The sequence below is a fragment of the Clostridium sp. D46t1_190503_E9 genome (assembly GCF_015555225.1).
Taxonomy (GTDB): domain Bacteria; phylum Bacillota; class Clostridia; order Clostridiales; family Clostridiaceae; genus Clostridium.
In genome coordinates this window covers 176,308-233,978 of the sequence record NZ_JADNKB010000004.1, presented here as the reverse complement: position 1 = coordinate 233,978, position 57,671 = coordinate 176,308, and the positions used below count along the sequence as shown (strand labels likewise).

Annotated in this window: 46 protein-coding genes and 1 pseudogene (2 of these 47 only partly in view); 8 read left to right on the top strand and 39 right to left on the bottom strand. The window is 27.1% G+C overall.

The annotated features are described in order from the left end of the window. Positions 1 to 567, top strand: partial view of a hypothetical protein gene (locus I2E83_RS06445; protein WP_195429132.1) — the 3' portion only. 276 nt of this gene lie to the left of the window's left edge; 567 of the gene's 843 nt are visible here — the last part of the coding sequence; the start codon falls outside the window, past its left edge; the stop codon is at positions 565 to 567. After that, complete coding sequence (locus I2E83_RS06440) at positions 515 to 1,498, top strand: hypothetical protein (RefSeq protein WP_195429131.1); 984 nt, start codon at positions 515 to 517, stop codon at positions 1,496 to 1,498. Before I2E83_RS06445 ends, I2E83_RS06440 begins: the two co-directional genes overlap by 53 nt. Positions 1,499 to 1,671: 173 nt before the next feature. Here the strand turns inward: I2E83_RS06440 and I2E83_RS06435 are convergent, their stop codons facing one another. Next, complete coding sequence (locus I2E83_RS06435) at positions 1,672 to 3,549, bottom strand: cell wall-binding repeat-containing protein (RefSeq protein WP_195429130.1); 1,878 nt, start codon at positions 3,547 to 3,549, stop codon at positions 1,672 to 1,674. Between the two features lie 186 nt (positions 3,550 to 3,735). Between I2E83_RS06435 and I2E83_RS06430 the strand changes: the two genes are divergently transcribed. Together I2E83_RS06430 and I2E83_RS06425 are read left to right on the top strand one after the other, a co-directional pair. Further along, entirely contained in the window at positions 3,736 to 5,289 is a 1,554-nt protein-coding gene (locus tag I2E83_RS06430; protein ID WP_195429129.1) for a cell wall-binding repeat-containing protein, read from the top strand. A gap of 87 nt (positions 5,290 to 5,376) precedes the next feature. Beyond that, on the top strand, positions 5,377 to 6,381 hold the full coding sequence (locus I2E83_RS06425; RefSeq protein ID WP_195429127.1) for an LCP family protein: 1,005 nt from the start codon (positions 5,377 to 5,379) through the stop codon (positions 6,379 to 6,381). Positions 6,382 to 6,429: 48 nt separating this feature from the next. Here the strand turns inward: I2E83_RS06425 and secA are convergent, their stop codons facing one another. The 20 genes from secA to I2E83_RS06325 form a co-directional block, all read right to left on the bottom strand. Further along, on the bottom strand, positions 6,430 to 8,757 hold the full coding sequence (gene secA / locus I2E83_RS06420; RefSeq protein WP_195429125.1) for a preprotein translocase subunit SecA: 2,328 nt from the start codon (positions 8,755 to 8,757) through the stop codon (positions 6,430 to 6,432). A gap of 49 nt (positions 8,758 to 8,806) precedes the next feature. Further along, a complete protein-coding gene (locus tag I2E83_RS06415; RefSeq protein ID WP_195429123.1) occupies positions 8,807 to 9,889 on the bottom strand; it encodes a DHHW family protein in 1,083 nt (360 codons plus the stop codon). A 14-nt stretch (positions 9,890 to 9,903) separates the two neighbouring features. Beyond that, entirely contained in the window at positions 9,904 to 11,331 is a 1,428-nt protein-coding gene (locus tag I2E83_RS06410; RefSeq protein ID WP_195429121.1) for an MBOAT family protein, read from the bottom strand. A 253-nt stretch (positions 11,332 to 11,584) separates the two neighbouring features. Continuing rightward, positions 11,585 to 12,382 carry an SLAP domain-containing protein gene (locus tag I2E83_RS06405; protein WP_195429119.1) on the bottom strand — a complete coding sequence of 266 codons (798 nt, stop codon included), beginning with the start codon at positions 12,380 to 12,382 and terminating at the stop codon, positions 11,585 to 11,587. A gap of 15 nt (positions 12,383 to 12,397) precedes the next feature. Beyond that, positions 12,398 to 13,246: a hypothetical protein gene (locus I2E83_RS06400; protein ID WP_195429117.1), complete on the bottom strand. Its 849-nt coding sequence runs from the start codon at positions 13,244 to 13,246 to the stop codon at positions 12,398 to 12,400. Positions 13,247 to 13,317: 71 nt separating this feature from the next. Beyond that, complete coding sequence (locus I2E83_RS06395) at positions 13,318 to 15,630, bottom strand: hypothetical protein (RefSeq protein WP_195429115.1); 2,313 nt, start codon at positions 15,628 to 15,630, stop codon at positions 13,318 to 13,320. Positions 15,631 to 16,122: 492 nt separating this feature from the next. Continuing rightward, entirely contained in the window at positions 16,123 to 17,004 is an 882-nt protein-coding gene (locus tag I2E83_RS06390; protein ID WP_195429113.1) for a glycosyltransferase family 2 protein, read from the bottom strand. A 2-nt stretch (positions 17,005 to 17,006) separates the two neighbouring features. After that, a complete protein-coding gene (locus tag I2E83_RS06385; RefSeq protein WP_195429110.1) occupies positions 17,007 to 18,329 on the bottom strand; it encodes a hypothetical protein in 1,323 nt (440 codons plus the stop codon). A gap of 4 nt (positions 18,330 to 18,333) precedes the next feature. Beyond that, a complete protein-coding gene (locus I2E83_RS06380; protein WP_195429108.1) occupies positions 18,334 to 19,422 on the bottom strand; it encodes a glycosyltransferase family 1 protein in 1,089 nt (362 codons plus the stop codon). Continuing rightward, complete coding sequence (locus I2E83_RS06375; protein WP_195429106.1) at positions 19,412 to 20,446, bottom strand: mannose-1-phosphate guanylyltransferase; 1,035 nt, start codon at positions 20,444 to 20,446, stop codon at positions 19,412 to 19,414. Before I2E83_RS06375 ends, I2E83_RS06380 begins: the two co-directional genes overlap by 11 nt. 114 nt (positions 20,447 to 20,560) lie before the next feature. Next, positions 20,561 to 21,619, bottom strand: coding sequence for a dTDP-glucose 4,6-dehydratase (gene rfbB, locus I2E83_RS06370; protein WP_195429105.1), 1,059 nt, complete (start codon positions 21,617 to 21,619; stop codon positions 20,561 to 20,563). A gap of 46 nt (positions 21,620 to 21,665) precedes the next feature. Then, entirely contained in the window at positions 21,666 to 22,553 is an 888-nt protein-coding gene (gene rfbD, locus I2E83_RS06365; protein ID WP_195429103.1) for a dTDP-4-dehydrorhamnose reductase, read from the bottom strand. Between the two features lie 20 nt (positions 22,554 to 22,573). Further along, the gene (locus I2E83_RS06360) at positions 22,574 to 23,779 is read right to left on the bottom strand and encodes a Coenzyme F420 hydrogenase/dehydrogenase, beta subunit C-terminal domain (RefSeq protein ID WP_195429100.1); all 1,206 of its coding nucleotides are present in this window, start codon (positions 23,777 to 23,779) and stop codon (positions 22,574 to 22,576) included. A 16-nt stretch (positions 23,780 to 23,795) separates the two neighbouring features. Continuing rightward, positions 23,796 to 25,238, bottom strand: a complete 1,443-nt coding sequence (locus tag I2E83_RS06355) for an oligosaccharide flippase family protein (RefSeq protein WP_195429098.1) — start codon at positions 25,236 to 25,238, stop codon at positions 23,796 to 23,798. Between the two features lie 16 nt (positions 25,239 to 25,254). Beyond that, positions 25,255 to 26,469, bottom strand: a complete 1,215-nt coding sequence (locus I2E83_RS06350; protein ID WP_195429096.1) for a polysaccharide pyruvyl transferase family protein — start codon at positions 26,467 to 26,469, stop codon at positions 25,255 to 25,257. A 48-nt stretch (positions 26,470 to 26,517) separates the two neighbouring features. After that, positions 26,518 to 27,084 carry a dTDP-4-dehydrorhamnose 3,5-epimerase gene (rfbC, locus tag I2E83_RS06345; RefSeq protein WP_195429094.1) on the bottom strand — a complete coding sequence of 189 codons (567 nt, stop codon included), beginning with the start codon at positions 27,082 to 27,084 and terminating at the stop codon, positions 26,518 to 26,520. A gap of 16 nt (positions 27,085 to 27,100) precedes the next feature. Continuing rightward, positions 27,101 to 27,985, bottom strand: coding sequence for a glucose-1-phosphate thymidylyltransferase RfbA (gene rfbA, locus I2E83_RS06340; RefSeq protein WP_195429092.1), 885 nt, complete (start codon positions 27,983 to 27,985; stop codon positions 27,101 to 27,103). A gap of 32 nt (positions 27,986 to 28,017) precedes the next feature. Next, entirely contained in the window at positions 28,018 to 28,944 is a 927-nt protein-coding gene (locus tag I2E83_RS06335; protein WP_195429089.1) for a glycosyltransferase, read from the bottom strand. Between the two features lie 18 nt (positions 28,945 to 28,962). Beyond that, a complete protein-coding gene (locus I2E83_RS06330) occupies positions 28,963 to 29,628 on the bottom strand; it encodes a sugar transferase (RefSeq protein ID WP_195429086.1) in 666 nt (221 codons plus the stop codon). Positions 29,629 to 30,328: 700 nt separating this feature from the next. After that, positions 30,329 to 32,653 (bottom strand): cell wall-binding repeat-containing protein, encoded by a 2,325-nt coding sequence (locus I2E83_RS06325; RefSeq protein WP_195429084.1) that lies wholly within the window; start codon positions 32,651 to 32,653, stop codon positions 30,329 to 30,331. Positions 32,654 to 32,817: 164 nt separating this feature from the next. Between I2E83_RS06325 and I2E83_RS06320 the strand changes: the two genes are divergently transcribed. After that, positions 32,818 to 33,774 carry an LCP family protein gene (locus tag I2E83_RS06320; protein WP_195429082.1) on the top strand — a complete coding sequence of 319 codons (957 nt, stop codon included), beginning with the start codon at positions 32,818 to 32,820 and terminating at the stop codon, positions 33,772 to 33,774. A 135-nt stretch (positions 33,775 to 33,909) separates the two neighbouring features. Here the strand turns inward: I2E83_RS06320 and I2E83_RS06315 are convergent, their stop codons facing one another. Beyond that, positions 33,910 to 35,613, bottom strand: a complete 1,704-nt coding sequence (locus I2E83_RS06315; RefSeq protein WP_243249577.1) for an alginate O-acetyltransferase — start codon at positions 35,611 to 35,613, stop codon at positions 33,910 to 33,912. A 128-nt stretch (positions 35,614 to 35,741) separates the two neighbouring features. Continuing rightward, on the bottom strand, positions 35,742 to 37,145 hold the full coding sequence (locus I2E83_RS06310) for an MBOAT family protein (RefSeq protein WP_195429078.1): 1,404 nt from the start codon (positions 37,143 to 37,145) through the stop codon (positions 35,742 to 35,744). A 426-nt stretch (positions 37,146 to 37,571) separates the two neighbouring features. On the opposite strand from I2E83_RS06310, the gene I2E83_RS06305 reads away from it, so the two are divergent. Continuing rightward, positions 37,572 to 38,519: a glycosyltransferase family 2 protein gene (locus I2E83_RS06305; RefSeq protein WP_195429076.1), complete on the top strand. Its 948-nt coding sequence runs from the start codon at positions 37,572 to 37,574 to the stop codon at positions 38,517 to 38,519. A 15-nt stretch (positions 38,520 to 38,534) separates the two neighbouring features. Continuing rightward, positions 38,535 to 38,918, top strand: coding sequence for a GtrA family protein (locus tag I2E83_RS06300; protein WP_195263750.1), 384 nt, complete (start codon positions 38,535 to 38,537; stop codon positions 38,916 to 38,918). 150 nt (positions 38,919 to 39,068) lie between these two features. Here the strand turns inward: I2E83_RS06300 and I2E83_RS06295 are convergent, their stop codons facing one another. From I2E83_RS06295 to yhfZ, 10 genes are all read right to left on the bottom strand, one after another. Then, positions 39,069 to 40,613 (bottom strand): DUF6056 family protein, encoded by a 1,545-nt coding sequence (locus tag I2E83_RS06295; RefSeq protein ID WP_195429074.1) that lies wholly within the window; start codon positions 40,611 to 40,613, stop codon positions 39,069 to 39,071. A 165-nt stretch (positions 40,614 to 40,778) separates the two neighbouring features. After that, positions 40,779 to 42,071, bottom strand: coding sequence for an amidase family protein (locus tag I2E83_RS06290; protein WP_195429072.1), 1,293 nt, complete (start codon positions 42,069 to 42,071; stop codon positions 40,779 to 40,781). 550 nt (positions 42,072 to 42,621) lie between these two features. Beyond that, positions 42,622 to 43,830: a phosphopentomutase gene (locus I2E83_RS06285; protein WP_195429070.1), complete on the bottom strand. Its 1,209-nt coding sequence runs from the start codon at positions 43,828 to 43,830 to the stop codon at positions 42,622 to 42,624. A gap of 599 nt (positions 43,831 to 44,429) precedes the next feature. After that, positions 44,430 to 45,593 carry a YhfX family PLP-dependent enzyme gene (locus I2E83_RS06280; RefSeq protein ID WP_195429068.1) on the bottom strand — a complete coding sequence of 388 codons (1,164 nt, stop codon included), beginning with the start codon at positions 45,591 to 45,593 and terminating at the stop codon, positions 44,430 to 44,432. Between the two features lie 12 nt (positions 45,594 to 45,605). After that, the gene (locus I2E83_RS06275; protein WP_195429067.1) at positions 45,606 to 46,715 is read right to left on the bottom strand and encodes an aminotransferase class V-fold PLP-dependent enzyme; all 1,110 of its coding nucleotides are present in this window, start codon (positions 46,713 to 46,715) and stop codon (positions 45,606 to 45,608) included. Between the two features lie 11 nt (positions 46,716 to 46,726). Further along, entirely contained in the window at positions 46,727 to 47,602 is an 876-nt protein-coding gene (locus I2E83_RS06270; protein WP_195263744.1) for a TatD family hydrolase, read from the bottom strand. A gap of 409 nt (positions 47,603 to 48,011) precedes the next feature. Further along, positions 48,012 to 49,298, bottom strand: a complete 1,287-nt coding sequence (locus tag I2E83_RS06265) for a YhfT family protein (RefSeq protein WP_195263743.1) — start codon at positions 49,296 to 49,298, stop codon at positions 48,012 to 48,014. Between the two features lie 306 nt (positions 49,299 to 49,604). Continuing rightward, on the bottom strand, positions 49,605 to 49,961 hold the full coding sequence (locus tag I2E83_RS06260) for a DUF2620 domain-containing protein (protein WP_195429065.1): 357 nt from the start codon (positions 49,959 to 49,961) through the stop codon (positions 49,605 to 49,607). Positions 49,962 to 50,337: 376 nt separating this feature from the next. After that, a complete protein-coding gene (locus I2E83_RS06255; protein ID WP_195263741.1) occupies positions 50,338 to 50,682 on the bottom strand; it encodes a PRD domain-containing protein in 345 nt (114 codons plus the stop codon). Positions 50,683 to 50,732: 50 nt separating this feature from the next. After that, a complete protein-coding gene (gene yhfZ, locus I2E83_RS06250; RefSeq protein ID WP_195429063.1) occupies positions 50,733 to 51,659 on the bottom strand; it encodes a GntR family transcriptional regulator YhfZ in 927 nt (308 codons plus the stop codon). Positions 51,660 to 51,959: 300 nt separating this feature from the next. Here yhfZ and I2E83_RS06245 point away from each other — a divergent pair, with 300 nt between their 5' ends. Next, entirely contained in the window at positions 51,960 to 52,649 is a 690-nt protein-coding gene (locus I2E83_RS06245; RefSeq protein WP_195429060.1) for a TM2 domain-containing protein, read from the top strand. A gap of 58 nt (positions 52,650 to 52,707) precedes the next feature. Here I2E83_RS06245 and I2E83_RS06240 read toward each other — a convergent pair. From I2E83_RS06240 to I2E83_RS06215, 6 genes and pseudogenes are all read right to left on the bottom strand, one after another. Next, positions 52,708 to 53,079: pseudogene (locus I2E83_RS06240) on the bottom strand (HI0074 family nucleotidyltransferase substrate-binding subunit). A gap of 10 nt (positions 53,080 to 53,089) precedes the next feature. After that, entirely contained in the window at positions 53,090 to 53,407 is a 318-nt protein-coding gene (locus I2E83_RS06235; protein WP_195429058.1) for a nucleotidyltransferase domain-containing protein, read from the bottom strand. A 343-nt stretch (positions 53,408 to 53,750) separates the two neighbouring features. Further along, positions 53,751 to 54,743: a galactofuranose ABC transporter, permease protein YjfF gene (yjfF, locus tag I2E83_RS06230; protein WP_257445673.1), complete on the bottom strand. Its 993-nt coding sequence runs from the start codon at positions 54,741 to 54,743 to the stop codon at positions 53,751 to 53,753. Further along, a complete protein-coding gene (locus I2E83_RS06225) occupies positions 54,697 to 55,782 on the bottom strand; it encodes an ABC transporter permease (protein ID WP_195263736.1) in 1,086 nt (361 codons plus the stop codon). The genes yjfF and I2E83_RS06225 overlap by 47 nt, the downstream gene beginning before the upstream one ends. 1 nt (position 55,783) lies before the next feature. Beyond that, the gene (locus tag I2E83_RS06220) at positions 55,784 to 57,298 is read right to left on the bottom strand and encodes a sugar ABC transporter ATP-binding protein (RefSeq protein ID WP_195429056.1); all 1,515 of its coding nucleotides are present in this window, start codon (positions 57,296 to 57,298) and stop codon (positions 55,784 to 55,786) included. A gap of 96 nt (positions 57,299 to 57,394) precedes the next feature. After that, positions 57,395 to 57,671: the 3' portion of an ABC transporter substrate-binding protein gene (locus I2E83_RS06215; protein ID WP_195263734.1), read on the bottom strand. It continues 713 nt past the right edge of the window; only the last 277 of its 990 coding nucleotides appear in the window; the start codon falls outside the window, past its right edge — the gene reads right to left on this strand; it ends in the stop codon at positions 57,395 to 57,397.

Genomic DNA, 57,671 nt, shown 5'->3' with positions numbered 1-57,671 from the left:
AAAGAACATATCAAATATATACTAAATAATAACTTAAATGTTGGAATACATGGAATAGCCTATAATGACATCAAAGAAATGAAAAAAGAACATGATACTTTTAATTTACTTCATGATACTAAAGATATTGGAATTAGAATGCATTACTTAAGAAGAGATAAAGATACTTTTTCTTATATGAAGGATATAGGGTATACTTTTGATACAACAGAATATTCTAAGGAGTTAAAACAACCTTACATAACAGAAGAAGGGTTAATTGAAATTCCTTTTCATATAATGGATAGCTATTTATTTCAAGAAAATGGTCTTCAAAAATATAATTTAAAATATGCAATAGATTTTACAAAAAAGATAATAGATTCAAACTACGATAAAGATATTATTTTTAATATAAACTTACACCAAGAATATTTCTCAAATGGATGGAAAGATTGGAAAGATTGGTATATATGGCTTGTTACTTATTGCAATAGTAAAAAAATAGACTTTATTAGTTATCAGGAGGTAGTAAATGAACTTACAGATAAATCAGATAGATACAAAGAACATAGAGTTACTAGATAAATGGAATAAATTTGTTGATGAATCTCCAGAAGGAACATTTTATCATAAAAGCTATTGGCTACTTAACAATATAGGATCAAGCTTTAAAAGTGCTCAGCAATATAAACTATATTATTTATCCGATGCAAATAAAAATTGGGTAGCAGCATTTTATATTCCTACATCTAAGAAGCTTGGAATGAACTTTGTTGTTATGCCTCATATGACACCTTTTGGCGGCGTTATGATATCTCCTACAATTCACAAATTAACTATTTCTAAAAGAATCTCAAATATAAAAGAGATAAATGAGATATTTATAAACGAATTAAAAAAAGAAAAACTACTTTACTATAGTTTTTCACCAGAACATACAGACATACAACCATTTATATGGAATAAATATGTTACTTCAGTAAGATATACCTATAGAGTAAATTTAGTAGATGAAAAAACTCTTTGGAGCAATCTTCAAGAAAAAACCTCAGTAAATAAGGGTAATAAAAGCATCGTAACAGTTAGATGGGGTTTTAACGAGTATTTAGATACTTACTTTGAACTAAACGATAAAAGCTTTAGTAGTCAAAATATAAATAACTTTGATAATGATCTCACTAAAAAATTATTAATTGAATTAAATAAAAATAATAATTGTATTATAGGTATTATATTCGATGAAAATAACAAAGCAATTGGTGGATGCGTTTTAGCTTATGATAATAAAAGAGCTTATTATATAATGGGTGGAATCTCTAGAGAAAATAACTTCGGAATGTCTTATTTACTTTGGCAAGCTATTTTATATACTAAAAATACATTAAAGCTTCCTGTATTTGATTTTGAAGGATCTATGATACCATCAATTGAAAAATACTTTAGAAAATTTGGTGGAGAATTAACTCCTTATTACTCATTAAATAGCTTGTTACTTACTATTAAAAATCATATATAATAAATAACCTGCCTAAAATAATAAATTTTTAAAATACAAATTTGTTATTTTAGAAATTATATACTTTTTAATTAAATAAATAACACCCAATAAGAATAAAAATTCTTATTGGGTGTTATTTATTTTGGAATTCTCAAAAATAATCAGCTAATTAAATTTTTGAGAATTCCACTTTATTTTATAATATTTATACCTAAATTATATAGTACACTATCACTTATAATAGCTCTACTTCCTAAAACATATATGTTTTGTAAATTAGGTCTTACTGATGTCATAAGCTCCTTTACATCTGGCTCTGCTGAATTAAGATTTGATAATACAACAAATCCAGAATTCTTTCCAGCAAGCGCAGATACAGATAACGCATCAGGGAAGTCTAATCCAGATGCTATATACATATTACTAAGATCTAAACTAGATTTGAACTTATTAAAGATATTCTTATTTGTTTCGTATCTATTCTTACCACCAAGCCTTTCAACATTTGAAAGCTTACTAGCAACATTATCAGATACGGCACCACTTGAACCTATAACATAAGATTTACTTATATTTAAACCATTTAAATGATTTAACACCTCACTAGGAAGTTGATTCTTTTCTGTTAGTAATATAGGCATATTTCTTATTGCTGCAATTGATGATATTGATAATCCATCAGCAAAGTCTAATCCACTTACTACCGCAACCTCACCAGAACTATTTCCTACTTCTTTTGATATTTGAACTGAAGTTTCATATCTATTCTTTCCACCAAGTCTTTTGCTACTTATACCTTGTGATGAAAGTTCACTTTCAAATGATGAAGGTATAACGCCAGTTCCACCTACTAAAAATACATTCTTTACACCTTTAGATTTTAATAAATTTAAAAGATTAGGTTGATTCATTAAAGAAGTATTTTCAGCTAATACTATAGGTGCATTATACTTAGTAGCTAAAGGGGTTGCACACAAAGCATCTGGATAATCTAAACCTGGAGCTATAACAGCATATTCTGAACTACTCCATCCATTCCTAAATAATTCATAAGATGTTTCGTACCTGTTATTTCCATATATTCTATTGGCTACCAATGGATTGCTATTATATAAATAATCTAATGCTCCATCTAACATAGCATTTATAAGTTTTTCTTGATAGTCCCAATTTTTTAAATTACCAGCCTCGTTTACATTTGTTAAAAAACCACATTCTACTAAACTTGCTGGCATATTAGTTTCTCTAACTACATGGAAATCCTCCCATTTGGCTCCCCTGTTTACAGCACCAGTATAACTAATTAATTTACTTTGAATTTTTTCTGCTAAAGGCTTGTCTATATCTTTCTTATAAAATGTTTCTATTCCTGATGCACTTGTAGCTCCTGCAGAATTTATATGTATTGAAATAAAAATATCTGGATTTACATTATTAGCTCCCCTACTTCTATCTTCTAAAGATACATATACATCTGAGGTTCTACTCATTATTACCTTTATTCCATTTGCCTCAAGTTTTTCTTTAAGCCTAAGTCCATAATTTAAAACTATATCCTTTTCTACTATTCCATTACCTTGAGCACCAGGATCATATCCCCCATGACCAGGATCAATATAAACAACATATTGTGAATTTGCTCTTGATTCTAAATTATTTATAGATTTTACATTTGCACTTTCCATCGAAACATATACTTCTTTTATATAATACGTTTCACCCTTCTTTCCAATGATAAAGGTTGTACCTTCTTCTACCCCAGTTAACTTATTATTTTCTACGTTGACAATTTCTTCATTTTCAGAGTTCCATATTACTTCTTGATACTTCTCAGAATCAGTAAGATCGATTTCTTCACCAACGTAAACATACAAACCATCTTCAAATTTTACATTTGCTTCCCCATATTTAGAAACTATTTCCTTCAATTCTTGTTCCACCATTTTAGAACTATTTTCGTATGCATGTGCTTTTATGTCAAATAAAGGTAAAGCAAGATTGAAAATTAATGAAAATACTACTGTATACACTATAATTTGTAAACTTTTATGCTTTCCCAAGATCCCCATCCTTTCTTTTTTTAACTTTTTTACTTAAATTAAACTTTACATAATATAATTATATAATATCGAAATAAATACTTCAAGAAATCTGGGTTATAAAACCAGGTAAATGCTATGCAATTTTTGTAAATTTTGTAATATTATCTAATAATATGGTATAATTTATATTATTCACTAGATTGGAGTTTTGAAATGAAGAAAAATTTTTTAAAGACATTAATATTCTCACTATCATTTATATCTATTTCAAGTTTTGCTGTACAAGCATTTCCTATAAATTATGTAGCTGGGAAAAATAGATATGAAACCGCAGCATTGATTTCTGATAAATTAAATTACTCTAAAGCCATATTAGTCAATGGAATGTCTTTAGTTGATGGTTTATCAGCAAGTGGATTAAGTGGGACATTAGACGCACCAATATTACTTACCGAAGTAAATAACATTCCAGATTCTACATTAAAAAGAATTGAAAAAGTAAAAACTATATATTTAGTAGGTGGGGATGGTGTAATATCAAAAAAAATAGAAGATAAGTTAAAAAAACTTGAAAAAACAGTTATTAGATTAGGCGGTAAAGATAGATTTTTAACTTCTTATTCTGTTGCCAATGAAATTGAAAAAATTAAACCTATTGAGGAAATTTATTATGTAAATGGACTAATTGGAGAAGCTGATGCCATGAGCATTGCTCCTGTTGCAGCCAAAACAGGTAATCCAGTTATTTTAACTGATGGAAGAACTACTGATTATAAAAAAAATATTAAATCCTATTCAATTGGTGGCATAGGCGTACTAAATGAATCCTTTGATAAGTTTTCTGAAAGATTAAGTGGAAAAAATAGATTTGAAACTAATAAAAATGTTATAAATAAGTTTTTCCCTAATAAAACACATGTAAATTTAAGCAAATCCAATGAGCTTATAGATGCCTTAACAGCTTCTGCGTTAAAAGAACCAGTAGTACTTATAGATAATAATTCTGATAAATCAGTTATAGCTGGCTCTAAAAGCTTAACTGTTTTTGGAGATATTAATCAAATTGCTATAAATAGAGCCAAAGGGTATGTTTATTCTGATAAAGTTGTATTCTATTCTCAACATCAAGACGATGAAACATTATTTGCTGGAAGTGCTATAGTAGATGCCATTCAAGCAGTTGGAGCTGAAAATGTGTATGTTGTTCTTGTCAGCGATGGTGATGAAAGTGGAGTATTTACTGATCCTAGATACAGCAATCTTATCCTAGCAAAAAAAACCGCTTTAAGAAACAACGAATTTAGAGCTGCTACAACACAATTAGGAGTATTGAAAAAAAACTTAGTATTCTTAAATCAATCTGAAAAAAACTTAGATGCAAATCTAATTAAAAATGCTGTTTTAGATTTTGAAAGTAAATTTAGTAATGTTACCCATGTTACTCACAGCTATAAATACGATTTACATGAACAGCACTTAAAAACAGGTAACATAATATACGATTTATATAAATCAGGTCAAATAAAGGATTGTAGATTCTTTGGTAGAAAGGAATTAATCCCTACTAATAATAGTAAACTATTAATTGAGAGCATTTCAGATAATGAAACTGAAAAAAATAAAATTTTAAAAGCTTGCTTTGAATATAAACTTGATAATAGAGATATGATTAGAGAAGGTATTGGATATAAATCTGTTTCCTCTTTATTTGATGCCCTTACTTCTGATCCATTAAATACATCATATTTACATGAACCAGGCCTTTAAATCATAATTATTTATTACATTTTAATGCTTAAATTGAAAGGCATCATTGCTTTATGATAAAATATCTACTTGAAAGGAAGTGTAACCATGTCACAACTTGAAAATAATAAATCTAAAAAAAGAAAGAAAAAGAAGAAGAAAAAATCCTTAGGTTTTAAGATTTTTATAGGATTTTTATGTATACTACTTGCAATTGCAGTAGTTGGTGGTGGCTATGTAGTAGGTCTACTAAATAAAATGGATAATATTAAATTAAACAAAGATAATTTAGGAATTGTAGAAGATGAATTTAAAGAATATGATAATGTAAGTAAAATTAAAAACATAGCACTATTTGGTGTTGATGCTGTTGAAGGAGAAGCTGGTCGTTCCGATGCTATTATGGTCGCTACACTAGACCCTGCCCATAGCAAAGTAAAAATCACATCAATTATGAGAGATTCTTATGTTAATATAGATGGCTACGGGCAAGATAAAATAAATCATGCTTATGCATATGGTGGTCCAGAACTCGCAATTAAAACTCTTAATGAAAACTTTGGTTTAAACATAGAAAACTTTGTGACTGTTAACTTCTCATCTCTACCTACAATTATAAATATATTAGGTGGTATAGATGTAGAAATAACAAATGAAGAAATCCAATATATAAATAATTATATAAATGATTTAAACAGCAAAGATAAAACTAATTCTCCTCATATAACTTACGCAGGAGTGCAACATTTAGATGGTACTCAAGCCCTTGCATATTCTAGAATAAGATATACAAGTGGTGGAGATTATGAAAGAACTCAAAGACAAAGAACTGTCCTTGATGCTTTATTTAATAAGCTAACAAGCACATCAGTATCATCATATAACTCATTATTAAATGAAGTATTACCATATGTACAAACAAATTTATCTACTGGTGATATCCTTTCTCTTGGAACAAAGGTCCTTGGAATAGGAAATAATCTAGAGCAAGATAGATTCCCTAGAGATGGGTATGGTGAAGGAACTATGATTAATGGTGTTTACTACTTAACATTTGATCAAGAAACTGTTAAAAAGCAAATGAGAGATTATATATTTAATGATATAAAATAAAAAAATGGCTGATGCAAGGTATAATCAAATCTTGCATCAGCCATTTTTTTATTCAAATGATAATATTTCCTTAGCTGTTTCTTCTTTAATTTCATCAACTATATTATTAAATAACTTACTAGATTCCATCATAAATATTTGAACTGGGTCTACTTGTTTATAAGAACGTAAATTAACACCTTGTCTTACAACTTCTATTTCCTTTAAGTATTCTATCCAAAGTCTATCAACATGTTTTAATAATATATTTCTTTCCCTTATTCTAGCTTCTTCTTCAGATACATTTTTTTCATATTCTGAAATTCTTAACTTTATCTTTTCTAAAATTAAATAATTTATATCCTCCTTCGGATATGTAGAAAGCTCAGCTATATCCTCTTCCATTACCAAGTTCAATTCAATTAACTTATGTTTAAACTCTTCAATTTTATACTTTGAAGCTAATTCTATATTATTATTTTTATTAATAACATCTAGGATAATTTCTTCAATTTCCTCTTTAATATTATCTTTATCTAAAACTAAATTTCTTTGACTATAAATAACTTCTCTTTGAGTATTTAAAACATCATCATAAGAAACTATATCTTTTCTTGCTTTAAAATTATCTCCTTCAACTGCCATTTGAGCATTTTCAACAGCCTTATTTGCAGATTTAGAATCTATATAATCATTATCTTCAGTAAGCTTAGCTAATATATTTTTATACTTTTGAGAAATATAATTTTTTATCATATCATCTTCTAAAGATACATGAAAAATAGATTCTCCTGGATCACCTTGTCTTCCTGAACGGCCTCTTAATTGATTATCTACTCTTCTAGAATCGTGTCTTTCAGTTCCTATTATCTTAAGACCACCTAAAGCTTTCACTTCCTCTGTAAGCTTAATATCCGTTCCTCTACCTGCCATATTAGTAGCAATAGTTATAGCCCCCTTCTCCCCTGCTCTTTCAACTATTTTAGCTTCTTTTTCATGGTTTTTAGCATTTAAAACATTATGAGGTATTCCTTTTCTCTTAAGTATTGCAGAAATATCCTCTGATTTTTGAATACTTGCTGTACCAACTAAGATAGGTTGGCCCTTCATGTGAGTTTCTATAATATCGCTTATTACAGCATTATACTTAGACTTAATATTAGTATAAACTTTGTCTTCTTTATCAATTCTAGCTATTGGTCTATTAGTTGGAATTTCTATTACATCTAGAGAATAGATTTCCATAAACTCAGATTCTTCCGTTACAACAGTACCACTCATACCAGATAACTTATTATACAGTCTAAAAAGGTTTTGAAGGGTAATAGTAGCTAAAGTTTGAGCATCTGCTTGTATATCAACATCTTCTTTTGCTTCTATCGCTTGATGAAGTCCATCAGAAAATCTTCTACCATCCATTACTCTTCCAGTGAAGGTATCTACTATTAATATTTCTCCTTCATCATTTTCAATATAATCTACATCTCTAGTCATAGTATAATTTGCCTTTAAAGCTTGAACTATATTATGCCTTAACTTAATATTATCTTCATCAGCATAATTATCTATATTAAAATGTTTTTCAAGCTTATCTACTCCCTGATTTGTTAAAGTAACCGCTTTTTGCTTTTCATCTACTTCATAATCTTCATCTTTAGTCAGAGACTTTACAAAATTATCAACAGTTATATAAATATCTGTTGCTTCATCTCCTTCTCCAGAAATAATTAAAGGTGTTCTAGCTTCATCTATTAAAATAGAATCTATTTCATCTACAATAGCAAAGTTTAATCCTCTTTGAATTCTTTCTTGCCTATCAGTTACCATATTATCTTTAAGGTAATCAAAGCCAATTTCACTATTAATACCATAAACAATATCTCTATTATATATTTCTCTTCTTTCTTCTGGTGACATTTCATGAAGTATAGTTCCAGAGGTTATCCCTAAGAATGAATAAACTTGACTCATTTCATCACAATCTCTTTGTGCTAAATATTCATTAGTTGTAACTATATGAACTCCTTTTCCAGTTAGAGCATTTAAATAAGCAGGGCAAGTTGCTACTAAAGTTTTACCTTCACCAGTTTTCATTTCTGCAACTCTTCCTTGGTGAAGAACAACTCCACCTATTAATTGGACTCTATAGTGCTTCATTCCAAGAACTCTACTGGAGGCTTCTCTTACAACAGCAAAAGCTTCTGGTAATAAATCATCTAAAGTTTCTCCATTTTTATATCTTTCCTTAAATTCATCTGTTTTTAATCTAAGCTCATCATCTGTAAGCCTCTCTATACTTTCATCTAAAGCTTCTACCTTATCCACTATAGGATAAATTCTCTTAAGCTCCCTAGAACTATAATTATAAATTTTATTAAAATCATTAAAAAAGCCCATAACTTATATACCTCAACTCTTATTTTATACTCATTAGTTTTATTTTTATTTACTCAGTTAAATACTCTAAATTTCTTTCAACAACTTCCAAAATTACAACATCAGGCTGTTCCTTTTTTATTTGCGCTTCATTAAAAGGAATTCCCCAAACAAAAGCAGATTCTTCAAATTCCCTAGCTAAAAAAGGTGCCATATTCACCCAAAAAGAATCTCTATATGACAATAACTTTTTACCATTTTCATTACTAGTACCATACCTATTCATAAGCTTTCCCTTATCTTCTATAAGTTCAAGTTTGATGTCCTTTTTGTAATTGACATTATACTCAATATCTTTTAAGTCCCCTGACATATTAATCATATTGGCTAAGTCACCTGTAGAAATTTCATTAGCTTCTATATTTAAATTTTCAATATTTTCATATTCTCTTCCCATAGCCTTCATTATCTCAGTAAAACCTATGTAAGCTCCTTGCTTATTCCAATGAGTATCTAACTTATGATAAAGATCATAATTATCTTTATAGCTCATTAAAATATCTTTAGGATAAATTATATTTACGTCAGTATTTTCATTTAAATAATCTACTACTATATCAGCTTTTGATTTTTCTTTAAGCCTTACATATTCATCAGGCATATACTCTGGATAAATTTCTTCTTTATTGGACGCTATATATACATAAAATTCAATTCCTAAATCATCTAAAAACTTTTTCTTTGCTTCTAATGATTTTTTAAATTTACCTAGCATTTCCTCGCTATAATAATTTGTCCTTTGGAAATCTGCTAAAGTATCTCCATCATTTTTATTTTTGGAGTCATAAAAAAGCCAATTATCTTTACCTTTAATAACTGCATTTGAAGGAGAAATATCAAAAATATTATATTTAACCTTGCTATTTAAATTAGTTAAGAAATTTTTAAATGGTAACGTATCATTATAATACTCTTCATAAAGTTTAGGATAAGTGTCATAATTATCTATAGTCAATTCTGGTCTTTGAGATAAGGCCCTATTTTCATTATTCTTCTTATATTCTTTTGGAATAAATTTATATAATATAGTAGGAAGTATTATTAAAGATAAAAACCCTATTAATATTGCTTGTTTATTTCTTTTGTTAATCATCTTTTTAACTCCTCCTAAAACCTAAAGTATATAAATGGATTATAAGTTCCACTTACAATAGATACTATACATAAGAATAGTAAAATAATTAATATAAATACCTCATATACTTTTATCCCATCTCTTAAATAAATTTTTTTTGTTAAGCCTTTAAATAACATTTGAATTATACCACTAAATAAAATACCAATAATTACAATAAGAATAACTTCTTTATTCAAGTATAAATCTATATTATTTATTAAACTTCCTTGTCTATATACAAACAATGCCTTTATATATCTCAATGCCTCTCTAAAGCCATCAACTCTAAAGAATACCCAAGCTATCATAACAACAAATAAAGTATATATATGATTTAAAAGTTTAAACTTATTTTTATCAAGGATTTTTCCTAGGAACATCCTTTCAATAACAATGAAAAATCCATGAATCATTCCCCATAAAATAAAATTAAAGCTTGCACCATGCCATAATCCAGTAGCTAAAAATACAATAAATAAATTAACATAAGTTCTATACTTTCCTTTTCTATTTCCCCCTAAGGGTATGTACAAATATTCCTTAAACCAAGTGGATAAAGATATATGCCATCTTCTCCAAAATTCTTTTATAGACTTAGATATATATGGATAATTGAAATTCTCCATAAAAGTAAATCCAAAAATTTCTCCTAACCCAATAGCCATATCTGAATAGCCAGAAAAATCATAATAAATCTGCAAAGTATACGTTATTAAACCTAACCATGCTAAAGGAGTTCCAACACCATCAATAGGTAATTTAAATATGCTATCAGCTGTACTTGCCATAACATTTGAAATTAATACTTTTTTACTAAGTCCAAATATAAACCTCTTTATTCCATATGTAATTCTAGTTAAACTTTCGTCCCTATTTCTTAATTGAGCTTCTATGTCATAATACTTAACTATTGGCCCTGCAATTAACTGCGGGAAAAATGATATGTAAAGTGCTAAGTCAAATATGTTTTTTTGAACCTTAGTCCCACCTTCTACTCCCTTTCCTCTATATACATCTACAACATAAGACAAGGCTTGAAATGTATAAAAGGAAATTCCAATCGGAAGAATTATCTCCTTTAAGGCAATAATCTCACTATTAAAGAGCTTGTTTAAACTTTCTGTAAAGAAATTAAAGTATTTAAAATACCCTAAAATAGCTAAATTAATAAATACAGATAAAGCTAATATTAACTTTCTTTTAAGTAGATTTTCTTCTCTATCTACTAAAATGCCAAATATATAATTTATTATTATGGAAAGAACCATTAAAAGAATATATTTTGGCTCCCCAAAGCTGTAAAAGATTAAACTTGAAATAAGTAAAACTAAATTTTTATATTTTTTATCAATAAAATAATAAATTATTAAAACTGCAGGTAAAAAGACCCACAAAAACACCATAGAACTAAATACCATAAATCTACCTCCACTATTGATAAATTAAGTTTATCTTTCGTGAACATTTTTGTCAACATATTACAAAAAGAACCTATATAATAGACCATTCATAGTCAATTATTATAGGTTCCGTTCTGTATAGTACTTCCTCTAAATCTTTGGATGGGTCCTCTTTTAAATCAAATTCAATTAAATGATTTATATAAATTCCCACAGTTATATTGTACCATATTTACCAAAATAATTAAACACATTTTTGTAAAATTATTCTTTAACATATTTTTACTTTATAAGTATCAGAATCTTCTCCCTCAACTCCTTGAAACTCATCTTTTGGTATAACTATAACTTTAAATAAGCCACTATAACTTGGAACCTTAATACCGCCATCTAATAAAGAAAAATAATTCTTATAAAAAATCAAATCATCTCCTGTATAAATTTCTAACGGAATAGATTTTATATTTATATCTTCACTTGATGAATTTCTAAATAAAACTATTATGAAGAATCCTTCTTCTATTTCGCCTGAAGCAAAAACATCTAAAGCAATACTCCCTTCTTCAATTAAAGGTAAATTTTTTATAAATCTTTTTATTTCTCTATATCCAGACTTTTCTCTTACTTTATCTAAACCATCAAAATTTATTTTTACATAGTTGTATTTATTCAAGGAATTAGTATCTCCTAATTCAATATCACAATCATTTATATCAAAATTTTCTATAAAGTCATTTTTATCAAATTTAACTTCTATATATACAGCTTCAAAGGAGCTTATATTTTTTTCAAGAGATAAAATTTCTTCTTTTAACACCTTATCTCCAAGCCTTAATACTATTGGAAGATCCCTAAGAAAAATTTCCCTATCACTATTATTTGTAATATAAATGCCAACTTCATATTCATAATCATTTTCTACTAAATATACAGTATTTATGTGTAAGTGATTATCTATAAACGAATTATTTGCTACTACTTCCTTATATTCATCAATTAATAAATCATTATAAAAATCACTTCTATTCGACTCTTTAATTAGCTTAAAATCACTTTTATCTTTAGACATAGCTTTCTCCTTATCTTAAATTGGCATAGATTTTTTATCGAAGCTTTTTATTTTATTACCTAACTTTAATATATCCTCTCTTAACTCATCAATTGTTTTGTAATTATTTTTCTCAAGAGTCCTTACTACATATCCCTTATAAACATACTCAATATTCATAAATTCATTTATACTCATGTCATATAAAATTTCAACCTTTTTATTAATGTCTTTTTCTAAGTTGAACTTATATAATAAGTATATTTTATCTAAAACTTTTTGAAGCTCGTTAAAATCTTCAATGTTTTTATATATATTATTTTCTATAATATTATAAGTAAACTCAGCACTATTATAGAAATTATCTTCATATTTATCTTTAAAAATTTCTTTAATTAAAATTTTATTCTTTTTATTTTCACTATTATTTATTTCTTTAACCCTTTTATTTAAATCATATGATATTTCTTCTATATCTACTTTATTCCTTAAATTTAAAACTTCATTATAAGCTAAATTATATTCCTCACTATCTTCTATTTCACCTAAATATGTAATACTATTTATAAATTTATTTAATTCTTCCTTTAATAGATATTTAATATAATAATCATCCGAACTTTCATACTTAAGCTTTAAATTTTTTGATTCTAATATAAATCCAAGTGAATTAATCTTTGGATTATTATTATAAAGTCTTTTAGCTATAATATAATGTTCTCTTCCTTCTTGAAAATTACATTCTTTAATACAATCAATAAGTCTTTGTATAAGCATGTTTAGACTTAAATCTACATTGTTTTTTATATGTTTAATATCCTCTACTTTTAATATTAAGCTTTTTGAATTTTTATTTTTTTCTTCAATTACAGCTATATTATTCATTTTATCCCTCTTCTAAAAAATAAGGATAGAATAAAATATCCTATCCTTATCATCTATAATATTATACTATATTATTTTAAAGCATCTTTTACTTGAGTATAAGTAGTGTAAGTAACAATACCTGTTACTTTGCCAGTAGAATCTTTTACAGATGATTTTTCTATAAATTTAGAAATTAGAGAATCTAATTCTACTTCTGACTTACCAGTAACTGCCTTTAAAGCTTTTACTAACTCTGGTCTATCATAAGTAATAGCTCCATTAGCGTCAACTTTTATTATATTAACAGCACCTAGCTTATCAGCTATAGTACTTTCTACAGATCCTATAATAGTATTTACACTGCTTATAGTATCTAATTTTGCTCCATCATTCTTAGCAGCTAATATTTCTTGAGCATAATCTTTTCTTACTGCTTCAGACTTATCAAATAAAGCCTTATCATTGATAGAAATATATGAATTTAAAGCAGTAAACATAGTATCTACAGTAGTAGCTTTCTTCATTGAAACTCTTGCATTAACTGAATTTACTATACCTTGAACAGTATCTACAGTAGCATCTCCAAATTTTGCCTTATCTGCAAAGTACTCATCTTTATTTGCATCTGAAACATTCTTTAATCCTATTTCTTCTGCTTTTAATGCCTTTAATAAAGCATCTTTGTCATTTTCATCGTTAATTATATCTTTCATTTTATCTGCAAGCACTACTTTTTGAACATCTTGTGCTTTTGTCTTAAGATCAGCTACGCTAACTGCTTTTGTGATAGAAGCAAGATAATTTTCCATTATAGTTTCATTAATATCTGTGCTATAATTAAACTTATCTTTATCATTTACAACATCGCTTAAGTTCATTAATGCTGCACCTAAATCAGTTGGATCTGTAACTGATTTAACATCTAGAAGAGCTATATCTACTCTTAAAGATTTAAGTAAATCAGCTTTAGCTGTAACTTTATCAGCATCATCCTTATAATAATCTTCTACTAAAGTGATCTTATCTTCAATAGCAGTTCTTGTATTTTTTATTTCAGTTTTATTATCAGTTGCTGGAATCACATATTTTGTTTCATCTATTGTTTTATTATTACTAGAATAAACTAAATCTTGAATAGTTTCTATTTTAGTTCCTTTATCTTTAGCAGCAATAGCGTCTCTATAACCAGCAATCCAATCATAATTTACTTTTTCTAATCCTAATTCAACCATAGCATTATATACTTGCTTATCTGTTGCGTTTACTTTACCTTCTTCTTTTTTAGCAAGAAGTATTAGGTTATCAACGCTTATATTTCCTTCTAAGTCGCTATTTACTTTATCAATTATAGCCTGTACATCTGCTGCATTGTTAAGTGTCTTTCCAGTTAAAGCTGTTTTATACTTAACAGAAACTTTTGCATCTTCAACTGTATCAAATACAAATTCTTTTTTGCTATTATAGTCACCTAAAAGTCCAGTTATATATCCTTTTTCTTGTAATTCTACTAATGCACTTTCTAATTTAGCTAAATCTCCAGTACTAGTTCTAACTTCTTTTACTAAGCCAGCCTCAGTAAAGTCAAACTCTACTCCATTCACTGTCCAAACACCTTTTAAAGCCGTAGCTCCTAATACATTTTTAAATTCAAATGTAGCTTTTTTAGCTCCCTTTAATAAGTTCTTAGCTGAAACTTCATGAACATCACCATTATTGTCTATTACTTCAATAGTAGCACTCTTTAAGTTTTCAGTTAATCCTTCAAATTCTACTGTTACATTATATCTATTTATTTCAGTTATTTTAGTAACATCTAAGTCGTAAATTTTTATAGCTTCTACTCTATTTAATAAAGTTTTAGCCCAATCTTTGATGCCTTGGCTATCTGCAGTTAATAAATCATTAACTAATACCTTAGCAGCATCTACGTTTTCTTGAGTTTTATCTGTTTCTGCCTTCTTAACAGCGTCTACAGCTTTTTGTTGTAATCCTTGTTGAACTTTGTCAACAGCTGAACTATAAGAATTTCTCCAAACTGGTGCTAATTCTGCTGGAATAGCTTTTCTAGCAGCATTAATATTAGCTTGTGTTGGTTCCTTTTCAGCCTTCTTAATTAATTTTACTATGTTTGAGAATATTGGTTGTTGAACTGTGTCAACTTGCTTTGAAAATTCTCCTATAGCCCAATCTAAATTAGCTGGTAAAGCCTTTATAGCTTTTCTAGCTTCATTTATTGAAGCTTGTGTTTTTTCTGTAAGTGCCTTTTGTGTTGCTTGATAAGCAGCTTTATATAAAGCATCTACATTTGTATTTGTTGCAGCCATTGCTGGTGTTGCAACTACGCCTGTAGCCATCATAGCAGCCATAGCGCCTGTTAAAGTTTTTTGAACTTTTTTACTCATAGTGAGTTCCCCCTCCTAAAATTTAGATGATTAATTTTTTTTCTTTTTACGAGCTTTTTTGGTTCATAAATAAAATATATATTTATGATACACAAATTATATTATAATTCTTCCAGTTTGTCCAGTTATTTTTAATTATGGAAAGTAATTCATATTTTCTATTAGCTCTATTAGTATTGTAGCAAACTTTATGCACTTTTTTAATCATTTTCATTAAACAAATTCTACTATAATCCAACAAAAAATACCATTTAATTTATATATTTTCTATAATAACCAGTATTTTCTTTGAATATTTTTAATTAAATATATATTTGGATTTTTATGTAATATTTTCCTTGTAGTTTTATTATATTTTTATAAAAAAAATTATGCTAGAATATCAAAAATACTCTAGCATAATCTTTATTGTAATATATACTTTTCTTACATTAGTAATTTACATAATTAAAATTAAATAATCCTTAACAAACTTTATATACTTATTAGAATTTAAGCAAATATTCCCTTTAATAAAGATTTTATTTTATCAAATCTCCCTTTAAAAGCATATTCGACAATTTTTACAACTCGGGTGCCGTAAAAATATAATAATGATTTTACATATTTATATTTTGTAACATTACTTTTATATTTTTTCATAAATTTAATTCTATTTCTAGTATTCCATTCTACTGCAAAAGGTGACTCAGCTTCTCCTGACGCAGCACTTATCTTATGATAAATTATACTTTTAGGATTATAGTATATTTTATAATTATTGTTTTGTAAGTTTGCGCAAAAATCTACGTCTTCATAATACATAAAATATTCTTCTGGCAATAATCCAATTTTCTTTATTACTTCACTTTTTATTAACATTAAGCATCCTGTTGCAAATGTAATATCTCTTTGTTTTAAATTTACTTCTGATAATAATTTATTTTCATTTATATGATATCCATAAAATTTATCCCAATTTAATTCTCCACCATCAAACCAAATTTTATTTTTATCATAATAATTTAATATTAAGCCTGTAGTAATTCCTATTTTTTCATCTTTTTCTATTGAATAAACTAGATGATCTAAAAAATCTTCTTCTACAGTAGTATCATTATTAATTAAAAGAACATAATCTGCTCCATTTTCAAGAGCAAATTTTATTCCTACATTATTTCCAAAAGCAAAACCATTATTTTTACCTGAAGGAATTAAATGATGCTTATTATTTAATTTTTCTTTTAGCATTTCAAAAGAATTATCTGTAGAAGCATTATCAACTATTACTATTTCATAATTTTTATACGTAATATTTTCTAAACTTTCTACTGCTTCTATTGTATCTTTATATCCATTATAATTTAATAAAATTATAAATACTTTCTTTTCCATAACTATCCTCTTTTAAACTTCTTCACTATAAATTTAAAGACTCCATATTTTCTTAAAAACTCTAACATTATAAGGAATAGTATATTTAATATTAGTACTGGTATCTTTAAGGAGTTAACAAATACACTCCAACAAAGTATGCTTAAAATATTTGCATATATCACTATAGACCCAATTGTTGAAAATTTAATTTTTTTCTTTTTTATAATAAGTATTCCAAAATAAGCTAAGGCTAAAAATATAGCTACATATATTATAACTCCAAAATAACTTAAATCTTGCATAGCTTCTGGGATAAATGATGAAACATTTAGTCCAACCTTTTTTTCTAAATAAGGTGTAAATGATTCTCTAGCCATAAGCCAAGATTTATATTCCGCACCATTACCTGTTATATTAGCAAATAACTTTATAAATGGATAAAATAAATTATTAAAGTATGTTAATTCAAAACCTTGATTTAAAATAGAAAATGCTGCATTTTCTAATGGACTTGTTAAATAAATATATGCCCATAAGAATCCAGAAGGTATATATTTATTCATTTGATAATGCTCATGTATAGTTCTATTATATACATTTTCTAATACGTATTCCATTCTCATATCGCCAATATATCCAAATACAGCAATAGCTAAAAGTCCAACTGCTATGAAACATCCATATATAATATATAAATTCTTTTTAGATATACTGTCTTTTATTTTTATTAAGTTAAATATTTCGTAAACATATATAGCAAATAATATAAACACTAATGGGCCTCTATTTAATGTCAGTAATAATGTTCCTAAGGATAATATAAATAATATTAGCTCACTAATTTTTTTATGTGATCTAAATAATATATATTTAATTTGTGCAACTAGCACTAGCATATATACTATATATGCTGAATAATGGTCCATTGGTTGCTTATTTATTTTATTTTCACCTAAAATGGCTAATCCGTATTTACTAACGTTCAGCCAAAAAACAATTGATGCCACTATAAAAATTAATGTAGTTATAATTGAATAAATATAATAATCTTGATTGTCACTCTTGATATCATCCATGCTATCAATTACGTCTTGTTCTGTTAAAAATAACTTTTTACTAGCAATAAAGAAAGTAACTGCTATTAAAAACACTACTATATTTATTGGCCAATTTGGATTATATAACTTACTTAATTGTAAATTATATAAAGCAATATTACTTATCCATAATATAAACATTAATTTAATACTATCACCTAAAATAGTTAAACCTATTTTTTTATATGATTTAAATAAATAAGTTAAAATTATAATTAACTGTATTACTCCTAAAAAATAAAACATGTTATTATCTCCTGATTAATATTTTGTATACTTCTTTAGCTGTTTTTTCCCATGAAAATCTTTTTATATTAATAACTGATTTTTTTATTAGTTCGTCTCTTACTTCATCATCCTTTAAGATAACTTCCATTTTTTCTTTTAGATCTTTTGAACTATTATTTTCAAATACTAAGGCTGCATCTCCATATACTTCAGGTAATGATGAGTTATCTGAAGATAAAACAGCAGTTCCACATGCCATAGCTTCTACTATTGGTAGTCCAAAACCTTCATATAATGTTGTGTAAACAAAAGCTTTTGAATAATTATAAAGACTTGGTAAATCTTCATCTGGTACATAGCCAATAAAATTGATTTTATCTTCTATATTTAGATTTTTAGCTAAATCTTTTAACTTTAAAATATATGGCGAATCCTTACCTACTATTATAAGCTTACAATCTTCTTTAATCCCTGCCATAGATTCTATAGCAATTTCTAAATTTTTATGAGGATAAGAAGCACCTACCATTATAAAGTAGTCATATGAAATATTATACTTTTTTAAGATATCTTTATTTATATTAGTATCATTAAACAATTTTTCGTCATATCCATTATATATAACTTCAATTTTATCTTCATTTACATTATAAAACTTTAATATATCTTTTTTTGTATTTTCTGATATAGCTACAATTTTATATGCTTTCTTTAATAAAATTGGCATTAATATTTTATAATATAAATTTTGATGCTTTGCTACATTAGGAAAATATAATGGTATAAAATCATGTATAGTTATTATTTGTTTAGCTCTAGAAAAAAGTGAAAGATATTGAAACGGATGATATAATATATCATTTTTATTAACTTTAAAAGGAAGTATAAGTTGTGTCCATAGCAATCTTAATAACCCACCCATTTTTTTATATTTAGGAGTAACAAGCTTAGTTATTTCTTCTGTCTTTACTCCTTCTATTTCTACAGGCGATAAAACTCTAATGCTATTATCATCTTTATACATTTCCTTAACTACATTTTTTACATATACTCCAAGACCTGTAGGATGTTCATGTAAAATACTTGCATTTACTACTATTTTACTGTCCATAGTTTTTCAACTCCTTAATCTTAGATATATCATCTTTATTCACTATCATTATTTCATTATCTGTTTCTATCACTATTAAATTTTCTATACCCATAACATATGTTTTTTTCATAGTTTGAATTATATTATTCTTACTTTTTAATATAGCCACACTACCATCTATAACATTATTATTTACATCTGTATCTTTATATCTAGAAAGACTATTCCAACTTCCTAAATCATCCCATCCAAAGTCTCCTGGAATAACATATATATCATCAGCCTTCTCCATTATCCCATAATCTACAGATACAGCTTCTATCTTATTATAGTTTTCACATATACTTTTATAATCATTTAAATTCATATCATTTATCAAATTAAATGTATCTGGTAAAAACTTCTTTGTTAAATCTATTACTGTTGATGCTTTCCATATAAACATTCCAGAATTCCATAAATAAGAAGAATCCTTTATGTATTTTTCTGCTAAGCTTAAACAAGGCTTTTCTTTAAAGCTCTCTACAGATATTACTGAATGCTTATCAATTTTACATTTTTCAATACCAGTATGTATATAACCATATCCAGTATCAGGTCTAGTTGGGGAAATTCCTATTGTTAAAATAGATTTATTATTTTTATCAACAAAACTTTCTCCAGCTAATATTATTTCTCTAAATTTTTCCTCATCCAAAATAAGATGATCTGATGGTAAAACTACTATTGTTGCATCTTCATAAAACTCTCTTATATAAAACGCTGAAAATGCTATACAAGGTGCAGTATTTCTAGCCTCTGGTTCAACAATTATATTTTTTTCAGGCAAATTAGGCAAATGCTCTTTTATTAAGGTCGTGTACCTTTCTGCTGTTACTATAAAAATCCTGTCTAAAGGTATAATTTCTTCTAGCCTTTTCACTGTACACTGTAGCATTGATTCCTCACCTAATAGATTAAGAAATTGCTTTGGTTTTTCTTCTGTTGACATTGGCCAAAATCGCTCACCTTTTCCTCCTGCCATTATTAGAGCACATAGCATTTATTTATCTCACTCCTTTTTTTTATCTAATTGCTTTAAACTCAAAATCAGATAAAAGTATAAATAAGTTTACTTTAATTATGTTGTTCAAACTAATTTAAATATGGTATCTATTTATTTTCTTCCTTCATACATATTATCATAGTACTTTTGATAATCACCAGAAGTAACATTATTCATCCATTCTTTATTATCTAAATACCACTTAATAGTTTTAACTATTCCAACTTCAAAAGTAGTTTCTGGATACCATCCTAGCTCTTCTTTTATCTTGCTTGGATCTATTCCGTATCTTCTGTCATGGCCTTTTCTATCTTCAACAAACTTCTTTAAGTTTTCAGTTACTTTATTATCTACATTTTCATTGATATATTTTATAACTGTATCAACTATTTGAATGTTAGTTCTTTCGTTATGTCCACCAACATTGTAAACTTCTCCAAGTCTTCCATTGTTTATTACCATGTCAATTGCCTTAGCATGATCTTCAACATATAACCAGTCTCTTATGTTTAATCCATCACCGTAGATTGGTAAGTCTTTTAATTGAAGACAGTTATTTATTAATAATGGTATTAACTTTTCTGGGAATTGGAATGGTCCATAATTGTTTGAACATCTTGTTATGTTAACTGGCATTTTATAAGTATCTCCATATGCCTTTACCATCATATCTGATCCAGCCTTACTTGCTGAATATGGACTATGAGGATCTAATGGAGTTGTTTCCATAAAGTATCCTGTTTCCCCTAGTGAGCCATATACTTCATCTGTTGAAACATGTAAGAACTTAACTCCTTCTCTCCATCCATTTTCAGTTTCCCAAGCATTTTTTGCACAGTTTAATAAGTTAACTGTTCCAAGTACATTAGTTTTAGCAAAAACCTCTGGCTCTTTTATACTTCTATCAACATGAGATTCTGCTGCAAAGTGAGCAACATAATCTATTTCATATTTTTCAAATAATGATGATACAAGTTCTGCATCACAAATATCGCCTTGAACAAATATATGTCTTGAATCTCCTTCAATGCTCTTTAAATTTTCTAGATTTCCTGCATAAGTTAATTTATCTAAGTTTATAATTCTTATATCTTTATACTTTTTAAGCATATATAAAACAAAGTTTGAGCCTATAAATCCAGCTCCACCAGTAACTAAATAAGTTTTCATTTATAATTCTCCCCTTACAGTTAAATTTAAATTAAGAACTAAAATTTTATAAGTTTTGCATAAAACTAATCAATGCTTCTTTCCAATCTCTCATTTCATCGCCAATAGTACATCTAAGCATCATATTATCTAATGATGAATATTCAGGTCTCTTTGCTGAATTAGGATACATATTCTTATATTCCTCAGAAGTACATGGATTTACCTTGCAATCTCTTTTAGCAAGCTTCATTATTTCTTTTGCAAAGTCATACCAACTACATTCACCTTTTCCTGTGCAGTGATATATTCCATATTCTTCTGTTTCAATTAATTTAAGAATATGATATGCTAAATCATTAGCATTAGTTGGATTTCCAAGTTGATCATTTACTACACTTATAGAGTCCTTTTGTTCTCCTAAATTCATCATTGTATAAACAAAGTTTTTTCCTACATATCCATAAAGCCATGCTGTTCTAACTATATAATACTTTGATGAAAATTCTCTAACGTATTCTTCACCCTTTAATTTTGTTTTTCCATAAACACTATATGGTGCTGTTAAATCATATTCAGTTAAAGGTGTTTCCCCTACTCCACTAAATACATAGTCAGTTGAAACCTGAACTAACTTTGCCCCTATTTTTTCAGAAACAATAGCTAAATTTCTTGCTCCTATAGCATTTATTTTAAAAGCTAAATCTTTATTGCTTTCGCAACCATCAACATTAGTTGCAGCTGCACAGTTTATAACTACTTCTGGCTTTACTTCATTTAAAACTCTTTTTACATCTTCTAATTTAGTTATATCTAATTGTTCTACATCTAAAGCAAAAACTTCTGAGTTCTTAATATTTTCACTAACTTTACCAATTTCTGCTTCGCCAGTTTTAATTATCTTTTGTAGTTCATTTCCCAATTGGCCATTAGAGCCTGTTATCAATATTTTCATAGACTATTACCTCGCTTTACCTATATTCTATGATTAACAATTCTTTTTACTGTTCCTAAAAATGTTCTCATTCTCTTCTTCTTACTTTGGTATTTAGAAGATTTCTTTATACCTTCTTCATACTTTGGTATAGTTCTATTAAAAAGTTTCATTGCTATAAGTCTAGAAGTTAAAGTTGTTCTTCTTTCATATTGATAAGGCTGAACAAGCTTTAAACTTTCTTTAGGGAAGAACTCTGTTTTTATTTTTTCATCTTCTACTAGTTTCTTTATTAATTCTTCTCCAACGCTATTTCTTACTACAACTAAGCTTTTTCCACTACCTTCAGCAAATATTGGATATCCTTTTTCATCACAGTCCCATCCATCTCCAAAAACTAAGTCAGCTGCCATACCAACTCCATCTGGGCAAACTTTGCATCTTGGATGTAAGTATTTATTTAGTATTTTACCCCAACTGTCATCATAAGGCATCTTAAATTCTTCTCCTGAATTACTTACTGCAGTAGTAAACCCTGGCCATCCATTTCCTCTATATCTAAACTTACTAACTTCATTTTTATTTAAAGAGAATTTTTCTAATACCTTTAATGTTCCTTGAATACTTGGAGTTCCTGCACAAAAGAAAGAAATCTTATAAACTATATTTTCTTTTATAGATGGAACTATTCTTTCATAATTTCTTAATGCCACTATATCACAAGGACGTCCAACAAAGGCATATTTTAATCCTTTATCTAAATTTTTAAGTACTTCATTTAAAGGAGAAGCTGGACAGTACTTTGATCCTGTATTATTTAATATTTGATTTACATCATTCGTTATTACAACTTTGTTTCCTAATACATTCTCTTTATCATCTTCTATATGTATTACGTAATCTACAAGTTTTTTTTCTAATAAATAAACTAATGTTTGTGTAATAGTTCCTCCTGAAGAACCTCTAAACCTTATTTCCTCATTTGTTGAATATCCTAGATGTATATCCTTATAGTCTCCCCATACATGGTTTTTATTATTTTCATTTGCATAGGTTTTAACTCCAGGACATACTTCTCTTACTAGAGTCTCCTCACTTACTTCATTACTTTCATGTACATAATTGTTTACAGTTAAAAATCCATCTTTATTATATTTAATCTTTGAACAGTTAGAAAAATTAGTACAAATTCCACAACCAATACATAAATTTTCATTTACAACATCATTAATCTTTACTAACTTCATTTTTCCTCCACCTTATTTAACTTTTCTTAATAAAATTTAAATCTTCCTTCTTTATATATCCTATTTTTATAAAAACTAATATTGAAACTAAGTATATAACTCCTCCAAAGATTATAAATTTTAATATTGGTGAAGTTTTAATTATACTACTTATTAAATATATAGGAATAGCTATAGTAGCTGGAAGTAAAAATATTTTAGCTAATTTTTTATAAGGTAATACTTCTTTTAATTTTACTTTAAACCCATTACTAATTTTAAGTAATTGTAAAAGTACTACAAAATATTGAACTATAACTGTAGATATAGCAGGTCCAATAATTCCAAAAACCTTTAAGAAAATTATATTTAAAATTATATTTAAAACTATTCCTATTATTGAATTTACCATAACATATTTTTGTTGTTTAATAACTATTAATATGTTCCCAAATACAGTGAAGTATAGTGGGAATTTCATTAGATAAATAACAAAAATAGGTGTACTACTTTCTACATACTTATAAGAAAATATTAATTCTATGTATTCTCTAGCAAATAATAATGCAATCCAAAATATTGGGAACATTATTAAAGCAGTTTTTTCACAAGAGTCACCCCAAATTGATAATACTTCATTTGAATTCTTATTTTCTGCATAACTCTTTGACATTCTCGGTAATACAACTGATGCAATTGAAATTGTTATTATTCCAACCAAGGGAATGTCAGTAGCCGCATTTGCATATGCTGCATATTGTTCTGGAGTAAACTTATTAGATATAAATAAATTATCTATGTACATGTTTAAATTTTGTACTAAAGCCACTACTCCTAATGGTATAGCAAATTTAATTTGTTTGGATAATAATTTATACTGTGTTTTAAATTTTAAAGATTCTCTTGATCTTATTATACAATACATAACTATAGTTCTTAAAAGTTCTATTACTATCATAACAAATAGAAGAGAATGTAAGTTTCTTATTTTTATAGTAACATATCCTAGTGCCAAAAAGTTAGTTATAGTATATATAATATATATCTTACCTAACATCACAGTACTGTTACTTGATATATATAAGTTCTCTAAAAAGCTTGATATTATCATTACAAAAATTTGTAAAGCTAGTAAACTTATATAGTTTAAAATATCAGGGTTGTTTAATAAAACTGCAAGTTTTTCTCTAAATATTATAATAGCTAAACTACTAACTACAGCTATTGCCCCTAATACGACTATTGTGTTTCCTATTAATCTTTCTTTATCTTTTTTATCTGAAGACACATAAAAATAACTAATAGTTGTTGGAATACCTACAACACATATAGATGTAGCTAAATTGATTATTAAATTAACTTGTTTGTATGTACCATATAAGCTTTCAGTAAACAATCTAGCAATAATCATATTAAAGATAAGCATAAGAACACCTCTTATGCCTTTGCTAAATGTAAGGATTAAAGAATCTTTTAACACATCTCTTCCCCCATGACTATTTATTATTTATTATATCTATAATACTTTCAATTTTTTCTTTTAGTAATGGAATTTCCTTATTTAACTTTTCTTTTATTTTTTCTCTACTATTAAAATTGTCTATTATAGAATCTATTATTTCTTTTTCTTCTTCTTTTCTTGGATCTGTAACGCAATATCCTAATTCAATATTATCCCATATCCCAATAAATTTTCTACTATATGCAATTGGGCTTGTTGGAACGCAACTTGAAATAGCACCTATACAAGCATGCATTCTACTACCTATAAAGTAGTCGCATCCACTTATTATTGCTTTTATTTCATCTTCTCTATAATATTTATCTATTGTTTTAATATTTATCTTTAATTTAGAGTTTAACTCTTCTGCCATTTTTTTGCATACTCTAAAATCATCTTCTACTTCAATATCTTTAACCATTACATGTGGAATTAATATTATTTCTGTATTAGGTATCTTAGATAGTTTTTCAATTAATGAATCTATCAAATGCTTGTAATCCACTTTTAAGTTAAACATATTATTTCCGTTATATCCACTATTGTAAAGTAATGCACTAACATTTAAGCCTATTTTTATACTTTCTTTACTTTCAACAAACTTATCTATGCTAGTATTTTTATCTGGCTTCATATAAAATGCCATGTCAGGAATAAATTTTATTTCTCTATTTACTTTAAGTTCTTCAAGAGCTACTTTCTTACTTATTTCATCTCTTACAAAAACTATATCTGCTTTGTTTAAAATATTTCTAGCAACCTTTTTAACCCATAAACTTTTAAAAGGCCCTAAAGTTTGTGGCATAATCACTAATTTTTTCTTTAGATTAATTGCAGTTAGCTTTACTAAAGAATGTTGTATAAATCTTTTTGCTCCATATATATCACTAAAGCTATCACCTTCACTAATATCAAGGATAATGTCACTTTCTTTTAATGCTTTTATTATATAGTTATCTCCCAAAGTCTTACTCTTGAAATAAGCTTCTATTAGCTTCTTTTTGCCACAAGGAATTTCCTTTATATTTATTTGTAAATCATTGTATTTAATTAAATTATTAGTTTCTTCTTTTACTGTATAAGATAAAATAATTATTTCTATATCTGTTCCATATTTATCAAGAAGAAGTGTTATTTGCCCTCTAGTTAAAGCATTTACTCCTTTGTTTCCTGAATTTAACGATGCTCCTGCTAAAATTATCTTTTTCATCTTATCTCCTTTTTGTAATTGTTAACTTTTTATTTTTAGTTTTGATTTTTACTTATATTCAAAAGGTAAATCTAACTCTTTTAAAGTCTTTTGCTTCTTATCTTTTTCAGATAAAAGTATTTCATCAATTCCATCTAATGGCCATTCTATTCCTACTTCTGGATCATTCCAAAGAAGTCCACTATCATATTCTGGTGCATAAAAATCTGTACATTTATAGTTAAATGTAGCTACATCTGATAAAACTAAAAATCCATGAGCAAATCCTTCTGGTACATAGAATTGTCTTTTATTTTCAGATGTTAATAAGACACCTTCCCACATTCCAAAAGTTGGTGAGCCTTTTCTTAAATCTACAGCTACATCATAAACTTCGCCTTCTGTTACTCTTACAAGCTTTCCTTGAGTATGCTTTGTTTGAAAATGCATTCCTCTAAGAACTCCTTTTTTAGACTTTGATTCATTATCTTGAACAAATTCCATAGTAAGACCAGCTTCTTCAAAATCTTTTTTATTGTAGCTTTCCATAAAATAACCTCTGTTATCTCCAAAAACCTTAGGTTCTACTATATATAAATCCTTAATTTTAGTTTCTATGAAATTAAAATTTCCCATAAATCCATCTCCTAAACTATCTTTTTTTAGCTTCTAACTCTTCAACTATATCTACTAAATATTTTCCATATCCAGTCTTCATTAAAGATTTTGCAAGTTCAAGTACTTCTTCTGCGCTTATCCATCCTTTTCTATATGAAATCTCCTCTAGACATGCTATGTAAGTTCCTTGAGTATTTTGTATTGCTTCTACAAAGTTTGATGCTTGTAACATAGATGCATGAGTTCCTGTATCTAGCCAAGCCATCCCTCTACCAAGTAAATTTACTTTTAATGTTCCTTCTTCCATATATACTCTATTTAAATCTGTTATTTCAAGTTCTCCTCTTTCTGATGGAGTAAGTTCCTTTGCCTTTTTTACAACTGAATTATCATAAAAATAAAGCCCTGGAACTGCATACTTTGATTTTGGCTTTTCTGGCTTTTCTTCTAGTGAAACTACATTATTGCTTTCATCAAACTCAACAACTCCAAATGATCTTGGATCTTGTACATAGTAACCAAATACCATAGCACCTTTTTCTAAACTAGCGGCTTCTTTTAAATGATTTGAAAAGCTTTGACCATAAAAAATATTATCTCCTAAAATCATAGCTACTGAATCATCACCTATAAAATCCTCACCAATTATAAAAGCTTCTGCTAATCCATTTGGTTGTTCTTGAATTGCATACTCAACTTTTAATCCTAATTCTGACCCATCATTAAATAGTTCTTTAAAATTAACTATATCTCTTGGTGTTGATATTATTAATATTTCTCTTATACCTGCTAGCATAAGTACTGACATCGGATAATAAATCATAGGTTTATCATAAACTGGCACCATTTGCTTAGACATTGCTTTTGTAACTGGATATAATCTAGTACCTGATCCACCTGCTAGAATAATTCCCTTCATATTCATATCTCCTTCAAAATAATCTTTTCAAACTAAATATTGTTTTCAAAGTTTCTTTCCCAATAAGCTCTTCCTGCTGATAATTTTTTAATAGTTGCTATAGAAAGCTTTTTATAATTTTGTCCCATTTTATTACCTAAAAATCTTGCTGCAAAGTTTGGAATTACATTTAAAGTAGCTTTAAAGTTTCTTTCCTTAATAGACTTTTTAACTACAGTCATTAATAATTTAATTGCACTTCCATTAGCATTGTATTTTAATAAATAATCATTGTCTTTTAGAAATACTCCTTGATCAAAATATCTCTTAAACAGTTCTTTAAATTTATAATCATGTGAATGAATAACTTTCGCTTCTGCATTATACATTATTCTATATCCACTATTTATTAATTTATAAGCAAAATACATATCTTCATTTGTAAGAAGATCTTTGTTATCGTATCCTTTTAATTCCTTATAAACTTTAGTATTTACTGCAGATGCTGCATCTGAAAAGAAAAATGTTGTTATTCCTAATTTATCTATATCTTTTTTAGAAACAACCCTAGATTTTTCTGGATAATTATTAATTCTTGTATATCTTTCAATAGAATTATTATCACATATTTGTCTCGAAAATGCTGCTTCGCACTTTCCTTCAAATATAGGTTTAGTAAATTTATATAACCAATCTTCATCAACTATTTTTACATCTTGTGTAATAAAAACTATTACATCTGTATCACATTCCAAGGCTGAACTTTCTCTAGTTAAACTATGTGAAAATTCCTTTGCAGTTATTACTTTCAAATTTGCTTTTTCAAATTTTGATATTTTTTCGTTCATCCCATCATTTGTGTTAGTTAATATATATTTTATCTCTTTTAAGTTCACATATTTTTGCATCAATAATGAACTATGTAAACTATCTATGTATTTTTCTGCCTTATAAAGTGGACAAATTACTGTTATATCCATTTCATCCTCCAAATTATTCTATATTGCACCTTCTTTTTTTATCACGGATACAAATGTTTTAAATATGATTTTTATATCCATTAGTAAAGATCTATTTTGAATATAATGCATATCCATTTGAACTCTTTCTTCATATGTAGTATCGCTTCTTCCATTTGCTTGCCAATAACCTGTTAATCCTGGCAACACAGAAAATACAGTTTCTGCATATTCACCATATTTAGGAATTTCTTTTTTAACTATTGGTCTTGGACCAACTATACTCATATCACCTTTAATTATATTAATTAGTTGTGGCAATTCATCTAAGCTTGTCCTTCTTAGAAAGTCTCCAACTTTTGTTATTCTTGGGTCATTATCTAATTTAAAATTAATATAATATTCTTGTTTTTGTTCTTCAGTAAAATTATTAAAGATCTCATTAGCATTTTCATACATTGTTCTAAATTTATAAACATTTATTTCTTTCATATTTTTGCCTATTCTTTTATGTCCAAATATAATCTTTCCTTTTGAGTCAATTCTGATTACAATCGCTACAATTAAGAATACTGGACTCAATATAACTAGTCCTAATAAAGATAAAACTATATCAGCTAATCTTTTAATTAAAGAATATACTATTCTTTCTTTTTCTTTATAAACAACCTGAACCGTTTGTTTACTTGTATTAATATCGTTCATGCTTCTCCCCCTAAACTAAAAACACTTTGTTAAGTTACATTATATTATACTTATTAACTTTTTCCATAATTGCTTAACAAAATAAAAAATTATACACAATTCTTCTTATTTAGCTCCAAATTATTATAACATATATGCTTATTAAAACAAACAACTACAATCCATTGTAATTTTTGCCTATATTTAATATATTTTCATTATATTTTTGTTATTTTTAATTTAAATTCAAATTTATTTTAATCAACTCAATGTACATATAAATTATTCTATCTAATATCTTATAATCATATATTAAGCATATATCTTTTTGTCGAATTTTGTATAATTTCTTTATTTTATATAATTCAATATTATTTTAATAAAAAAACAATAGTTTCATATATACTATTAAGAGTATTCTTATCAATATATAAGGTATTTATATTTGCTAATAATCTTACCTTGTATTTTAAATTCATCGGTATTCATCCATATATAAATTGTAATATTGAACTACGTAAAATATATATATTAAAGTAATAATTTAATAATAATTTAATATTTACACTATATTTATTACATTAATTCAGTTCAAATTTGTTTTGAATTTAATATTATATAATATATAATTCAATAAAGCTGTTCAACTTAGAAACCTTTATATTTCCATAAATACAAAAATGCTTATAATACATATTACTATAAGCATTTCTATTATGTTCTATTTCAATATACTTATTAGTGAGTTTATCGAGTTAATAGAAACTCCGCCTCCAACTTGTATGATTTCCTTAGATTTCTTTTTACCTAATACATTTTTCTGATTTACATCTAAATTTTTGTCACATAACACTATAGTACCATTATTTATTGCTACTATTGGTCCAGCAGATAAAGCATCTACAAGTTCTAAACCTTTAGAAGCATACACCTTGTCGATTTCATTTCCATAAAATCTTTCTATCACTAATGCATTAGTCTCATACCTATCACTCCCCCCTAGTCTATTATTTCTAATATCTGATGAAGTAATAGAATTAAGATTATTTAATAGTTGATCTGATATAACTCCAGAACCTCCTACTATATATGCATTATTTAAATTTTCATTTTTTAACCAATTGTATGCTTGTGAAGTTAAATTTTGAGATTCTGTTAATATTATTGGCATACTATCTCTGCCTGATATAGCTGCTATTGACATTGCATCTGCTTCTGCATATCCATTTGCTAATACTATATTTTCAACATCATAACAATTTGAATCTATATATTTTGCAATTTCTAAAGATGTTTCATATCTATTTTTTCCACCTAATCTAGTTACATTATTTATGCCTATTTTATTTAACTGTACTTGTATATTTTTTGAAACAGCGCCTTCACCACCAGCAATTATTATTTTTTTTGCCCTAAGTCTTTTTATTTCATTTATTGTCTGACTTGGAATATTATTATTTTCTACCAGTAATATTGGTGCCTTTAAGTAAGTAGCTAAAGGAGTTACCGCTAACCCATCAGCCATTTCTAATCCATTAACTATTACTACTGTATCAGATGAGTTAAGGGTTGAACTACTAAGCTTTGCTGCTGTATCATACCTATCATTTCCTATAATGCTTGTAAACTTTATATTATTTTCCTTAGGAAAAGTAACTTTAAAGCTTATTTCATCACTATTAGCACTCCCTACCTCTGAAATTACAATTCCACTATTTTGTCCATTATCAAAAAATAAACTATTTGAAATAAATCCACTTTTTAAATCATTATTTCCAATGCTTGTCCTTCCAGATTCTTGTGATAAAAATCCAGTTCTAGTATTTCCTGAAGCATATGTACTATTAACATCATCATTTCTAAATACATATATGTGATCTGGATATCCATTTCTATTTCCTAAATACGGATTGACATTTTCGTTTATTCTGTAAACTATAAGCCCTGATCCTGGTAATGTGCTATCCCAATTCCCTGATTGCTTTCTAAACTCTACCATAAAATACTCTTTTTCTGATAAAGGAGATTTAATTTTAAATGCAACGATATCATTTTTATTAGAGCTTTGTGAAGATTTAATAGTGTATTTACCATCACTCTTAATTTCTCCAATATTCATGTTTAAGTTACTGTATAAGTTTCTAGTATATACCAAAGGTAATTGCCCATATCCATCTGTATTGGCCATAACATCCCATTCTCCAACAGGATTTCCTCTATAATAATATCTGTATAAATCTGGATAGTTAAATACATGTAAGAATTCATGTATTGCTACTTTAAGCAAATTTTTATTAAATATACTATTCTCATCTGTACCTATATTTATCAAGTTATAGTTTCCCAGTTTCTTTCCATTTAATGATGAATCTCCTATGAATCTAGTTTCATGTGGCCACAACATATTATTAGTAACTGTAGCTCCTGTACATAAAAAAGTTACTACATCAATTTCCCCATCACCATTTTTATCCAATTCATTTGCTGATATATTTATATTATTTTTAACCGAATCAAAAGCCCACTTTATAAAGGCTTCTTCCTCCTTACTTCCTGCAATATAATCTTCATAATACTCTCTTGTTTGAGGTGCTTCAATTGATAAATATGTATTATTTCCTTTAGGGTAAAAATCACTATTTACCTTTATTTCTCCATAAGTTAAATCATTTATATATGAACTTAATGAAATAGATCCTTTATCGGCTATCTTATCGCCATTTAAATCAGTAAACATATTATATGAATCATATAATTGCTTTGATTTATCTATATTCATAAATTCATTTTCACCTTTGAATCTTATAAGTACAACTATATTATTAATGCTCTTCACTGATCCATTAGACATTAAAGGACCATTAGCATCATCTAAGCTATCACTAATATTATTTAAATCCTTACTAAGATTATCCACTCCAAGGCTTGTACCATTTTCTATCATGTAATTATATATATTTTCAGTTTCAGCTCTACTATCTGCTAGAGGCTTAATTGATGGTGCAAAAAGTAATAAAGCTATTATTGTAGATATTATTTTTTTCATACTTCTCCCCCTAAACAAAATTGTTTATAACTAATGGTAATTTTAACACTTTTTATATTTAACATCAAATATCTATATTATATAAATCTTAAAAATGCACATTTCCAATATAATCTTAACTTTGATATAATATACATATGTTTTTTTAATTTGGAGGATTATTAATGAAAAGATTATCAAAAAAGAAAATTGGACTCATATCTATACTTATAATAATACTACTAATAATTGGTTCAATAATAACTTTTACTTATTCTCTTTCAAGCAAAGTTGAAAGAGTTGAAGTTGATAGAAATGATGTAACTAATACTGGAAAGGAAGCCCCTAAAGAAGCTGATGATGTCATAACTATTGCATTGTTTGGTAGCGATTATTCCGAATACTATGATGTTAGTTCCGCAGATGCAACTATGATTTTATCTATTGACACTAAAAATAATAATATAAAACTTTGTTCTTTAATGCGCGATATCTATTTAGATTTACCTCAGGGTGGAAAAATGAATTTAAACTATACAATATTGGATGGCGGGCCAAGCTCTATATTGAAAGCCATAAACTATAACTTTAATTTGAAGATAGATAAGTTTGTTCAAGTAGATTTAAAAAGACTTCCTAAAATAATAGATGCACTTGGTGGAGTAGAAATTGAAATAACTCCCGATGAGCTTGAATATATTAATGGATACATAGACCATATAGATAAAAATAACGAAACAACTACAGAACATATATATAGCTCTGGAAAACAACTTTTAAATGGTACACAAGCTTCTGCTTACTGTAGAATCAGATATACAGATGGAAGAGATTTTAAAAGAACTGAACGCCAAAGGGATGTATTAAATGCTTTATTTGTTAAGTTCAAAGATATTAACTTAACGGAAGTTCCTGGGCTTATAAATAATATACTACCTCTTGTAACAACTAACCTTTCAAACTCTGAAATTATATCAATTTCAACTAAAGCTTTGGGTATGGGCTTAAATAATATAGAACAAGGAAGATTTCCTTCAGATGAAAATATAATAAGTGCAGGTTTCACTGATATGTATCATACTAATATAGATATTGAAGGTACAACTAAAGAACTTCATAAATTTATATTTTCAATAGAATAATTAATTAGAATATATAGAGCCTTAATTAGAAATTGAATATTATAAAATAAAAAATTAAATGCAAAAAGATTGAGCCTCAGGAGAATTTCCCCTGGGGCTCAATCTTTTTTCTAATTAATTCTAATAAGTTAATCTCTAATCTACTCTAAAGTTTACTTTCTGGTATCTTTCTTCATCTTTCGAAATAAAGTATAAATCAAATTCATTTAAGTCTTTTATTTCTGAAGTCATAATGGAAAACTCAACATATTTTTGCTTATCTATTTCATTTATTTTGCAATCTAGTATTCTATTGTTTATATAAGCATAAGTAAATAAAACATCTTCACTATCTATTGGAATGGAAAAATTTGTTAAGTTCGTTCCTGACTTTTCAAAAATGCTATCAGATAATGTACTATTATTTATTAAATTACTATCATCTAAATTTATTTCACTCGAATTTTTATCATTACTGTAGTTACTTAAGTTATTTGACTTAGTAACTACAAAATTATCTTCTTTTAAATTTCCTTCATTTAAATATTGTTTTAAATTCTTTATATGAACTTTATCTTCCATTTCATCATCTGGGAAGTAAAAATCAAAATGAGTATATTCTGTAGACTCAAATAACACTATATCTGGATTAAATATATTTATATAGTATTCATAATCTAAAACATTTCTGTAGTTATGAATTTTCATAAGCTCTGAAAAGCTTTCTGTTAAAAACTTTTCTTTATTATCAAAATAGCTACCTGCAAATATTAGTATTCTTGGTGCATTTGGATTTGCTTCATTTTTATAATGTGTAAAGTTTCTAAAGCTTTCATGCCTTTTTATTTCATCTTCTAAATCTTCTATGTATATAGAATTATCTTTTATTAAACTATAATGAGTTGTTATTTCGTTTAGTTCAAAATCTGATGCAACAAGAGTATCATTTATATAATTTTGTGCTTTATAATTGTCTATATTAAAAGCTCCAACTCTATTATCTAATAAATTAAGCCTATCTAATATTGCTGATATACCAATTATTGCTCCTGTTTCATTCCAATGCCTTGCATCATATTCTTTATCAAAAAGCAATCCTCTGCTATCTACAATTTCATCTTTTGAATTATTATCAAATTTATACTCTAAATATCTATTAAGTTCATCCGATTCAAATAATTCTTCTGCTTTACTTAACCTACTTTGCTCCCCTAATCCATCTGACTCTTCTACTTTAATTAATTCATCTGTTCTATCAAGAAGTCCTTCTGCTTTAAGAGCTTCCATCTTTTCTATGTATATATAATTAACATAACCTTTTTTTAATATATCTTCAGCTAAGTTCTTTTCCTTTGCTTCTCTTAAGGTTTCTAAATTGTTCAAGTAGTTTATATCTTTTTCTTCTAAAAGCTCTAAAAAGTATTCTATATCTTTATTTTCATAATTATATCCCTTTGTTATATACTCTGGGTATATAAGTTCTTTTCTTGGCTCTACTGCATATAAAAACTTTATACCTCTATCATTGCAGTAGTTTTGAAATTCCTTTATGAAGTCTGAATATATCTCCATAAACTCTGGATTGAATTCATTTTCTTCTGCCTTAGACATTATAAATCTATTTTTCCCATACTCATATTTTGGATGTGTTATTTCATTGAAATACTTGTCCATAACCTTAGCATAAATATCCACCATTTCTGTTCTAAAGCCAATTCTATCATCAACATAGCTTTTTATATTATTAAATACATCTTCATTTGAAAATATATCTTCAAAGTTTAAAAGCATTCTATTATCTATTTTAGATATCTGATCTTTTTCTAAATTCATAAACATTACTGGTATCAAAATTACCAAAAAGAAAGCTCCTATTTTAATTAAATTATTTATTTTTATAAACTTCGAATTTTTATTGTTTGAGCTTTTTAATTTTATGTTTTTATTGAACAAATTCATATTCATCACCTCACTTCTAACTATTCACTTTAAAATTGAAAGTAAATAAACGGACTATATGTTGAATTGACCATAAATATTATTGATATAATAAATAATAAAGTTATCAAAATTGTTTTGATTAATTCAAACACTTTTACGTCTCTGTATCTGTTGAAGATATCTTTTAATATTGGTGTTGAAGCTATTATGCCAATAATGATTAATACTATAAGCTTTCTGCTTATAAAGTAAGTGTATTCAAATGTTATATTACTAAAAGTAGATAATCCAAACATTATGGATAAATATTTTAAGCCTTCTTCTAAAGTAGTTGCCTTAAATAAAACCCAACCAATTACTACAATAAATAAAGTAATTGGTACTTTTATATATGATGGTATTTTTTTGTACCATTCTTTATCTCTTAAAAATCTTTCTATTATCATAAATAATCCATGCCATAAGCCCCAAATTACAAAGTTCCATGAAGCACCATGCCATAAGCCAGTTACTAAAAAGACAACAAATAAATTGAAATATACATTTCCTCTTCTATTTCCACCTAGTGGTATGTACAGATATTCCTTAAACCAAGTTGATAAGGATATATGCCATCTTCTCCAAAATTCTGTAATTGACTTTGATATATATGGATAATTAAAGTTTTCTGGAAACTTAAATCCAAAGAAATATCCAAGACCAATTGCCATATCTGAATATCCTGAAAAATCAAAGTATATTTGTAGAGTATAACAAATAGCTCCTATCCAAGCTGTTATCATATCAATTCCTGATGAGCTAGCTAAAAGAAAAATATTATCAGATATAGCTCCAAGCATGTCTGAAATTATAATCTTCTTTCCAAGTCCTATTACGAACCTATTTATTCCATAGCTGAAATACTCAATAGATTCTTTTCTGTTCCTTATTTGCTCATCTATCGTTTTATATTTTATTATTGGTCCTGCAACTAATTGAGGAAAAAGTGATATGTATAAAGCAACTGAAAAAATATTTCTGTTTACTTTTCCATCATTTCTATAAATATCTATTATGTAAGACATTCCTTGGAAAGTAAAAAATGATATCCCTATAGGTAATACTATTCTTTTGAACTCTAAATTCATATTAAAAAGAGCATTAGTATTTGCTATAAAGAAATCGTAATATTTATAATAAAATAGCAAAGCTAGATTTAAAATTATCCCTAGTATTAAGAAAAACTTTCTTAAACCTTTTTTATCAACTGTCTTATCTATTAATAATCCAAAAATATAATTGATTAATATAGATACAATTAATATCTTTAAGTAGTTCATGCCCCCCCATGCATAAAATAACAAACTTGCAAGAAGTAAAATGTAATTTCTTAGTTTTTTACCAGAAATATAGTATAAGAAAACTACTAATGGTAAAAACATAAAAATAAATACTGATGAACTAAATACCATATTTTCTCCTTTTCTAATTTAATATTTTCTTCTTTTGTTTCAGATTTAAAGCATATAGCACATAGTACTATAGCCATTTTAGTATTATATTATATTATATTAATTAAATATATTGTACTAATATATTACACTCTACAATCTAACTAGACTTATTTAACTAACCTATAGTATATTTTTTCTCTTTTTTTCTTAAGATAACCTTAAGTTTATATTAATTACCTTATATTTTTCTTGATTTTATATTAACTATATATACTTTTATTTTATAAAAAGCTGAAACTTCATCTTAAAGTTTGTTATATTTTTACATATTTTATCTTTTTATACATCCAAATTTCTACTAAACTTATTGAATATTATGATTTCTTTATGATAGAATTAAAATTTAGAAACGTAGTAATAAAACAAAGATTAAAAGGAGTTAATATGAAAGCAAATAAATTAATTAGTATTGTTGTTCCGTGCTATAATGAAGAAGAGGGCTTGGAGCTTTTTTATTCAGAACTTACTAAAGTTACAGATTCAATAAATAATTATTATACTGAAGTTATATTTATTGATGATGGAAGTATTGATAAAACAAAAAATATTATATATAAACTTGCTTCTTTAAATTCAAATGTAAAGTATATTACATTTTCAAGAAATTTTGGTAAAGAAGCAGCAATGCTATCTGGCTTGAAAAATGCTTCAGGTGATTTAGTGGTAATAATGGATGCAGATTTACAACATCCACCTGAATTATTATTAGACATGATTTCTTCAATTGAAGATGGTTATGATTCTGTAGCAACCAAAAGAAGAAATAGAAATGGAGAACCTTTAATAAGAAGTTATTTTGCAAAATTGTTCTATAAAATTATTAATAAAACTTCAAAAATTACAATAACTGAAGCTGCTACTGATTATAGATTAATGAACAGAAAAATGGTTAATTCAGTTTTAGAGCTTTCTGAGTATCATAGATTTACTAAAGGGATATTTGAATGGGTTGGATTCAAAACAAAATGGTTAGAAATAGATAATGTAGAACGAGTTGCTGGACAAACTACATGGTCTTTTTGGGGATTATTTACATATGCCATAGAAGGAATAGTATCATTTTCTGTTGCACCATTAAAAATAGCTAGTTTTTTAGGAATTACTATATCTGCTGGTTCTTTCCTTTACGCTATATATATTTTTATTAGAACTTTAGCTTTCGGAAAAGATGTTCCTGGCTATGCATCCTTACTATGTATAATACTATTTATTGGTGGAATTCAATTAATTTCCGTTGGAATAATAGGCGAATATCTTTCTAGAACATACTTAGAAGTTAAAAATAGACCAAACTACATTACTGATAAATCAAATATAAAAGACATTAAATAACGGAGATTTTTAATTATGAAAAAAATTAATATTGATTTTATTCTTCAATTTTTTCGATTTGCTATTGTTGGCGTAATAGCAACTATTATTAGTTATTCAATTTACATAATTCTCGAAAAATTAGGTGTTCAGTATAATATTTCTTATACATTAGGCTATATAATAAGCTTTTGCTTTAATTATATAGCCTCAACATATTTTACTTTTAAGACTAATGTATCTGCTAAAAAGGGAGCTAAATTTACCTTTGCCCATATTTTTAATTATTTATTACAAATGTTTTTACTAAATATATTTATCTACCTAGGAATCAGTAAAGCACTTGCACCACTCTTTGTTTACTGTATTTCAATACCTGTAAACTTTTTAGTTGTGAGACTAGCACTTAAAGATAAATAAATTTAATAATAATTAATTATAATTTTTAATGCACTATTAAATTAAAAACTATTAGAATAATATATATTTTAATAAAATAAAAATAGACATCTTGTTAAATATGCCTTGCACAGATGTCTATTTTTTATTAAATATACTTTTATATAAAACTTATTCAATATAATTTATTATAGTATCTTCATTTATTTTATAACATTGTTTCATAAAGTAAGGCATCTTATTCCAATTTCCTAGATTATATCCATATATACTAGGTGGTACCTTTTTTAAAGTTATACTACTCTTGTCTGAAGATTTTTGATATTCTTCTATCATATTTAAGTTATACTCTATCTCTGAAGATGTACTCTTATATCCATTATAATTAACAAAATAATATCTAAATGCTATTACTGTAAATGGAATTATTAAAGAATAAAAAATTACCTTATTTAAATTTATACTTTTCTCATAGTATAATTCTGAAAATGTATAGCAAATAAATATAAACATTAATAATTGAGATGGAAAAATTATTTTATATGCGCTTGCAAACCTAGAATCAGCAACTAGAAGCATAACCTGTGCACCTATTGCATTGATAATAGACGCCAAAATAAATGGATTTTTTTTATTTAATAATATAAGAGTCCCTACATATAACATAGAAAAAATATAAATTACCGTAAATCCTAAATAAAATAAAGTAATTTCACTTGTTATATTTGCTAAAGTGATAACTTCAACTTTATATCCCTTAATAATTACAACATATATATAGCATAAGCTTGATATTAATAAAGCTATTGCTAATAGTATATTGAAATATCTTAAAGTTTTATTATGTTGATACTCTCTAGAAAACTTAATTATCCATATTACTAAGCATATCAATATAAGTATAGTAAATATACTTACAGGTTTTGAAAATATATTTGTTTTTAAAATCTCCATTATAGTTTCAGATATTTTAATTACTACTCCACTATCTTTTTCAAGTAACATTCTTTTTAATGATCCAAAAGTAACTAATCCATATCCCAATACTAAAGGTATAAAGTTAATAAAGTATTTAGCCTTTAATTTATATCCCTTCATAAATGCTATGTATAAACTCATTAAAACAATATATCCAATTCCAATTGCTCCTGCTTGTTGAGTTGATGAAGCTGCAAAAAATCCAAGTACAATAATCCCAAAATTAATTTTAGATAAATTTTTCTCTTTTGAATAATATATTAAAAATATATATCCAAATAATATAGAGACTAGTGTAGGATATAAATAATTTAATGCACATGCAGCATAATATAAAGTTGTATTAGCTATTTGTGTTGGTATTGCTAAAAATAAAAGGGAACTTACAACTGCTGCTGGTAAAATTTTATTACTCCCCCTATCTTTATTACTAATCTTAGCAATTAAAACCGCACCTAATGTTATAATTATTGGATTTATTATTCTATATAATACTGCATCATATTTTACTAAAATTGATAATAGTACATGAACCCATACTCTTCCATTTACATTTAACTCTTTCCACATAAGCTTTGGTAAATATGAAATTCCATTTTGAATATCCCTAGAATAATACAAATCATCAGCATATATATATACATACCTATGTATTATATACATTGATAACATTAGTAAAATAAATGGAATAAAATTCTTAATTATTGATACATGTTGTTTTTTATTTTCACTTATCATATGTCTTCTCTCCTAAAATGACTTTAAAATAAATTTTACTAAAACCGGCTTGGAGTTTTATTATAACATAATATCACTAATTTGAATTTTCTTTTCCCTATTTTCTGACCTTCAGTTGAATTTCTCTAGACCAATGAGGTAATTTCCCTAGGACCTATCTTTTCATTATTCTATTGGTTCCACAAACTTCTCTCTATCAATAAAATATCTATTAAATATTTCATTTTTTTCTATACTTTCTTCAATAATTTTCCCAAGTGTAAAAGCATTAATTAATCCTTCCATCCCCTCATTTGCACAAATCACAAATCCACTTGCAAGCTTTTCTCCTGGAATTGTAATACCTGTACATTTACACATATTTATTGCTTTAACTATTCCTTTTCCCCCATTTGATGTGATTTCTTTTTCAGCCTTACCTTTAAAACTTCTTTGGATAGTTTCATCATAACCATATACATCTATTGGCCCTTCATAAGTTAAAATAATATCTGCAATATCATTATTAAATATATTCTTTATTTCTTTTATAGCAATATTTCTTTCATATATATTATCAAAAGAGTATTCTATGAATTCAAATTTTGCCTTAATATTTTCACTACTTGCTTTATCCTTAGCAGACTTATCTACTAAACTATCTTCTAATTTAGTCATCAATTTTTGCTCTGGATCATTCTTAAACTTGTCCTCCAGATTTTCTTCTAGCTTCTCTACTGCCTTGTCCACCAAATTTTCCCTATCTTCGTCCACTAAACTATCCCATTGATTATCTCTTAATTTGTCCATCATATTACTATTTTCATTTATATAATTAATTGCTTTGTCTATTTCTAATCTCATGTCCATTCCATCAGGTAAAACTATTGAATTATTCTTAGGTATCAATACTCTTATTTTATCTTCACTATATTTTATTTTCTTTTCTAATATTTCTTCAACTACATCTTTTAATATATGGAAGCTTTTCGATATTACTCCAATTCCTCCTGTAAAAGATATACTATCTGTGGATAAACTTTCCTTTCCTGTGACTAATCCAACTCCTGATCCTATAAATGAATATAAATTAGTACTAAGTGCTGGTGCTAGTACTGATCCTCCACCATCTGTTCCTATTCCAAAGTCATTAATCCCTTTAAGGATATTAATAGCTGTTCCACTACTTGATCCTGTCATGCATCTATATGTTAATGGATTAATTAAATCTGTATCTATACTTCTACCAAGATGAGACATTTTATCTATAGTTGCAAATAAATATTTAGAATTTTTCCTTAATTTGTCCACCAAACTTATAGGAATATCCACAGTATTTTTAACTCCAAAAGTTAAATAATCATTATCTTTATCATTTACTTCTTCTCCTAAAGAATTATTTATAGAAATAACAGACCTACATAAATTTTGCTTTGCTAAAACTTTAGTCTTATGTAATTTTATTTTCTTCTCATCCATTGAACTAACCTCCTATTATATATACTAGAAAATTTTTAATCATCAAAATTTGATTAAAGTAAAAATATTAGATAGCAGTTAATTTATACTTATTAATAATAACTTTATAGTTGTACTAAATAAAAATAGATAAACTAAAATAAACTACCTTAAATTTGCATTAAATAAAATTAGAGAAATTAAAATGAGTTACAAATATTAAGCTTTCTTTAATATTCAATTTCCTTATTTTAACTTCTCCATTATATAAAATTATTTAGTTTTTATTTATTGTTTATTTCTTATGCTTCTTCTATGTTTATTTTTATCTTTTGATATTTCAAATTACCTATAAACTCTATATCTAAATCTTAATTCACATAATCTTAATTCACATAATCTTTATTTAAATAATCTTATTCATATTATCTTTATTCACATTATCTTTATTCACATAATCGCAATTTACATAATCTCTATTTGGAAATTTGTAAATTATTTATATAGCCTTTACAAAACAATCTCCTATATAATCTTTATATTAAAATCTTAAACTACTTATTTAAAAATTCTATAATAGTTTGCTTAAAAAACTTGTTCCATTTTCAGGTGCCTTTACTTTAAAGTAATCTGCAACTGTTGCTCCCACATCTGAAAGTGTTTCTCTTACACCTACGAATCCTTCTTTTATATTTTTTCCATAAATCATAAGCGGAACCATTTCTCTTGTGTGCTTGCTATGTCCTATTGTTGGATCATTTCCGTGATCTGCCATTACTAGTAATATATCATTATCTTTTACTGTCCCTATAAGCTCACCTATAAGCTTATCTGCAATTTGAAGTTTTTCTGCATATCTATCAACATTTTCAGCATGCCCTGATAAATCTGTTTCTTGTACATTACAGCATATAAATCCTTCTTTTACTTCTTTAGATATTTCTATTGTCCTCTTCAATACCTTTTCTGTATCTACCATAGGTATACTTGTACCTTTTTCATTTATAACTACATCTGCCACTTTTCCCAATAAGTAAACTGGTACATTTTCTTCAGATAATATTGTTGATACTTGTGTATTTGGATTAACTCCATATCCTAAGTGTATACATTCGTATCCTTCATTATAAACACCTGACTTAGGTGCATTTATTCCTATATATCCACCATCTTTTTCTTCTTCTGCATTTAATATATCTTCTAAAGTAATTCCTTTTCCTCCAAAAGTTATAACTCTAGGAACTGTTGCAATAGATCTAACTATATGACCAATTTCTAACACCTTACTAAAAGGTATTAAACCTAAGGCTGATGTTATATTAAAGGCTTGGCCTAAATCACATTCTATATTATCTGCAACAGTAAGAGCATCTTCAACTACTAAATACTTTTCTTTCTTACCTTCCTTATAATAAACTTTATATCCTGCTTCCTTTATTGCATTATATATAGCTTCTATTTTATTTTTAATAGGTTCTCTAAATGGCATCTTTGGTTTTGTTCCCATTATTTCTTGATGTCCAAAGAAAGTATCTGCTCCAAAATGAGTTAACTTTCCCTTTCCAAACGTTGCATGCGGATTTTCCTTCATTCCATTTATTTCTGTTCCTAATATATTAATAAGACCTAACTTTTCAAGATTTGGTAAAGTTACATCTTTTCTTCTTTCCAAAATATGAAGACAAGTATTTGAATTTATATCCTGAGGTCTTGTTTCTTTAACATCATCCATTTCTCCAATTCCAAAACCATCAAGTACAATTACAATAAATTTTCCCATATTAATTTCCTCCTTTTTAAATTGTGAATACAATTTATTAATGAAAGAATGAAAAAATTTAAAAATGAAAGAATTAATGTTGTTTTGCTACGCAAAACTTAAACTATAGCTGTAAAGCACTTTCTATTCAAAGTTCATTAATGCCCTTTTACGAAACTCTTTCACTAGTAACTTTTCATTTTCTTCACTTATAATTAAAAGAAACTTCAGCACAAGGTTGTGGTATTATCCCATCCTCATCATCCATTTCTTTTCCTCTAATTATTTATTCAGTTTTATAATCAATAATTATAAATTGCGAATATAAAGTCCAATATAACTAGGTATGTTTCATTTATCTTCGCCAACTTATATTTCTCACTTAAAATTATTAATTGAAGAATTAGCCTCATTAATGATATGTATTAAATTGGAGATTTTATTATAATGAGAAACTACAATTCTTATTTAAGATATCTAAGATGGCGTTAAGAATTTTTATTGTTTGAGCGCAGCGAGTTATAAAAATTTAGCCATCTTAGATATCTTAAATTTAGAATTGTATTCGATATTATATAAAAATCGGAAAGTTAATACATATCATTATGTTTAATTCTCTATTATCCATTGATTCTTCTTCCTTGTGAGTCGTAAATTCCAACTATTTCTGGATTTCCACTCTTTATTCCATTAACTATTGCCACATTGCTCCTTGTAACAAATATTTGAGTTCTAAAAGCCATGATTACTGTATCTGATACATTACAGTTTTCTGATAGTTCAAAATGATAATCTATACTTTCATCTGTTGGTGGAATTACTTTAATCATTTTTGAATCATCCATATCTGTTCCAACTAAAGCATTTTCCATATGAGATCTTCTATAATGACCTCCACCATAGCAATAAGCTCTATCTAATAAATTGTGTGATACTTCACTTACATAAACCATTGCTGGAAGTTCATCTCCATCATTAAATTTATGATATGGAGTACTTCCTGTTAGTCCATGTCCTGGTTCCCCGTGAGTTCCACCTTCTTCATATATTTTCTTTATGGAATTAACACAGGTAGCTGATGGCATATTTAATTGATCTATTTTTACATTGAATTCTTTTTCTAATATGTCTTTTGCTTCTTTAATTGTATCTATATTATTTGTTCTTTTAATTTCATTGCTTTCTTCATCAAACAAGAAACATGGAAATGAAGTTACACCAGCTAAATTTAAATTTTTAAGCTTAACTAATTCTGCTCCTACACTTTTAAGTTCATTTAATTTAAATCCACCATATTGTCCTGAATATAAATTATCATTTTCACCTAAGACTCTTAGCATTATATTTTGTTTTATATTAAGCTTTTCACAAACCTCATTAATTTCTTTTGCTTTTTCAATTGAGTAAACTGTAATATAATCTGGTTTAGACTTAATTACTTTTTCAATTAAAGCTTTAGGAATTTGAACTAAGTGTCCAACATGACCTATCTTTATTCCGTTATCTATCATGACTTCAGCTTCTTTGAAGTCTACCACTACTGCTCCATCATATCCAAGCTTCATAAATTCTTTGCAAATAAGAGGATTTCTACCTATTTGTTTTGTCATAAAATAAAGCTTTATACCATACTTATCTGCTTCATCTTTAAGCTTTTTTGCATTTTCTATTAAAGTATCTAAATCAATAACATAAGTATCTGGTATTATTACTCCTTCTTTATGGAGCTTAAATGCAGCTTGAACTAATTCCCTATTTCTTTCTATGGTCTTTTCAAGAAACATCCTTACTCCTCCTTACTTAATTTCTTTTTTAACATCCTCAATTGCACTTTTTAATATTCTTATTATTGTATCTGCCCCACTTCTCATTGGATTTACTCTTATCATTCTTTTTTCTAGAGTAGGATCAGCAGCTCTAAACGTTCCTGATACTCTATACATCATTGGAACAAATTCATATTTTGATTCTGATCCTACAGGATGTGATGCTGCTCCATATTTTGTAGCTAACTCTAAAACTTCTTCTGCTATATCTTCATTTAATTCAACTAGTAAAACTTTTGATTGAGCATTTGCAAGGAATGCATCTTTTACTCCTTCAACTTCACCACATTTTAATCTTGTTACAAGTTCCTCATTAACCTCTGATTGAATTGCTAATGAAACTGGTGCATATACAAGTCCTCTTAATGCCTCCATAGCTTCATGACCTTGAACTTGGCTTCCTCCTGAGTAATTTAGTGAATAAACTTTATCTACAAGTTCCTTATTTCCTATTAATACTCCAACGCCTTCTGGGCCTAATATCTTAAAGCAAGAAAAACTTCCAAGATCAGCTCCACATTGATTTCCTATTTTCTTTACCTTTAAAGCTGCATAATTATCATCAGTAATTATTTTTATATTAGAATTTGATTCTTTTATTGCAGTTATAACTTCTTCTAAGTCATAAGAATCATCAATCTTTTGTCTTGTATTTTGAACTAATGCCCCTTTTATATGTGGATTTTTTAATACTACATCTTTTACATCATTTAAATCATTAAAATTAGCTTTTATAATCTTAAGTCCCATAGTTTCAATAGTGACTTTTGAAGTTGGATATATTGGAGCATCATGAACTAATATTGTATCTCCACTTTCCATAAAGCTAATTAATCCCCATCTTATGGCACCTGTCCCTGCACCTCTTACTAATATTGCAGCTTCTGCATCAAAAACTTCTGCAAAAACATTTTCTACTTTCTTAGTATAAGTAGGTTTATTCAATCCTTTAACAACACCTAAGTCACCTAAAGATAGAACTTCTCTTCCATCAAAATGCTTTGTTATTGTATCTATTATTTTAAATTGTAGTTTTTTTGCTTCATCTAAACTTATTGAGTGTAATGGGTATGTTCTCATAACTCTTCCTCCTACTTAAGGTTATAAATATTTTTTATATTATTAACTAACATATTTTCTATATGCTTGCTAGAAATTTCATTTTCATATAATCTTGGCAGAAAGCTATCTATTAAATAACTATAACCAAGTCCACCATTTTCTCTAAAGTGAGATTTTCTTGTAATATCCATAGACATAACTATTTGATTGCTATATCCTCTTTCACAAAGAGCCTTTAACCATTCTGCTCTTTTTTCATCTGGCTGATAATTATTTTTCCCAATTGTATCAAATGCTATATTTACACCAGTATCTAATAATCTAAACATATATTCTAAGTCTCCACTTAAATCTATATGACTTAATGTAACCTTAGATAAATCTACATTGAAATTTTTAAATATCTCAATTTGTTCAAGTCCTAATTTCCCAAGTGTTGTATGTGTTATTATTGGAACTCCAGTTTCAAGATGTGCCATACATGAAGCTTCAAAAACCTTCTTTTCCATTTCTTCTATTTTATTTAAACTAGTTCCTATTTCTCCTATTACAGAAGCCTTTACCGATGTTTCATCTATACCATTTATTATTTCATCTACTAAAATATTTGCCATCTTCTTCTCATTTATTTTATAAACCTCTTCTGGAAGAAATGGTTCTTTATAATATCCAGTTGATTGAAGAATATTTAATCCAGTTTCATTAATAACTTCAGCTACATATTCAGTGCTTCTACCCATTCCTCTATTTGTAACATCTATAATAGTAGAAACTCCTTTAGCTTTTAAATCTTTAAATTCTTCAATAGTTTGCTTCTTATTATTTAAAAAACAATCTGCATCTTTTTTTACACCAGATAAATCTATAGTAATATGCTCATGTGCATAAATTATTTCCTTATTCATATAAACACCCCTTTGTTCAATTGATAATTGAAAATTGATAATTGACAATTAGATGGGATAATTCAGCTAGTTCTGGATTATTTAAAATTAAATTTTCTTAAACTCCTTAGATTTTATTCATTAATTATCCATTGTGCATTGTCAATTATCAATTGTTCCAACTCAGCTCGTCTGAGTTATTACCTTAATTATCAATTGTGCATTATCAATTATTAATTGTCCTCTTGCTCTTTCGAGTTATTATCTCAATTATCCATTTTTAATTATTTATTATTCATTGGATTCTTGCTTGTCCGAATCATTTCCATAACTCTTTTACTTTTTCATTCTTTAACTCCTCATTTTCATAACTCAGCTCGTCTGAGTTATTACATAAATTGTCCATTTTCCATTGTCAATTATCCATTGATTAACTTGGTATTACATATAATCCAACTAAGTATAGTATGTTAATTAAAACTCCAACTCCAATTGCTCCAACTGGACCAACTGCCATATCTACTATTGGTTTCTTTGAAGTTTTGTTTAAAACGTATAAACCAACTACTACGAATAATCCAAGTCCTGGTGCCATAGCTTGTGCAGCCATCATACCACCTATTAATAAAGCTACTTCTAATACTTTACTCATAGCTGTTCTTATGTTATCTCCACATTTTCTAACTCCCGGGAACTTGTCCATCAACTTAGCTAATACATCTAAGAAATAGATTTCTAAAGCCATTACTGCAGCTCCTGCAACAAATGCTAATATTGGGTTTCCAATTAAAAATCCAGTAACAAATACAAATGTCATACCTGCTGGTGCATATACTCCAGTTGAAATTGCTGTAGTTGCAACTAGTGGTATAAATCCTATACCTCTTGCAAATGCTGTCATTGCAGCTTCAGTTGTTTTTCCTTCTGCTAAAAGATTTAAGCTTATTGGGTCTCCAGCTACTAAAGTAAGACTAGTTGCTGCTGATATTAATCCACCCATTAATGCTAATAAAGGTAAATTCTTTTTGATTTTCTTAACTCTTTCTGCAAAAATTGCTACTAAATCAATTTGTGGAGCATTTGGATCTGGTTTTTCTTGCATTGCAAAAGCAATCATTATTATCATACCTGCAAGTAATGCCATACCTTCTTGGTCTAACTTAACGCTAGCACCATTTACAGTGAAAGTTCCATATATTGCAGTTATTTGTCTAACTATTAAAGCAACTATTCCTGTAAGAAATCCTTTTTTAATTCCAAATTGATAAGAAACAACAAGTGCTGGGAATACTGCAAAAGCAACTGTTATTGGAGTTCCAACTTGCTTTAATGCGTCTAAGAAATTAACTGGTAACATTGCAAATAAATCAACTACAAATTGTAATCCATAAACTATACCTACTCCATAAAGAGCTCCTACTACTCCTGATATAGCTAATCCTTTTTTACCGCTTGGACAAAAAGATCCAATGATATCAGTACCTAGTAATATACTGTGAATCAAGATAATGGATGCAGCTATTGATACTGGAATACCAAAACCTATAACTAATCCAAAGCTGATTGCAAAAGATGTTGCTGCTAAAGCTTTCTTGTCCATTCTTCCTTCTAAGTATTCTGGAACTATGGCTCTAAATCCATCATTGAAAACAGCTATACCAGCATTTGATAATATTGCTGCTAATGCACCTAAAAGTGCTACAACTAAATATTGCATAAATAATACCTCCTAAAATTTTATAATATGATATTTATTGAATAACTAAATTTATATATGCTCTCAATTCTGATATTTTTTAAAACAAGCATGCTATCCTTTCATATGCTAATAGTTTTTATAGCATATTTTTTATAGCATATATTAAAAATATACAAATTACTAAATATATAGATTAATAGATATATATATTATTAAAGAAAGCATATAGTTATAACTTGCTAAAATATCTTTACTTAAATCACGTAAAATCTAATAAATTTTAGTGATTTAAGTAAAGGCTATTTTGCAAATTAATATTTATTTTTATAGTAGATATTTAAGAATTATTGGTATAACTTCTTCTGCGTGTTGTGCTGTAAATCCATATGCTTTTTTTCCTGCTTCAACTTCTGCTTTTATTTCTGCTTCACTCTTAATATTTCCTGGCATTGATACTGTTGCGCATTGTCCCATTCCAAGTAGTGCTATTGCCATTGCAAGTGCTCCACCCCCACCAGTGTTACATGCTCCTAAGTAAAAGTCTGCTGTTCCTGTTTTTATTGCCATTGCTGCTTCTATATCACTTTTTATTTCTATAGTTGCTCTGTCTCCTGCTATTTTTGCTGTTATATCTGCTACTCTTTGCTTGTCTATTTGTCCACCTATTACTATTTTCTTCATTTTTTATTCCTCCAATACAAATTTAATTTTTAATATTGATATTAATTCCGTTTTAATAACTTTATTCCCAATTTTTATAAGTTACTTTAAACTTAAGCTTTTGTTCTCAAATTTCATACTGAGCTCTCGTACTCAAATATACTTTTAATCTTACTTAATAGTTTCAACTTACTTGTCCATATTTTTTCTCATATATTATCTGCAAATTATATTTTTTCACTTACATGGTCATTATCTGTAGTGACATACAATTTCTTTATCTTAATGTTTATTATAAACCCATATTATACTCGTATTTTTAAATCGTATACAAGTCGGCTATATTTATTTATTACAATCTACCTCACTTATACAATTAGTCTTCAGATTACCCTAACTATATTAATGTACAAACATGCATAACTACAAAATCAAGTTCTGAATCTGGAATTTCACCTATGATACTTTCTAAATCTTTTACTACTTTAAGAGCTTCATCATAATTTTCATTTTCTTTTAAGGATTGTGCTACAACATCATCTAATTTATTTACTAAATTATTTTCATCAATTCTTCCTAAGGCAGAACATAAATGAGTTATAAACATTGAGGCATTTTCTTCTAAAAGCTTTACTCCTCTTTTTTCTTCAAAATAATTTATAACTTGTATTATTTTATTGTAATTTTCTTTTGATAATTGTCCTGAATCTCTTAATATATCTAATCTTAATGTTAATTCCATTTTAAAGCCTCCAACGTACATTTTTTTGTATTTTGATTTTAACAATACCTCTAATATTGAGGCATTATCTTCTTTTCCATAACCAATCTTTGATATTCTTTCACATCTTCTACATTTAATACCCTAGAAAATAGTGCTGGAACAATAGAGTTGTCCTTATTTGCAATTATTACTGCTTCTGTGTCTTTAATATTTTTGCTCTCCCTATTTATAGGAATAAATTTCATATCATCTTTCCTATCTTCAATATCATCTAAATTCCATATAGCAGCATCTATTTTATTATCTTTTATAGCTGTAATGAATTGACTGTAGTTTAATGGAACATATTCAACTTCTATATCTTCAAAATATATTTTACTTAACATAAATTGATCTATAGATGAATTATCTATTCCTACCCTTGTCCCTCTTTTAAATTCACCGTTAAATTCTTTAGAAACCACTATTATATGTTCATTAACATAACTAAAATCTCCAAAGGTTTTAACTATTTGTATTGGCTTGTTGTTTTCTAAATAATAATCTGCTGTTAGTCTTGAAGTAACTGCAAAATCATATCTACCATCTTCTAAAGCTTTTAATCTATGATTAGACCCTCTCATGAAAGCTAGATTTGTATTAACTCCACTATCATTTAGGCATTTACAAAGTCCTGTTGCCAAACCTTCATACCTCTTAGAATAAGGTAACGGCATAACTCCTACTAAGGATTTTATTCCTGTAAGTTCTAGAAGTCTTATGTAATCTATATCTTTTACAAATGTTCCTAAGTGTCCTCTAGATTCTAAAGTTATTGCATTATGATCTTTTAAAAATTTTAAAGCAGATTGTATTGTTCCTCTAGCACTTTCATAACTTTCAGCAAGCTCTGCTACAGTTTTAATTCTATCACCTTCATTAAGAGATAAAAATTCAACTGCTAAAGAAGTAATTGCTATTCCAAGCTTTTGCATAAGCTTACTTTGAACGTCCAATTTACCACTCCCTTATATAAATGTACAATATTTTGTATATTTATAATATAACATCTTTTGTTTACATTTACAATAGTAATTTCAAACTTTCTGAAAACATTTTAATTTCTAATTTTCTAAGTCCGCAGATAATCACCCTAAATCACAGAAAACTCAAAAACTTTATCTTTATCTATTTAGCAAAAATATAACCAATTTACCAAAATAATAATCATTAAAGAAGATGTTTATAAAAATATTATTCTATATAATATAATATAAAATTCATTTATAATATACATATGAAAGGGTGATTTAATAATGAAATATTGTTCATTCTGTGGATCTCCTGTAGATTCAATATTTATTGATAAATGTGAGCATTGTGGAGAGGATTTAGTTATTGAAAATGATAGTTCAAGTAATATAAACAAAAGTAAAAGTTATAATCTTAATAACAATAAAGATTATAGTTCAAGTAAAAGTAATATCTATTCTCGCTATAGCAAGTATAAAGAGGTTTATGATGAAAATAATAATTTATTATATAAGGAAGTTCAATCTTTTGACGATATAGAAAATATAACATTTAAATCTTTATTTAAGAAAGATAAGACTTTTAAGCAATATTCTGATGTAAAATCTAGAAATAATCAGGATATAAAATCAGACAAGCATCAATATATAAATTCGTCTAAAAATTCATCTTCTACTTATTCTAATTCTTATAATAATTATTTACCTAATGCTCTTATTTCTTTTTTTAGTAATTTAAATGCAACCAGTAAATCTTCTTTCTGGTATAAGAATAAGTATATAGCAGCTTTTATTTCAATTTTCTTTGGAATATTTGGTGCACAGAAATTCTACTTAGGAAAATACAAGATAGGAATAATATATTTAATATTAAGTTTCACAGGTATTATAGGAGTTATTGAATTAATAAGTTTAATTGAAGGATTTATATATTTATTTACACCTGAAGAACAATTCATTCAAAAGTATTTATAAATAAAAACATTTAGCCTCAGGGGCAGTACCCCTGAGGCCATTTATTATTTCTAAAAACTTACAATAGTTTTTCTAAGTTCTCTACTAACTCTTCAATAGCATCAACATATTTATTAACTATTCTATCAGCTATTTCATTATACATATTTTCATTATAAATGTGTGATTTAGAATCCCTATCTTCTAATAAATTTATCCATACCTTATCATCTGAAATCAAATTATTCACATATGCCTTCTTAAAAATAGTACGTGGAAATTAATTCTCTAGGGTAACTCCTAAATACTTCATAAATTCCTTTAAGGTTTTATGAGTTAGCTCATAAGTAAATCCAAATCTTTGTATTAAACTATCTCTTATTATATCATTTTCCCCATCATATAAATCACTGACTTCTTTTAATCTTGAATAAGCTTTTTTTAAATTCATATATTTAAAGTCAATGCTTCTCATATATAACTATCCCTTCTTTATTTACTTGTTCAATAAATAATTCATACTTTATTGAATTCATATTTGAAAAATCAAATTCTAGCAAGGTAGTAGTATTATTTTCTATATCTTCTATAAAATCTAATAGATCTGAATAATCAACGGCTGAATATATTGCTAAATCAATGTCACTTCTAGGTGAATTATCTTTTCTTGCTCTTGAACCAAATAAAACTACTTTTTTAATATTATGATGTTTTCTAGATATTTCTTTTATTTCTTCTATAATATCTTCATCTAAATTATAGTCTATTTTATTAAGCAAACAATCACCTCTTTCACATTAAAAAATTATATCTATAATTATATTTCATATAACGTTTTATAAATACTAACATTGTATAATTAATAATGATACTAATATTATATAATTAATTCAAGATTAATAAAATATCTATACTATTCACATTATCTCTATTTTCACTTTAATACTTAGCAATTACTAAAATAAAAAGTATTCTATTACTCATAAAACTAACTCTTAAATTATCTCTTAAATTATAAAAACAAGAACTCATATATAACTGCTTATTATGAGTTCTTGTTTAATTTGATAATCTATATTTCTTAATTCTTTCATTAAAAATTATCTATTCATTAAAAAGTATCTATGCTTTCCTATCCTTTATAATAATAAATACTCTTTGCAGTATTATAAATAAGCATAAAAGTGCCGCTACAACAATCTTTGTCCACCAAGAGCTTAATGTTCCTTCAAAGGTTATTATTGTTTGTATAACTCCTTGTGTTAGTACTCCAAGTAAAGTTCCAAATACATATCCAACTCCACCTGTTAGCATTATTCCACCTATTACAGCTGATGCAATTGCATCCATTTCTAGTCCAACCGTATGCTGTCCGTAACCTGATAACATATAAAAGCTAAATACAACTCCAGCAAGTGCTGAACAAAATCCACTTAAGGTATAAACTAAAATTTTTGTTCTATCAACAGGTAGTCCCATAAGTCTTGCAGATTGCTCATTTCCACCTATAGCATATATTGTTCTTCCAAACTTTGTATATTGTAAAATATATATTGCTAATACTAAAACTATTAAAGCAATAACTACACTCCAGGAAATAAACCCATTACCAATTTTAATTCTAGCTTGACTTATTTTCGCATAAGTTTCATTAGTAATAGTTATAGTATCTATACTTACAAGGTAACATAATCCTCTAGCCAGAAACATTCCTGCTAATGTTGCTATGAATGGCTGAATTTTAAACTTTGTAACTAAAACTCCCATAATCGTTCCAAAAATACAGCCTATTATAAGCATAAGCATGATAACTACCCACGGATTCCACCCTTTATTTTCAAGGAGGTATGCAGATAACATACATACAAAAGCAATTACAGCTCCAACAGATATATCTATCCCTCCAGTAATAAGTACAAATGTAATACCAATGGCTGTTATAAGTAAAAATGAATTATCAATAAGTAGATTTAAAAATGTTTGTAATCTAAAGAACCCAGTGTACTTAAAAGCTCCAAAAGCACATAAAACTATAAATAAAACTACTGTCACAAATATAGGTAAGTATTTAGTTTGTAATATTTTGTTTTTCAATACTAGTAAGTTTTTCACTATTAACCCTCCTATTCTTATCAAAGAAATTCCTAAAGATAGCTCTAAATTCTTCAGATTGTAATAAACAAATAACTATTACAACTAAAGCTTTTACAACTAAAGTTACTTCAGGTGGAACTCCAAAAGAGTATATAGTAGTTGTTAAACTTTGAATTATCAATGCTCCAACTATACTACAAGGAATAGAAAACTTACCTCCAGACATAGAGTTTCCCCCAATAGCTACTGCTAAAATAGCATCAAGTTCTATATATAACCCTAAATTGTTTGCATCAGCACATTTAATATTTGAGCTTAATAATACTGCTGCAATACCTGCGCATAAACCTGATATTGTATAAACACAAACCTTAATCCAATCAACTTTAATTCCCACGTATCTACTTGCTTCTGAACTACATCCTGAAGATTCTACAAATAATCCAAATGCAGTTTTCTTAACAAGAAGCATTACAATTAAGAGACAAGCTGCTACTATATAAATAGAAAATGGTAATCCAAATAAATATCCTCCTCCAAAAAAGAAGTATGGTTTATAGTAGATTGTAATTATTTGAGCCTTTGTTATAAGCTGAGCTATTCCCCTACCAGCAACCATCAATATCATAGTTGCAATAATTGGTTGAATCTTTATTTTTCCTATCAATATACCATTCCAAAAACCAAGAAGAGATGCTAATAATAATCCAATAATAATTGCTAAAGGCATTGGAATTAAACTAACATATTCTTGAACTCCATCTACAAAACTCATTTGCCCGCCAATTAAACTAGCAACTACAGCTGCTGTAATTGCAATTACAGATCCAACTGAAATATCTGTACCTGAAGTTGCTATTACTAGAGTTAAACCTATTGATAAAATCATTAAAGGTGCTCCTCTATTAATGATATCTATAAGACTACCAAACAAATGACCATCCTTCATTTCTATTTTGAAAAAACCTGGAGTAAAAAATAAATTAAATAATAGAACTAAAAATAGTGCTACAAGAGGCCAAAATATTTGATGTTTTTTTATACTTTTTAATGCATTCATATTAATTACCTCCTGCTATAGTATTCATAATAATATTAGTTTCTAAGTCCTGATCCATAAGTTCCTTAATTTTAATCCTATCTCTTAAAACTATTAATCTACTACAAGTTCTTAGCATTTCATCTAATTCTGAAGAAATAAATATTACTGATATACCTTGCCTTGCTAAATCTAATACTAACTTTTGAATTTCAGCTTTTGTTCCAATATCTATTCCCCTTGTAGGTTCATCTAAAATTAAAAGCTTAGGTCTTGTTAATAACCATCTTGCCAAAATAACCTTTTGTTGATTTCCCCCACTTAATTCTTTTACAAGTTTTTCTGTAGATGGAGTCTTAATATCTAAAAGTTTAATATACTCTTTTGCAATTTTCTCTTGCTCTTTAATTGGAATATATTTAAACCAGCCTCTTTTTACTTGTAAAGCTAAAGTAATATTTTCTCTTATAGTTAAATTAGGTATTATACCTTCCTTTTTTCTATCCTCTGGACAATATGCAATTCCATTTTTCATTGCTTCTAGAGGGTTATTTATTTTACTTTTCTTATCATTTATAATTATCTCACCTGTATCTGCCTTTTCTATTCCAAATAATAAATTAACAAGTTCAGTTCTACCAGAACCTAATAACCCAGCTAATCCAAGTACTTCTCCCTTATAAATAACAGTATCAAAAGGCTTTAAAACATTCTTTTTCCCTAAATTTACTGCCTCTAATAAAATTTCTCTTTCGCTTTCATCTTTTATATTCTCAACTGGCTTGATATTTGAATTTATCTCACCATAATCTTTTCCAATCATTTTTCCTACTAACTGAACCTTTGATAATTCACTAGTTTTATACTCTCCAACTAGCTTTCCATTTCTTAAAACTGTAATTTTATCTGTAACTTCATATACTTGATCTAAAAAGTGAGTAACAAATATTATTCCTATACCTTGAGATTTCAAACTTCTCATTATTTCAAATAACTTTTCAACTTCTTTTTCATCTAGACTAGCTGTTGGCTCGTCCAAAATCAATATTTTAGCTTCAATATCAACTGCTCTTGCAATTGCCACCATTTGTTGAATAGCAATAGAATAACTATCTAAACTTTTTGTTACATCAATATCTATATTTAACTTTTTCATAGCTAAACTTGCTCTTCTATTCATCTCTTTCCAATTAATTGTTCCAAACCTCATTGGTTCTCTTCCAATAAATATATTTTCTGCTACAGATATGTTACTGCATAAGTTTACTTCTTGATATACTGTGCTAATCCCCAGCACTTGAGCTTCATATGTTGATTTTGGGTTTATTTTATCTCCTAAAAAAATTATTTCTCCACTATCTAGCTTTTCAACTCCTGTTAATACTTTAATTAAAGTTGATTTACCTGCTCCATTTTCTCCCATTAATGCATGTATTTCTCCACTATTTAAAGTGAAATTAACTTTATCTAATGCCTTAACTCCTGGAAATTCTATGCTTATATTATTCATTTTAAGTAATATATCTTTTTCTTTCATAGCTACATCTCCTTTTTTCAGATTTAACATAAGCTGTTGCAAATATAAATTATTAGATGCAACAGCTCACATTAAATTAAAGAAAATTAATTAAAATTAATATTTTCTGTTTGGTAAATCTTGTGCTGCTGTATCTTGTCTAAATACACCTTCTTCTGATGGTATATATTTAGTAACATCTTTACCTGCAACTATATCTTCACAAACATCAAAGAATTGTGGTCCAAGTAGTGGGTTACATTCAACTGTAACATTTAACTTTCCAGCTATCATAGCTTCAAAAGCACCCTTAACTGCATCAACTGAAACAATCTTTATATCTTCACCTGGCTTTTTACCATACTCTTCAATAGCTTGAATAGCTCCTATTGCC

Excerpts from the sequence above, each read along its gene's own strand:
- I2E83_RS06265 (WP_195263743.1), bottom strand. The coding sequence starts at position 49,298 with ATGCAATATTTAGTTGTAGCACTTTTAGGTGCATTAGCAGCAATATTA.
- rfbD (WP_195429103.1), bottom strand. The coding sequence starts at position 22,553 with ATGAAAATATTGATAACAGGCTCTAATGGCCAATTGGGAAATGAACTA.
- I2E83_RS06430 (WP_195429129.1), top strand. The coding sequence starts at position 3,736 with ATGAAGAAAAATTTTTTAAAGACATTAATATTCTCACTATCATTTATA.
- I2E83_RS06415 (WP_195429123.1), bottom strand. The coding sequence starts at position 9,889 with ATGATTAACAAAAGAAATAAACAAGCAATATTAATAGGGTTTTTATCT.
- I2E83_RS06375 (WP_195429106.1), bottom strand. The coding sequence starts at position 20,446 with ATGCTATGTGCTCTAATAATGGCAGGAGGAAAAGGTGAGCGATTTTGG.
- I2E83_RS06290 (WP_195429072.1), bottom strand. The coding sequence starts at position 42,071 with ATGGATGAGAAGAAAATAAAATTACATAAGACTAAAGTTTTAGCAAAG.
- I2E83_RS06320 (WP_195429082.1), top strand. The coding sequence starts at position 32,818 with ATGAAAAGATTATCAAAAAAGAAAATTGGACTCATATCTATACTTATA.
- rfbA (WP_195429092.1), bottom strand. The coding sequence starts at position 27,985 with ATGAAGGGAATTATTCTAGCAGGTGGATCAGGTACTAGATTATATCCA.
- I2E83_RS06310 (WP_195429078.1), bottom strand. The coding sequence starts at position 37,145 with ATGGTATTTAGTTCATCAGTATTTATTTTTATGTTTTTACCATTAGTA.
- I2E83_RS06295 (WP_195429074.1), bottom strand. The coding sequence starts at position 40,613 with ATGATAAGTGAAAATAAAAAACAACATGTATCAATAATTAAGAATTTT.
- I2E83_RS06435 (WP_195429130.1), bottom strand. The coding sequence starts at position 3,549 with ATGGGGATCTTGGGAAAGCATAAAAGTTTACAAATTATAGTGTATACA.
- I2E83_RS06335 (WP_195429089.1), bottom strand. The coding sequence starts at position 28,944 with ATGGATATAACAGTAATTTGTCCACTTTATAAGGCAGAAAAATACATA.
- rfbC (WP_195429094.1), bottom strand. The coding sequence starts at position 27,084 with ATGGGAAATTTTAATTTCATAGAAACTAAAATTAAGGATTTATATATA.
- I2E83_RS06360 (WP_195429100.1), bottom strand. The coding sequence starts at position 23,779 with ATGAAGTTAGTAAAGATTAATGATGTTGTAAATGAAAATTTATGTATT.
- I2E83_RS06405 (WP_195429119.1), bottom strand. The coding sequence starts at position 12,382 with ATGTCTAAAGATAAAAGTGATTTTAAGCTAATTAAAGAGTCGAATAGA.
- I2E83_RS06350 (WP_195429096.1), bottom strand. The coding sequence starts at position 26,469 with ATGAAAAAGATAATTTTAGCAGGAGCATCGTTAAATTCAGGAAACAAA.
- I2E83_RS06260 (WP_195429065.1), bottom strand. The coding sequence starts at position 49,961 with ATGAAGAAAATAGTAATAGGTGGACAAATAGACAAGCAAAGAGTAGCA.
- I2E83_RS06275 (WP_195429067.1), bottom strand. The coding sequence starts at position 46,715 with ATGAGAACATACCCATTACACTCAATAAGTTTAGATGAAGCAAAAAAA.
- I2E83_RS06255 (WP_195263741.1), bottom strand. The coding sequence starts at position 50,682 with ATGGAATTAACATTAAGATTAGATATATTAAGAGATTCAGGACAATTA.
- rfbB (WP_195429105.1), bottom strand. The coding sequence starts at position 21,619 with ATGAAAACTTATTTAGTTACTGGTGGAGCTGGATTTATAGGCTCAAAC.
- I2E83_RS06400 (WP_195429117.1), bottom strand. The coding sequence starts at position 13,246 with ATGAATAATATAGCTGTAATTGAAGAAAAAAATAAAAATTCAAAAAGC.
- I2E83_RS06270 (WP_195263744.1), bottom strand. The coding sequence starts at position 47,602 with ATGAATAAGGAAATAATTTATGCACATGAGCATATTACTATAGATTTA.
- I2E83_RS06380 (WP_195429108.1), bottom strand. The coding sequence starts at position 19,422 with ATGGACAGTAAAATAGTAGTAAATGCAAGTATTTTACATGAACATCCT.
- I2E83_RS06440 (WP_195429131.1), top strand. The coding sequence starts at position 515 with ATGAACTTACAGATAAATCAGATAGATACAAAGAACATAGAGTTACTA.
- I2E83_RS06390 (WP_195429113.1), bottom strand. The coding sequence starts at position 17,004 with ATGGAAAAGAAAGTATTTATAATTTTATTAAATTATAATGGATATAAA.
- secA (WP_195429125.1), bottom strand. The coding sequence starts at position 8,757 with ATGGGCTTTTTTAATGATTTTAATAAAATTTATAATTATAGTTCTAGG.
- I2E83_RS06300 (WP_195263750.1), top strand. The coding sequence starts at position 38,535 with ATGAAAAAAATTAATATTGATTTTATTCTTCAATTTTTTCGATTTGCT.
- I2E83_RS06330 (WP_195429086.1), bottom strand. The coding sequence starts at position 29,628 with ATGAACGATATTAATACAAGTAAACAAACGGTTCAGGTTGTTTATAAA.
- I2E83_RS06245 (WP_195429060.1), top strand. The coding sequence starts at position 51,960 with ATGAAATATTGTTCATTCTGTGGATCTCCTGTAGATTCAATATTTATT.
- I2E83_RS06385 (WP_195429110.1), bottom strand. The coding sequence starts at position 18,329 with ATGTTTTATTTTTTAGGAGTAATACAGTTAATTATAATTTTAACTTAT.
- I2E83_RS06425 (WP_195429127.1), top strand. The coding sequence starts at position 5,377 with ATGTCACAACTTGAAAATAATAAATCTAAAAAAAGAAAGAAAAAGAAG.
- I2E83_RS06410 (WP_195429121.1), bottom strand. The coding sequence starts at position 11,331 with ATGGTATTTAGTTCTATGGTGTTTTTGTGGGTCTTTTTACCTGCAGTT.
- I2E83_RS06305 (WP_195429076.1), top strand. The coding sequence starts at position 37,572 with ATGAAAGCAAATAAATTAATTAGTATTGTTGTTCCGTGCTATAATGAA.
- I2E83_RS06325 (WP_195429084.1), bottom strand. The coding sequence starts at position 32,653 with ATGAAAAAAATAATATCTACAATAATAGCTTTATTACTTTTTGCACCA.
- I2E83_RS06225 (WP_195263736.1), bottom strand. The coding sequence starts at position 55,782 with ATGAATGCATTAAAAAGTATAAAAAAACATCAAATATTTTGGCCTCTT.
- I2E83_RS06280 (WP_195429068.1), bottom strand. The coding sequence starts at position 45,593 with ATGTTTCTTGAAAAGACCATAGAAAGAAATAGGGAATTAGTTCAAGCT.
- I2E83_RS06395 (WP_195429115.1), bottom strand. The coding sequence starts at position 15,630 with ATGAGTAAAAAAGTTCAAAAAACTTTAACAGGCGCTATGGCTGCTATG.
- I2E83_RS06285 (WP_195429070.1), bottom strand. The coding sequence starts at position 43,830 with ATGGGAAAATTTATTGTAATTGTACTTGATGGTTTTGGAATTGGAGAA.
- I2E83_RS06220 (WP_195429056.1), bottom strand. The coding sequence starts at position 57,298 with ATGAAAGAAAAAGATATATTACTTAAAATGAATAATATAAGCATAGAA.